Raw genomic sequence first — 57671 nt, 5'->3', positions numbered from 1 at the left:
GCCTACTCGCCGTCGACCCCCTCTTTCGCACCGGTGAGGGGCGGCGCCGCTGGGCCGCCGCGGCGCGGCGCAACTTCCCGGCCGAGCGCGCCGCCGTCGCCGCGGTCGGCTGAGGCGGGCGGCGCGCTGCTCGGCGGCGCCCACCCGGACGCCGCCCGGCCCGTCGCCGCCCACCTCGGCCGGCACGACATCGCCGCTCTGGCCGGCGCCCTCGCCACCGAGCGGCCCGACCTCGGCGTCCGCGCGCGCCACGACGCCCTGCTCTCCCACGGCGCGCCGCCGCCCCGCCACCTCCGCTTCCTCCTCGGGCTGTGAAGCGCTGCGCCCGCCGCGCGGTGCCGGTTCGGGCGCGGCCGCGGGGCTCGTGCAGGAAGCGGCGCAGCGGAGTCCGACGGCGTCGGTGCGGACGGCGCCGGCGAGGGGGACGGTGAGGAAGGCCTTCTCGGAGCGGTTGCCGGAGCGGGTGGTGGACGCGTCCGTGTTGGCCCGGTGGCGCTGCGGCGTGCCCTCCGCGGGTGCGGGCGCGCCCTCCGCTGCGGGGCAGCGGAGGGCGCGTGGTGGTCGGTGGTTCGGCGGTGTTGTCGGTGTCAGGCGACGAGGTTCATGCAGAGGACGATGAAGGGGAGCCCGACGACGTCGATGAGGACGGCGCCGGCGAGGGGGACGACGAGGAAGGCCTTCTCGGAGCGGACGCCGAAGCGCGTGTTGAACGCGTCCATGTTGGCCATCGCATTCGGGGTACCCCCCAGCCCGTGCCCGATCATGCCGGAGGCCATGGTCGCGGCGTCGTAGTTGCGGCCCAGCAGTCGGAAGACCGGCACGGAGACGAACACGACGATCACCACGAGCTGGACCGCGAGGATGGCCAGCAGCGGCAGCGCCAGAGCGTACAGCTCCCAGATGCGCAGGCTCATCATCGCCATGGTCAGGAAGAAGCCGAGCGAGACCTGCGAGATGAGGTCGACGGCGCCCTGGTGGAAGCGGATGAACCGGAACCGGTCGTTCAGGTTGCGCAGGACGACGGCGACGATCATCGCGCCCACGTACTCGGGCAGCACGAATCCGACCGCGTCGCTGAACCAGCGGCCCAGCGCAACGCCGAGCACCATGGTGACGCCGATGGCCGCGGCGGTGGGCAGCAGGCCGGCGTAGTCCGGGCCGCCCGTGCCGGCATCCTCCTCCGGGCCGGCGGCGCCACCGGCGCCGCCCGTACCGCCGGAGCCGTCCGGTCCGCCGGTGCTGCCGCCGTCCGCAGACCCGGCGGCGACACCGGCCGCCTGGGTGGCGCGCTCCGGCTCGGGGACCCGGACGTTGTGCCGGCGCATCAGCCAGCCGGCCAGCGGGCCGCCGATGAGGCTGCCGGCGACCAGGCCGAAGGTGGCGGAGGCCACCGCGACCGCGGTGGCGCCCTCGGTGCCCATCGCCTCGGCGGTCGGTCCGAACGCCGCTGCGGCGCCGTGGCCGCCCTCCAGGCTGACCGCGCCGGCCATGATTCCGAGCATCGGGTCCACGCCGAGCAGTTCGGCCAGGCCGATGCCGACGACGTTCTGCACGACCGCCAGCGTCCAGCAGGCCACCAGGTAGACGACGAGCAGCCTGCCGCCCTTGCGCAGCAGCGCCAGGCTGCCGGTCAGGCCGACCGTGGTGAAGAACGCGATCATCGCCGGGTCCTGCAGGGTGGTGTCGAACTCCACCGCGGCGGTGCCGGTCTCCCGCAGCGCCAGCAGCACCAGCGCGAACAGGAACCCGCCGATGACCGGGGCGGGGATGGCGAACCGCTGCAGGAAGCCCACGCGCCGCCGGGCGAACTCGCCGAACAGCAGCAGGACGCCGGCCAGCGCGGTGCTCTGCACCAGATCGAGGGAGAGGTCGAAGGTCACGGCGCGCACCACCCGGAGACCGCGCGGTCGATCATGCGGGCGGCCAGCCGCGCGGTGCGGCCGTCGGCGTCCAGCGCGGGGTTGAGTTCGGCCACGTCGAACAGTGCCAGGCGGCCCGAGGCGGCGACCGCGTCGACCACGGCCAGCACCACCTCCGGGGCCACGCCCAGCGCGGCGGGTGCGCTGACGCCCGGCGCCGCGTACCCGGGCAGCACGTCCAGGTCGAGGGTGAGCAGCACATCGTCGACCGAGGACGTGAACGCCTGGACGGCGGCGAGCACCTCGCCGAGCGCCCCCGGGGTGCAGGCGGTGTCCGGGAGGTACTCCGCGCCGAGCTCCGCGGCGCGGTCGAACAGCGCGCGGGTGTTGGACGGCGCTGCGATGCCCAGGGCGAAGTAGCGGAACCGGTGTCCGCGCTCGGCTTCGGCGCGGGCCATCTGCAGGAACCCGGTCCCGGAGGTGGCGCGCGGCGCCTCGCGCAGGTCGAAGTGGGCGTCCAGGTTGAGCACGCCCAGGGTGCGGCCGGCCCGGGCCGCGCCGAGATAGGCGGCGTAGGCCGTCTCGTGCCCGCCGCCGAGGTGGACCGGCAGGTGCCCGCCGGCGCGCGCCGCGGCAAGGCCGGCCCCGGCGGCCTCCTGGCCCGCCTCCAGGTCGCCGTCGTCCACGGCGATGTCGCCCGCGTCGTAGAGCGGCAGACGGTGGTGGAGCGCCAGCGGCGCGAGCGCGCCGCGCAGCGCAGCCGGGCCGGCCGCCGCGCCCGGGCGGCCGCTGTTGCGCCGGACGCCCTCGTCGCTGGCGAAGCCCTGCAGCACCGCTCCGGGGGCCGCGGTTCCGCCGGCCGGCCGGATCCGGCGGTGCCAGCGGTCGTGCTCGGGGCCGGGGCCGTCGTCGCGTCCGGTCCAGGCGGGGGGATCCACCCTGATCAAATCGTGCCTCCACTGAGGTCGCGTGCCGCCTCTTTGACGAGGCGCACGTAGTGCGGGCGGCGCTGCGCGGTGCGCGCAGCGGGCGCCATGACCGTCACCGCCCCGGTGAGCGCGCCGGCGGCGTCCAGGACGGGGGAGCTGGCTCCCCAGACTCCGTCGTCGAGCGCGCCCTCGCTGACCGCGACCGCGTCCCGGTGCACCTGCAGCTGCTGCGCCTCCAGCTCGCGCACCTGCCCCGGGGCGAGCCCGTAGGCGGAGTAGACGCCCTGGCGCCGCTCCTCGGGCAGGTGCGCGAGCAGGGCCAGCGCCGTTGCGCCGCGCAGCAGCGGCTGCGTTGCGCCGCGGCTGTAGCTGCACCGCAGGACGCGCGGCCCCTCCACGGCGTCGACGCACAGCGCTTCGGTGCCCATCGGTACCAGGAAGGCGGCCAGCTCACCGGACTCCCGGGAGAGCCGGGCCAGGCGCGGGCCGATCGCGGTGCGCTCCAGCGCGCCGGTGCGGTAGCGCTCGGCGAACTGGACCGCCACCGGGCCGGCCGTGTAGCTGCCGCCGGGCGCGGTGCGGCGCACCAGCCCGGTCCCGGTCAGCCCGCCCAGGATGCGGTACACCGTGCTGACTGGGATGCCGGTGGCATCGGCGATTCCGGCCGCGGTCAGGGACTCCTCGCGGGCGAACAGCAGGAGGACGCGGAGCAGCCGGTCGGCCGAGCGGCCGGTGTTGCCGGCGGCTGCGGACGCGTCAGCGGTACGGCCGCTGGCGGCCGCGGGGGTGCTGGGCAGCACGGGTCCTCCTCTCCCGGCGGGGGTGACCGGGTAACGGTAAGAAGGCATCAAAAGGGAGCGAAAGGGATAATTCCCGCCTGATGGGAATCGTAGGTCAGCGCCGCAGCTCAGCGGGCCGCGCCCCTTACCGCGGGCTTATCCGCTCCGTTCTAGCGTTGCGAGGCTCCTGCCCCCCACCCGAACCTGAGCGGACCCCTTCATGGCAACCGACCTGATCATCGGATTCCTGACGCTGACCGCGCTGGAGATCGTCCTCGGGATCGACAACCTGGTCTTCATCTCGATCCTGGCCGAGAAGCTCCCGCCGCACCAGCGCGACAAGGCGCGCAAGATCGGCATCGGACTCGCCCTGGTCGGCCGCCTGGCACTGCTGGCGTCCATCACCCTCATCATGCGGCTGACCACCCCGCTGTTCACCGTCTTCGGGGTCGACTTCTCCGGGCAGGCGATCATCCTGCTCGCCGGCGGACTCTTCCTGATCGGCAAGGCCACCTACGAGATCCACGAGAGCCTGGAGGGGCACGAGGGGCACGCCTCCGGCAAGGTCCGGGCCGCCTTCGGCGCCGTCATCCTGCAGATCGTCGCGCTGGACCTGGTCTTCTCGCTCGACTCGGTGATCACCGCTGTCGGCATGATCGGCAACCAGCCCGGCGGGATCTGGGTCATGGTCGCGGCCGTCGTCATCGCCGTCATCGTGATGCTCGTCGCCGCCAACCCGCTCGGCAGGTTCGTCAACGCCCATCCGACGGTCAAGATGCTGGCGCTGGCGTTCCTCCTGCTGATCGGCATGACCCTGGTCGCCGAAGGGCTCGGCTTCCACGTGCCCAAGGGCTACATCTACTTCGCGATGGGCTTCTCCCTCTTCGTCGAGGTGCTCAACATCCTCTCCAAGCGCCGCCGCGCGAAGAAGGCGGCGACTGACGCCGAGCCGGTGAAGCTCACCAGCCGCTACGCCCCCGAGGGCGCGGACGCCGCCGCGGGCACCGAAGACCGCGCCCCCGCCCAGCCGGCCTCCGCCGGCGGGAGCGGCGCGGACGCCGCCCAGCCAGCCGAGTAGCGCTGCAGCCTCCCGGCCCCGCGGCCGCACCGCCCGCGGGGCCGGGAGGCCGCCGCTCCGCCCTATGCTGGGGACGACCGGACCAGGATCGGAGACGAGCGCGCGATGAGCGGTGCAGAGCAGGGCTCCCGCAACCCGGGCCCCGCGGACCGGGGCGAGACCGGGCAGGGCGGCGCCGGTGCGCCGGCCCCGGAGCCGGGCCCCGCGCCCGACCCGGACGGCTGCCAGCGGCTCTGGACACCGCACCGGATGGCCTACATCAAGGGTGAGGACAAGCCCGCCGGCCCCGAGGCCGGCGACGGCTGCCCGTTCTGCCGCGCGCCCGGCCTGCCCGACGCCGAGGGCCTCGTGGTGCACCGCGGCCGCCGCGCCTACGCCGTCCTCAACCGCTACCCGTACAACAGCGGCCACCTGCTCGTCTGCCCCTACCGGCACGTCTCCGGCTACACCGACCTGGACGCCGCGGAGACCGCCGAGATCGCCGCGCTCACCCAGGACGCCATCGCCGCTCTGGCCGCCGCCTACGTGCCGCACGGCTACAACGTGGGCATGAACCTCGGCACCGCGGCCGGCGCCGGAATCGCCGCCCACCTGCACCAGCACATCGTGCCCCGGTGGGGCGGCGACACCAACTACATGCCGGTCATCGGCCAGACCAAGGTGCTCCCCGAGATGCTCGAGCAGAGCCGCGCGAAGCTGGCCGCGCACTGGCCGCACCCGCAGCAGCCCGAATAACGCACCATCGATCCCCCGGGAGGCACCGCCATCGGACCACCGCTCCTCGTCTACGACGGCGACTGCGGATTCTGCGAGGCCAGCGTCCGCTTCGCCCAGCGGCGCCTCGCACCGGGTGTCCGCGCCGTGCCCGCCCACCGGGCCGGGCTGAGCGCTCCCACCGCGGACCGCGCCCGGCACGAGGTCCTCTTGGCCCACCCCGACGGCCGCCGCCTGTGGGGCGGCATCGACGCGGTAGCGGCCCTGCTGGTCAGCTCGCCGGTCGCCGCCGTGCGCCCGCTCGGCGCGCTGCTGCGCACCCGTCCGCTCCGCCCGGCCGGCGCCGCCGCCTACCGGTGGGTCGCCCGCAACCGGCACCGGATGCCGGGCGGCACCGCCGCCTGCGCCGTGACCGCCCCGCCCGCGGACTAGGGCGTGTCTGGTGGACACCTGTCCTGCTCGCGACGAACGCCGTTCACCCACCACGCCCCGGGCGTGCCGGGTGGGCACCTGTCCTGCTGCGCGGCGCCCTGGCACGCACCTCGCGGCGTTCTCCTCAAGCGAGGAGGAAAACCCGCCCTGACTCCTCCGCCGGCCGTGCGACGGGTGCACCGCCGCCACCGCGCGCGGCCAACGCCGCCCCGGCCCCGCCGAGCCGGACGCCCCTCCGGAACCGCGGGCGGCCAGCGCCACCCGCCCACCCGGACCCGGCCGCTCCACCCAGCGCAGTGGCCGGCCCGGAGCCCCGACCGGCGGCAGCCGGATGCCGCACCGGCTGCGCGCCGACTCGCCCGCGCCGCCGCGCCCGCCTACGATCCTGAGATGACATGCTGAGATTCCTGCGCCCCGCGATCACCCGGATGACCGCTCCCGTCGGCCGCGGCCTCGTGCGGATGGGCGTCACCGCCAACATGGTGACGCTGGCCGGCACCGCCGGTACGGTCGCCGCCTCGCTGTTCTTCTTCCCGCGGGGCGACCTCTACGTCGGTGCCGTCGCCGTCACCGTCTTCGTGCTCTTCGACATGCTCGACGGCGCGGTCGCCCGCGCCTCCGGCGAGCAGACCAAGTGGGGCGCATTCCTCGACTCCACTCTCGACCGGGTCTCCGACGCCGCCGTGCTGGCCGGCCTCGCCGTGTGGTTCTTCGGCGGCGGCAACGACCCGGTGCTCGGCGGCGCCGCCCTGTTCTGCCTGGTCGCCGGGTTCGGCGTGTCTTATATCAAGGCGCGCGCCGAAGGGCTCGGCGTCAACTGCGACGTCGGCGTCGCCGAACGTACCGAGCGCCTCATCGTCATCCTCATCGCGACCGGCCTGGGCGGCCTCGGCGTGCCCTACTTCCTGGCCGGCGGAGTGTGGCTGCTGGCGCTGCTCAGCGCCGTCACCGTCATCCAGCGGATGGTCGAGACCCGCGCCCGGCTGAGCGACCCCGGCAACGACCGGGAGCTGCGCTGATGGACGACCGCCTGGCCACCTTCGTCTACACGGCGGGGTGGCGCCTGGTCCGGGAGCTTCCCGAAGCACCCGGCCGGGCCGCGTTCACCGCGGCCGCAGACCGCGCCTGGCGCCGCCGCGGGCCCGGCGTGGCCCGCCTCGAAGCCAATCTGCGCCGGGTCGCCGGCCCGAACGCCACCGCCGCCCAGCTGCGCGCCCTCTCCCGCGCCGGCATGCGCTCCTACCTGCGCTACTTCTACGAGATGTTCCGGCTGCCCGCGATCGACGGGCCCACCCTGGACGCCCGCACCCGGGCGCACGGCCTGCAGCCGCTGGAGGACGCGGTCGCCTCCGGCCGCGGCGCCGTCGCGGCGCTGCCGCACATGGGCAACTGGGACCACGCCGGCGCGTGGATCACCCGCCGCGGCATCCCGCTCACCACCGTCGCCGAGCGGCTCCGCCCGGAGCCGGTCTTCGAGAAGTTCACCGCCTTCCGCGCGTCGCTGGGCATGGAGGTGCTGCCGCTCTCCGGCGCCGACGGCGCCATCGGCACCGCGACCGGCCGGCTCGCCCGCCGGCTGCGCGCCGGCGGCCTGGTCTGCCTGCTCGCCGACCGCGACCTGACCGCCGGCGGGGTCGGCGTGCGGCTGTTCGGCGAGGACGCCCGGATGCCGGCCGGTCCCGCCGCGCTCGCCGAGCGCACCGGCGCCGCGCTGATGCCGGTCGCGCTCTCCTACGACGGCCCGGCCCTGCGCATCGACGTCCTCCCCGAGATCCCGGTACCGCAGCACGCCGGCCGCCCCGCGCGGGTGGCCGCCATGACGCAGTCGCTCGCCACCGCCTTCGAGGGCGCCATCGCCCGCCACCCCGAGGACTGGCACATGCTGCAGCGCGTCTTCACCGCCGACCTCGACGGCCCGCCCCCGGGCCCGCGCACCGCCGGGACGGGGTGACACCGATGCGGGTGGGGATCGTGTGCCCCTACACCTGGGAGGTGCCGGGCGGGGTCCAGCAGCACGTCGCCGACCTCGCGCGGGCGCTGCGCTCGCTCGGCCACGAGGTGAGCGTCCTCGCGCCGTGCGATACCGCCGCCGCGGCGGCCGGCGGCACCGAGCTGCCCGACTTCCTGGTGCCGGCCGGCCGCGCCGTCCCGGTGCCCTACAACGGCTCGGTGGCGCGGCTCTGCTTCGGCGTCCGCGCCGCCGCGCGGGTCCGCCGCTGGATCCGCGACGGCGCCTTCGACGTCCTGCACGTACACGAGCCCGCAGCGCCGAGCCTGTCCCTGCTGACCTGCTGGGTGGCCGACGGTCCGCTGGTCGCCACCTTCCACACCGCCAACCCGCGCTCGCGGGCGATGGCCGCCTCCGCCGCCGCGCTGCGCACCGCGCTGGAGAAGATCAACGGCCGCATCGCCGTCTCCGAAGCGGCCCGCCGCACCCTCGTCGAGCACCTCGGCGGCGATGCGGTACTCATCCCCAACGGGGTGGCCGCCGACCGGTTCGCCCGAGCCCGGCCGCTTCCCGGCTGGCCCGGCAGCGGCGGCGCGCTCGGCTTCCTCGGCCGCCTCGACGAGCCGCGCAAGGGCCTGCCGGTGCTGCTCGACGCGTTCGCTGAACTCGCCCCCGGGCGGCCCGGCCTGCGGCTGCTGCTCGCCGGGCCGGGGGACGCCGACGCCGCCCGCGCACGGCTGCCGGAGCCGCTGCGCGAGCGCACAGTGGCGCTCGGCCGCGTCTCCGACGCCGACCGGGAGCGCGCCTACCGGTCCGTGGACGTGTTCTGCGCGCCCAACCTCGGCGGCGAGAGCTTCGGCATGGTGCTGACCGAGGCCATGGCCGCCGGCGCTCCGGTGCTCGCCAGCGACATTCCGGCCTTCCGCAGCGTGCTGGACGGCGGCCGGGCCGGCGCGCTGTTCCCGGCCGGCGACCCGGCGGCGCTGGCCGCCGGCGCCGCAGCCCTGCTGGACGCGCCCGAGCGGCGCCGCGCGCTGTCGGCCGCCGCAGCGGCCGCCGTACGCGCCTACGACTGGAGTGCTGTCGCGGCCGACGTGGCGCGGGTCTACGCGGCCGTGCTCCCGCCGGGGGCCCGCACCCCCGTCGGCGTCGGCAGTGAAGCGGGCTGAGCCGTGGCCGACTGGCTCTCCGCCCTGATCACCGGAGTCGCGCTCGCACTGCTCTGCTCGTTCTACGCCTCCTGGCGGGCCACCCGGCTGGACCGGCTGCACACCAGAGTGGAGACCGCGCGGGCCGCGCTGGAGGCGGCGCTCAACCGGCGCGCCGCCGTGGTGCTGGAGCTCTCCGCCGACCGCGCGCTGGAACCCGCCTCGGCGGTGCTGCTCGCCGACGCCGCCGGCGCCGCCTACCGGGCCGGGGAGGACCGGGAACTCGCCGAAAGCCGGCTGTCGGCGGCACTGCGCACGGTGCTGGAGCACGCCGGAGCGCAGCTCCCGGCTGCGGTGCACGCGGAGGTGTCCGCCGCCGCCAAGGACGTGCTGATCGCGCGCAGCTTCTACAACGACGCCGCCGCCCAGACCCGCCAGGCCCGCGCCGCCCGGCTCGTCCGCCTGCTCCGGCTGGTCGGCCGCGCACCGCTGCCCGCCTTCTTCGAGATGGACGACGAACCGCCCGCCGTCCGCGGCGCTCAGGCGGCCGCCGCGCAACCGGATCCCGGGGAGCCCGGTGCGGAGCCGCCGGGGGCGCCCCCGCGGGAGCCCCCGCAGCAGCGCGGTGCCGGGGAGGAACCGGGGGAGTAGCCCATCCGCGGCGCCGGCGGAGCGCGCGGCCGGTGCGGACTGCCCCCGGGCCGCCCCGGGCCCGGTTGCGGGCCCGCACTAGAGTGGGGAGGGTTCCCCACGACTGCGCAGGAGCCGTGAACCATGCCCGAATCCGGTACCGCCCCCGCAGCCGGCGCCTCCCCGGCGACCGGCACCACCCGCGTCAAGCGCGGGATGGCCGAGCAGCTCAAGAACGGCGTCATCATGGACGTCGTCACCCCGGACCAGGCCCGCATCGCCGAAGACGCCGGCGCCGTGGCCGTGATGGCCCTGGAGCGGGTGCCCGCCGACATCCGCCGGGACGGCGGCGTCGCGCGGATGTCCGACCCCGAACTGATCGACGGCATCATCTCCGCCGTCTCCATCCCGGTGATGGCCAAGGCCCGCATCGGGCACTTCGTCGAGGCCCAGGTCCTGGAGTCGCTCGGGGTGGACTTCGTCGACGAGTCGGAGGTCCTCAGCCCCGCCGACGAGGCCCACCACATCGACAAGTGGGCCTTCACCGTGCCGTTCGTCTGCGGCGCCACCACCCTCGGCGAGGCCCTCCGCCGCACCGCCGAGGGCGCGGCCATGATCCGCTCCAAGGGGGAGGCCGGCACCGGCGACGTCGTGGAGGCCACCCAGCACCTGCGCGCCATCCGCGGCGGGATCCGCCGCCTCGGCACCCTGGACGAGGCCGAGCTGTTCGCCGCCGCCAAGGAGCTCCGGGCGCCCTACGACGTGGTCCGCGAAGCCGCGCGGACCGGTGCGCTGCCGGTCCCGCTGTTCTCCGCCGGCGGCGTCGCCACCCCGGCCGACGCGGCCCTGATGCGCCAGCTCGGCGCGGAGAGCGTCTTCGTCGGCTCGGGGATCTTCGCCTCCGGCGACCCGGCGCGCCGCGCCGACGCCATCGTGCAGGCCACCCTGCACTACAGCGACCCCGCGGTGATCGCGCGCGTCTCCCGCGGCCTGGGCCCGGCCATGGTCGGCATCGGCCTGGATGAACTCGGCGCCGAGCAGCGCTTCGCCGGGCGCGGGTGGTAGCCGCCGCTCCGCGCATCGGGGTGCTCGCCCTGCAGGGCGACACGGAGGAGCACCTGCGCAGTCTCGCGGCCAGCGGCGCCGCGGGGCTGCGCGTCACCCGCCCGGAGCAGCTCGGCGGGTTGGACGGCATCGTCCTGCCCGGCGGCGAGTCCACCGCGATGATGAAGCTGGCCGATCGGTACGGCCTGGCCGGGCCGCTCCGCGCGCGCCTGCGCGGCGGGCTCCCCGCCTTCGGCACCTGCGCCGGCATGATCCTGCTCGCCGACCGCATCGAGGGCGGCGCCGCCGACCAGCGCACCCTCGGCGGCCTGGACGTGACCGTGCGCCGCAACGCGTTCGGCCGCCAGGTCCACTCGTTCGAGGCCGCGGTCGCGATGCGCGGCGTCCCCGGCGGCCCGGTGGAGGCGGTCTTCATCCGCGCTCCGGAGGTGGCGTCCCCCGGCGCGGGGGTGGAGGTGCTCGGCAGGACCGGTTCCAGCGTCCGCGGCGGGGAGGGCGCGGCCGGTAGGATCGTGGCGGTACGACAAGGGAGCCTGCTGGCCACCTCATTCCACCCCGAGCTCACCGGGGATGCGCGTATCCACCGACTCTTCGTCGACATCGTGAAAGGAACGGCATGAGCGGCCACTCCAAGTGGGCCACCACCAAGCACAAGAAAGCCGTCATCGACGCCAAGCGCGGCAAGCTCTTTGCCAAGCTGATCAAGAACGTCGAGGTGGCGGCGCGGACCGGCGGCGGCGACCCGGAGGGCAACCCCACGCTCTACGACGCCATCCAGAAGGCGAAGAAGAACTCGGTCCCGCTGGACAACATCGAGCGCGCCCGCAAGCGCGGCTCCGGTGAAGAGGCCGGCGGCGCCGAGTGGCAGACCATCATGTACGAGGGCTACGCCCCCGGCGGAGTCGCCCTGCTGGTCGAGTGCCTCACCGACAACCGCAACCGCGCCGCCTCCGAGGTGCGCGTCGCGGTCACCCGCAACGGCGGCAACATGGCCGACGCCGGCTCGGTGTCCTACTTGTTCAACCGCAAGGGCGTGGTGCTGGTGTCGAAGGAGGGCACCACCGAGGACGACGTCACCCTCGCCGTGCTCGAAGCCGGCGCCGAGGACGTCAACGACCTGGGCGAGTCCTGGGAGGTCGTGAGCGAGGCGACCGACCTGGTGGCCGTGCGCACCGCGCTGCAGGAGGCCGGGATCGACTACGAGTCGGCCGAATCCTCCTGGCTGCCCAGCATGGAGATCCCCCTCGGCGAGGAGGACGCCAAGAAGGTGCTCCGCGTCGTCGACGTCCTGGAGGACTCCGACGACGTGCAGAACGTCTACACCAACGCCGACATCTCCGACGAGGTCATGGAGAAGATCGGCTAGCGGCGGTATGCCGTCCGGGGCAGGGCCCCGCAGCGAAGGGCGTCGAAGGCCGGTCCGACCGGCCTTGACGCCCTTCGCTTTGGCACCGGTCTGCGCCCGGCCCGCGGCCGCCGCGCCCGAGGGCTGCTGCAGCCCGCCCGGAGGGTGCGAAGCCCAGCGCGCGGGCAGGCGCGGGCCGCTCGTCCCCTCCGCGGGGGACCGCGCCTCCGTGTGCCGGACCGCCGCGCACCCGCCGCGGCCCCGGAGGTCGCCGCCGGGCCCGAGGGCGCGCCACTGCCCGATCAGCCGGTTCCCGCGGCACGGGCGGCCGGTGCGGACGCTCCGGCGGCGGGCGGAACCAGGCACGGGGGAGGGGAGCGGTAGCGCGGCACCGGCCCCCGGGGAGGGGAGGCGGTGCTCGGCGCCCGGTTGCCCTCCCCCCGGTTCTCCGGCGCCCCCGCCGGCCTGGACCTCCGCCCGCTCGCCGCGGTGCGCCCCGCGCCCGGCGCCGGCGTCCTCTGCCAGGCCGTCCCGACCGGCCTCTCCGCGCTGACCGGAACCGGCACCGCGGCCGGCGCGGCGGAGCGGTCGCCGTTCCCCGGCCTCCGCCGGCGCATCGCTGCGCCGGCCGGCGCAGCCGCCCGCACGGCCGGGATCGCGATCGAGGGCTCGGCACCGTCTTCCGCATCGGGGCGGGCATCTCCGCACCGCGCCGCCCCGGCGGTACCCGGCACCCGCTCCCGGTGCACCCGCCCGCGGGGCGGCAGGCGGATCCGGCGCGGTGCGGAGGCAGCCGGCAGCCGGCCCCCGTAGTAGGCTGCGAACGGGCGTTCGAGAGGGGCAGCGAAGGGGGCGGACGTGCGCGTTGTGGGCATCGACCCGGGGCTGACCCGGTGCGGCGTCGGTGCCGTCGAGGGCGCGCCCGGGCGGCCGCCGCGGCTGCTCGGCGCCGGCGTCGTCCGCACCGATCCCGGGCTGGACCCGGCGCACCGCCTCGTCGCCGTCGAGCGCGGCATCGAGGAGTGGCTGGACGAGCACCGCCCCGACGCGGTCGCCGTCGAACGCGTCTTCGCCCAGCACAACCTCAGCACCGTCATGGGCACCGCCCAGGCCAGCGGTGTGGCCCTCGTCTGCGCCGCGCGCCGCGGACTGCCCGTCGCCACGCACACCCCCAGTGAGGCCAAGGCGGCCGTCACCGGGAGCGGCCGCGCCGACAAGCAGCAGGTGGGCGCCATGGTCGCCCGCATCCTCCAACTGGCCGGGCCGCCGCGGCCGGCTGACGCCGCCGATGCCGTCGCGCTCGCGATCTGCCACCTGTGGCGCGGCGGGGTGTCCGGCACCTCCGGCGGTGCTCCGGCCGCCGCGGGCACAGCGGCCCGCGCAGCGTCGGTGCAGGCGGTCCAGGCCGCGCAGCAGGCCACACAGCAGGAGTTCGCCCGCAAAGTGGAGCTGGCCCGCGCCGCGGCGCGCGGGCGCGGAAAGGAAGACCGCAGGTGATCGCGTTCCTCACCGGAAGGGTGGCCGAGCGGGGCCTCGGCAGCGCCGTCCTCGACGTCGGCGGTGTCGGCATGGCCGTGCAGTGCACGCCGTCCACGCTCGGCCGGCTGCGGGTCGGCGAAACCGCCACCGTCGCCACCGCGCTGGTGGTGCGCGAAGAATCGCTCACCCTCTTCGGCTTCGCCGACTCCGATGAGCGGGACGTCTTCGAGCGCCTCCAGTCCGCCTCCGGCGTCGGCCCGCGCCTCGCACTCGCCATGCTGGCCGTGCACAGCCCGGACACGCTGCGCGCCGCCGTCGCCGCCGAGGACACCGCGGCGCTCACCGCCGTGCCCGGCATCGGCCGCAAGGGCGCCCAGCGCATCGTGCTGGAACTGCGCGACAAGCTCGGCCCCGCCGCCGGCGCTCCGGCCGCCGGCGCCCCCGCTGCCGGCGCCGAGGAGTCCGCGGCCGCCCCCGCGCACTGGCGCCCCCAGGTCGTGGCCGGCTTGACCGGCCTGGGGTGGACCGCGCGCGACGCCGAAGCCGCCGCCGACGCCGTCGCGCCCGGCCCCGGCGAGGAGCCCGACGTCGCCGCCCTGCTGCGGTCCGCCCTGCGCACACTGAGCCGGGTCTGAACCGCCGGAGAGCACCGGAGGAGCCTTCCCCATGGACGACTACGACCGCGGTGTCGCCTCGCCCGCCGCCGCCGACGACGAGCGCGCCCTCGAAGGCGCGCTCCGCCCGCGCACCCTGGACGACTTCGTCGGCCAGGACCGGGTCCGCGAACAGCTCTCCCTGGTGCTGCGCGGCGCGCAGCACCGCGGCCGGGCGCCCGACCACGTCCTGATGTCCGGCGGGCCCGGCCTGGGCAAGACCACCCTCGCGATGATCATCGCCGCCGAGCTCGGCGCGCCGCTGCGGATCAGCTCCGGCCCCGCGATCGAGCGCTCCGGCGACCTCGCCGCGGTGCTGTCCACCCTGCAGGAGGGCGAAGTCCTCTTCCTGGACGAGATCCACCGGATGGCGCGCCCCGCCGAGGAGATGCTCTACGTCGCCATGGAGGACTTCCGGGTGGACGTGATGGTCGGCAAGGGGCCGGGCGCCACCGCCATCCCGCTCGACATCGCGCCGTTCACCCTGGTCGGCGCGACCACGCGGGCCGGCATGCTGCCGTCCCCGCTGCGCGACCGGTTCGGCTTCACCGCGCACATGGACTACTACCTGCCGGCCGACCTGGAGCACATCGTGCGCCGCTCTGCAGCGCTGCTGGACGTCGCGCTGGAGGGCGACGCCGCCGCGGAGATCGCCGGCCGCTCCCGCGGTACGCCGCGCATCGCCAACCGGCTGCTCCGGCGGGTGCGCGACTACGCCCAGGTGCGCGGGCACGGCCGGCTCGACCTGGACGCGGCCCGCGCCGCCCTGGAGCTGTACGAGGTCGACGCGCGCGGACTCGACCGGCTCGACCGGGCCGTGCTCGACGCGCTGCTGCGCCGGTTCCGCGGCGGGCCGGTCGGCCTGTCCACGCTCGCCGTCTCGGTCGGCGAGGAGCCGGAGACGGTGGAGACCGTCGCCGAGCCCTTCCTGGTCAGGGAGGGATTTGTCGCACGGACTCCGCGCGGCCGCGTCGCCACCCCGCAGGCGTGGGAGCACCTGGGCCTCGCCGCGCCGGAGCAGGCGCCGTTCGGCTGAGCCGGGCGGCGCGGCCGGGGGCGTGCCCGGCCGCGGACCGCCCCGGTGCGCTGCGCCGCGGACGCCGCCCGCCGATCACGCCCTAGGCTGGGCGCGAGAGCGCACGGCTCCGGCGCGCCGGGAACACGGGGGCGGGTCCGTTCGTTCTTTGTCGGCGTGGAGTTCGTCCACGGGAAACACCAGGAAAGGACGCCCCCGTGCAGGGCCAGACCACCATTCTCGCGCAGGAAGCCGCAGCGGGCGGCAGCATGATGCAGTCAGTGCTCATGATTGCGCTGCTCGTCCTCGTCTTCTGGCTGCTCATCATCCGGCCGCAGCAGCGGCGCCGCAAGCAGCAGATGGAGATGCAGAACCGTCTCCACCCCGGCCAGGAGGTGCTCACCCAGGCCGGCTTCTACGGCACGATCGTGGAGGTGCGCGACGCTGAGGTCGAGCTCGAAGTATCGCCCGGCACGCGGATCCGCATCCTGAAGGCCGGCATCGCCGACGCCGTCCAGGAGCCCGGTGCCGCCGACGACACCCCGGTCGAGGACCGCCCCGACTTCCCGGGCCGCGACTCCGGAGACGGCGACAACAAGTAGCCCGCCCCAGCGCGCCCCGTCCGCTTCCGCGGCGGGCGTCCGCCGGCCTCCGCCGGCACTGCCACTACTCTGGCCTGGGCCGGCCGCCGCGGCAGCCGGCCCAGGCCGCGCTGTGCGGGGCCGGCCGCCCTGCTGCCGCGCACCGCTCCGGCCTTTCGGCGACGCCGCCCCGGCTCCGCCGGCCCGACATCCGGTCCCCGGCCGGTGCGACCGACGCCGCCATCCGGCGCCCGCCGCCCCGCCGGCCGCCCGACGCGAAAGAGAACCCCGCACCATGCCCGCCGACCCCTCCACCGATGCCGCCTCCACCGCCGAGGCAGCCGCCGCGGCCATCGCCGCCGGCATCCGCGACATCCCCGACTTTCCCGAGCAGGGCGTGGTGTTCAAGGACATCACCCCGCTGCTCGCCGACGCCGGGGGCCTGCGCGCCGTCGTCGACGCCATGGCGGAGCCCTACCGCGGCGCCGGCGTCGACGCCGTGGTCGGGCTGGAGGCGCGCGGCTTCATCCTCGCCGCACCGGTCGCGCTCGCACTGGGCGCGGGCTTCGTCCCGGTACGCAAAGCCGGGAAACTGCCCGCGCAGGCGCTCGCCGAGTCCTATGATCTCGAGTACGGCTCCGCGACCGTCGAAATGCATGCCGACGCCGTCGCGCCGGGGGCCCGCGTGCTCGTCGTCGACGATGTCCTCGCCACCGGGGGCACCGGACGGGCCGCGGTGGACCTGGTCCGCAGGGCGGGTGGTACGGTCGTGGGATTCTCGGTCCTCATGGAGCTCGGCTTCCTGAACGGCCGTGACCGTCTGACCGACGTGGACGTCACCGCGCTCACCGCCGCCTGACGCGGCGGGCCGGCTGCCGCCGGGCGCGGCAGCGGCCCCGCTGCCGTCCGGCATCCGGGCGGGCGCGGCGCCGACCGGCCGGACCGGTCGTGTATCGCAGCTGGTCACCGACGCCGGCCGGGCCTCGGCCCCGGTCGGGCATAGACCGGCGGCACCGTCGCGTTGCACCAGGTGAGCCGTTCGTCCACGGCAGCCGCGGGAGGGATGCCATGCCACCGGAGCCGACACCGACGAGTGCGGCCGCGTCGCCCGGTATGGCGCCGGCCGCGGATCCGCGGGCAGCGCCGCAGCCGGCCGAGCAGGCCGGAGCGTCCCAGCAGCCCGCGCACCCCGGCCACTCCGCGGAGCCCGCGCAGCAGGCGCAGTCCGCGCCGGCGGATCCGGCGCCGGACGCGCCCGCTCCGGAGCCGCCGTCCGGAAGCACCGCGGTACCGGCGGCAGCCGCCGAGCCCGCACCGTCCTCCAGCGTCCGCGTCCGCCGCAGACTCGCCCGTCTCGGCGCCCAGCGGGGGGTGACCATGAACCCGGTCCTCGAGCCACTCGTGAAGACCGTCCGCGCGACCCATCCCAAGGTCGACGTGCGGCTGATCGAGCGCGCCTACGACGTTGCGGCCTATTACCACCGCGACCAGAAGCGCAAGAGCGGGGACCCCTACATCACCCACCCGCTCGCGGTGGCCACCATCCTCGCCGAGCTCGGCATGCAGGAGCCCACCATCGCGGCGGCGCTGCTGCACGACACGGTGGAGGACACCCCCTACGCGCTGGACACGCTGCGCGCCGACTTCGGCGACGAGATCGCCGAGCTCGTCGACGGCGTCACCAAGCTGGACAAGGTCAAGTACGGCGAGGCCACCCAGGCCGAGACGGTCCGCAAGATGGTCGTGGCGATGTCCCGCGACATCAAGGTGCTGGTCATCAAGTTGTGCGACCGCCTGCACAACATGCGGACGCTGCGCTACCTGCCGCAGGCCAAGCGGGAGAAGAAGGCCCGGGAGACGCTGGAGATCTTCGCCCCGCTCGCCCACCGGCTGGGCATGAACACCATCAAGTGGGAGCTGGAGGACCTCGCGTTCGCCACGCTCTACCCGAAGCGGTTCGACGAGATCGCCCGCCTGGTCGCCGAGCGCGCACCGCGCCGCGACCTCTACCTGCAGGACGTGATCGAGGCCGTCTCCGCCGACCTGCGCGAGGCGCGCATCAAGGCGACCGTGCGCGGCCGGCCCAAGCACTACTACTCGATCTACCAGAAGATGATCGCCCGCAACTGCGGCTTCGACGAGATCTACGACCTCGTCGCGGTGCGGGTCCTGGTGGACAGCGTCCGCGACTGCTACGCCGCACTCGGCACCATCCACGCGCGGTGGAACCCGGTCCCCGGCCGGTTCAAGGACTACATCGCGATGCCGAAGTTCAACATGTACCAGTCGCTGCACACCACGGTCATCGGCCCGTCCGGCAACCCGGTCGAGCTGCAGATCCGCACCCGTGCGATGCACCGCCGCGCCGAATACGGCATCGCCGCGCACTGGAAGTACAAGGAAGACCGGGTCTCCGGCAAGGAGAGCGGCAAAGCCAAGGGCACCGGCGACATGGCCTGGCTGCGCCAGCTCATCGACTGGCAGCAGGAGACCAAGGACCCCGGCGAGTTCCTGGAGTCGCTGCGCTTCGACCTGTCGGTGCAGGAGGTGTTCGTCTTCACCCCGCAGGGCGACGTCATCTCGCTGCCGCAGGGCGCCACCGCCGTCGACTTCGCCTACGCGGTGCACACCGAGGTCGGGCACCGCACCGTCGGCGCGCGCGTCAACGGCCGCCTCGTCTCGCTCGACAGCGAACTGCACAACGGCGAGACGATCGAGATCCTCACCTCCAAGGCGAGCGACGCGGGGCCCAGCCGCGACTGGCTCTCCTTCGTGAAGAGCGCGCGGGCCCGCAACAAGATCCGCCAGTGGTTCACCAAGGAGCGCCGCGAGGCAGCCGCCGAGCAGGGCAAGGACGCCATCGCCCGGGTCATGCGCAAGCAGGAGCTGCCCATCAAGCGGCTGTTCAGCGGCGAGGCGCTGCTCGCGCTCGCCCGGGACCTGCGCTACTCCGACGTCGACGCGCTCTACGCCGCCGTCGGCGAGAACCAGGTGAGCGCGCAGAGCGTGGTGCAGAAGCTGGTGGACTCGCTCGGCGGTATCGAGAGCGCCGAGGAGGACATCGCTGAATCGTCGCTGCCCACGCAGGCGCCGCCGCGCCGGCAGCGCTCCGGCGGCGGCTCCGGTGTGGCGGTCGAGGGCGATCCGGACGTCTGGGTGCGGCTGTCCCGCTGCTGTACCCCGGTGCCCGGCGACCCCATCGTCGGCTTCGTGACCCGCGGCAACGGGGTGTCGGTGCACCGCAAGGACTGCGTGAACACCCGCGCGCTCGATCCGGAGCGGATGGTCGACGTCGAGTGGCGGCAGGGCGACGGGGCCATGTTCCTCGTCGCGCTGCAGGTGGAGGCGCTGGACCGGTCCCGGCTGCTGTCCGACATCACCCGGGTCCTCTCCGACCAGCACGTCAACATCCTCTCGGCCACGGTGCAGACCAGCCGGGACCGCGTGGCGCTGAGCCGGTTCACCTTCGAGATGGCCGACCCCACCCACCTGGGCCACGTGCTCAAGGCGGTGCGCGGCGTCGACGGCGTCTACGACGTCTACCGCCTGAAGAACTGACCTCCGGCACCAGCGGAGGCAGGAGCCCTGCAGCGCCCGTGCGGCGCGGCCCGTCCGCGGCCGGACGCGCCTGCGGTTCCCGGCCGGCGGGCAGCGGCGGTCCCGGACGAGGACGAGGGGTGCGTGCGGCGCGTCAGGAGCGCCGGATCGGGGCGCTGCTGTGCCAGACTGCCGGCATGATGAAGCTCTCCCTGGATGCGCTGGCCCGCCGCCACCTGGCCGAGGCGGCTTCGGCGCCGGCCGGGCGCAGCGCCGAGACGGTGTACGGCGGGCACGAGCGCACCCTGCGCCAGACCCTCATCGCACTCACCGCGGGCAACGCCCTGGCCGACCACCCCAATCCGGGCGAGGCCACCCTCACCGTGCTGCGCGGCCGCGTCGTCCTGCGGTCGAAGGCCGGATCGGCCGGCTCGGACGAGTCGGCGAAGGGCGCCGACTCCTGGGAGGGGCGCGCGGGCGACCTCCTGATCATCCCGGAAGCGGTGCACGCGCTCGAAGCGGTGGAGGACTCCGTCGTCCTGCTCACCGTCGCCAAGACCTAGCGCCGAAGGGCCGAGCGCTCGCGGGCACGACCGCCGCCGCGCCACCGCCCCGCAGCGCACAGCGGGGCCGGCGGGCGCACCGCCCGCCGGCCCCGGAGGGACTGCCCCGCAGCCCGCGTTCCGCTCAGCTCATCTCGGACAGCGCGCGCTCGGCCTCCTGCAACCAGGAGCGGCGCGTCGCGATGGTCTCCTCGAGGTCGCCGGCCTTGCGCTCGTCACCCGCGGTCCGGGCCTTGGCCAGCTTCGCCTCCAGGTCCTCCAGGGACCCGCGGAGCTGGTCGACGGTGGCCTGCGCCCGGGCCCGCGCCTCGGGATTGGTGCGCTGCCACTCGCTGTCCTCGGCGCGCCGCACCCCCTCCTCGACCTTGCGGAACGCGCCCTCCAGGCGGTCCCGCTCGTCGCGGGGGAGCGGTCCGGCCTCGTCCCACGCCTCCTGGAAGTCGCGCAGCCGGGCGCGCGCCTCGCGCGGGTCGCGGACCCCCTCCAGCGCGCTGCGGGCCTCGGTGAGGATCTTCTCCTTCACCTCGGCGTTGGAGCGCAGCTGCTCGTCGCGCTCGGCGAACACCGCGTTGCGGGCCTGGAAGAACGTGTCCTGCGCGGCCTTGAAGCGGGCCCAGAGCTTGTCCTCGCTGGTGCGGTCGGCCCGTCCGGCCGCCTTCCACCGCTGCATCAGCTCGCGGTAGCGGCCCGAGGTGGGGCCCCAGTCGGTGGAGCCGGAGAGCGACTCGGCCTCGGCGACCAGGACCTCCTTGGCCGCCCGCACCTCGTCGCGCTGGGCGTCCAGCCCGGCGAAGTACGCCTTGCGCCGCTTGGAGAAGGCGTTGCGCGCGGTCGACATGCGCTTCCACAGGGCCTGCTCGGTGGGGCGGTCGGCGCGCGGCGCGGCCTTCCACTCGTCCATCAGCTGGCTCATCCGCTCGGCGCCGGACTTCCAGTGCGTGGTCTCCTCGGCGACCCGCTCGGCCTCGGCGACGATCCGCTCCTTCACGTCGCGGGCCTGGGTGCGGGTCTCCTCGGCGGCGCGCTTCTGCTCGACCTTGCGCTCCTCGGCCCGGCCGGTCAGCCGGTCGAGGCGGGCGGTGAGCGCGTCCAGGTCGCCGACGGCGTTGGCGTCCTGCACGGCGGCGCGCAGCTTGTCGACGCTGGACAGCGCGGCTGCCGCGGACAGGTCGGTGGTGCGCAGCCGCCGCTCCAGCAGCTCGACCTCGGTCACCAGGGCGTCGTACTTGCGCCGGAAGAAGGCGAGGGCCTCCGCGGGGTCGCCTGCCTGCCACGACCCGACGACGCGCTCGCCCTCGCTCGTGCGCACGTAGACCGTGCCGTCGTCGTCTACGCGGCCCCAGGGGTCGGTGGTCACCGTGTCCTCCAGCTGTGATGAGCCCGGCCGTGCCGCCGGGTCCGGTGTCGTCCGGGGCAGCGCGCCGCGCGGCTGTGCCGCCGGGGGCCGTCCCCCGGCCGCCGCCCTGACTGAGCACGATATCCGGACACTGTTCCGGATACCGACGCCGACCAATATGGCACCGACCGGGCCCGCCGCAAAGGGAGCGGACCCACCCGGTGACCGAATGGTGATGCGGCATGGCAACGAGGTCGCGGCCGGTAGGCTCGGGGGAGTCCGCAGGACGCGCCGGGACGCCGCGCAGCAGGGCCGCTGCCCGCCGGGCGCCCCGGGCACCGCGCATCGTGCGCGCCGCCCCGTCCAGCCGCCTGCCAGCGCAGAATTGCGAGGTCGCCCCCGCCGTGCTCATCGCCGCCTTTCCCGCCGGACCGCTCGCCGCGAACTGCTACGTGGCCGCCGCCGAGGCCGGCGGCCCCTGCGTGGTCGTCGATCCGGGGATGGACGCCCGCGGCGGGCTGGCGGAGCTGCTGGCCGAGCACCGGCTCACCCCGGCCGCGGTGCTGCTCACCCACGGGCACTTCGACCACGTCTGGTCGGCTGCCGATGTGGCCGCCGAGCACGGCGTCCCGGTCTGCGTGCACCCGGCCGACCGGCACCTGCTGACCGACCCGGCGGCCGGACTCGACGCGGCCTTCACCGAGCAGCTCCGCGGCGTGCTGGGCGGTTTCGGCCCGCTGGCCGAGCCGCCCACCGTGCACGAGGTGAGGGGTGCGCAGGACGGTCCGCTGCCCTACGCCGGCCTCGGCATCACCGCTGAGCACACGCCGGGGCACACCCCCGGCTCGGTCGTCTACCGGCTGCCCGGCGGCGCCGGTCCCGATTCCGGCGCGGACGCGCTGTTCACCGGAGACCTGCTGTTCGCCGGCTCGATCGGCCGCACCGACCTGCCCGGCGGCGACCACGCGCAGATCCTGGAGAGCCTGCGCGCCACGGCCGGCCCGGACGCCGCCGACGCCTCCGTGCTCCCGGGCCACGGCCCCGCGACCTCGATCGCCCGGGAGCGGAGCGGCAACCCGTTCCTGGCCGGATTCGACGTGCGCTGAGCTGCCGGTCCCGCCATCATGGGGAGCCGGGCCGGCCGCCACCGCCCCCGGCCCCTGTCCGCACCGGTCCTGAGTCCAGGATCCACACCAAGGAGAACCCCGTTGATCCGCACGCATGACGCCGGCTCGCTGCGCGAGCAGCACGCCGGCGAGACCGTCGTCCTCGCCGGGTGGGTGGCCCGCCGCCGCGACCACGGCGGCGTCGTCTTCCTCGACCTGCGCGACGCCTCCGGCGTCGTCCAGACCGTCGTCCGCGAGGACGATCTGGCGCACGACCTGCGCGCCGAATACTGCATCGCGGTGACCGGGGCGGTCCGGGTCCGGCCGGAGGGCAACGAGAACCCCGAGATCCCGACCGGCGGCATCGAGGTGGCGGCCTCCTCCATCGAGGTCCTCAGCGAGGCCGCGCCGCTCCCGTTCCCGCTGGACGGCTCGCAGGACGTCTCCGAAGAGGCCCGCCTGCGCTACCGCTACCTCGACATCCGCCGCCCGGAGATGGCGGAGAACCTGCGCACCCGCTCCACGGCGACCTACATCGTGCACGAGGTCATGCGCGAGCTCGACTTCGTCGGGGTGGAGACGCCCACGCTGACCGTCTCCACGCCGGAGGGCGCCCGCGACTTCCTGGTGCCGGTCCGCCTCCAGCCCGGCCACTGGTACGGGCTTCCGCAGTCGCCGCAGCTGTTCAAGCAGCTGCTCATGGTCGGCGGGCTCGAGCGGTACTACCAGATCGCCCGCTGCTACCGGGACGAGGACTTCCGGGCCGACCGCCAGCCCGAGTTCACCCAGGTCGACATCGAGATGAGCTTCGTCGACCAGGAGGACGTCATCGCGGTCGGCGAGAAGCTCATCGCCCGCCTGTGGAGTGAGGTGCTCGGCACCGACATCCCGCTGCCGCTGCCGCGGATGGCGTTCGCCGAGGCGATGGACCGGTACGGCTCCGACAAGCCCGACCTGCGGTTCGGCTGCGAGCTGGCCGAGGTCACCGCGTTCTTCGCGGACACCCCGTTCCGCGTGTTCCAGGCCCCCTACGTCGGCGCGGTGGTGATGCCCGGCGGCGCCGGCCAGACCCGCAAGGAGCTCGACGCCTGGCAGGACTGGGCGAAGGCGCGCGGCGCCAAGGGCCTCGCCTACGTCCTGGTGCAGCCCGACGGCTCGCTCACCGGGCCGGTCGCCAAGAACATCTCCGAGGCCGAGCGCGCGGGCCTCGCCGCGCAGGTCGGCGCGGAGCCGGGCGACGCCGTGTTCTTCGCGGCCGGCCCCCGCCGCTCCTCCCAGGAGCTGCTCGGCGCCGCGCGGCTGGAGATCGGCCGCCGCCTCGACCTCGTCGACGAGTCCGCCTGGTCGTTCCTGTGGGTCGTCGACGCGCCCATGTTCGAGGAGGACGGCGACGGCGGCTGGACCTCGGTGCACCACCCGTTCACCGGGCCGAAGCCGGAGTGGGCCGAGTCCTTCGAGAAGGACCCCGGCAACGCGCTGGCCTACGCCTACGACATGGTCTGCAACGGCTCCGAGATCGGCGGCGGCTCGATCCGCATCCACCGCTCCGACATCCAGGAGCGGGTCTTCTCGGTGCTCGGCGTCTCCGAAGAGCAGGCGCGGGCCAAGTTCGGCTTCCTGCTGGACGCGTTCCAGTTCGGCCCGCCGCCGCACGGCGGCATCGCGTTCGGGTGGGACCGCATCCTCACCCTGCTGACCGGCAGCGAGTCGATCCGCGACGTGATCGCCTTCCCCAAGACGGCCTCCGGCAGCGATCCGCTGACCGGTGCGCCGACGCCGATCACCGCGGCCCAGCGGGCCGAGGCCGGCATCGACGCCGACCCCGAGGCGGAGAAGGCGGAGAAGGAGCGGAAGCACAAGGCCGAGCAGGAGAAGTAGGCAGCGCAGCGCCTCCGGAGCGGCCGCGGCACCGGTGCCGCCGGACCGGTACCAGGCTGGCCGCGCGTTCCACCGCCGCTCCCGGGAAGGGGGCCGCCGCATCCCGGCGGCCCCCTTTCGCGCGTCCGGTCCCGGCGGCCCGCTGCGCCGCCCCCGCCCCCTTGCTCCGCCGCCGCGCGCAGCGGGGGGCCGGTGCCGCCGCGGGCGCGCCGGGAAGAGCGGGGGCCGTGCGGCAGGCGGGAATGCCGGCTCGGAAAGGAGTGCCGCGAACGCTCCGGCCTTTCCCGCCCGGCGGCGCTGCGGCAGATCAGTCGAATGCCATTATTCGGAGAAAACGGGGTAAAAAGTTCACGGCCGGCGGCGGCATTTCGGCGGGGATCGGCGGCCGATCGACCGGAATCGGCCTCGCCAGCGGGGGATTTCCGCTGCAGATTCCGGTTCCGCGGGATCCGGCTGCTGGCACGGGCGTGCTCCGTGGGCGAAAAGGGGGCCGATTCGCATACGGTGGAGTTCTACCGCGCTGTGCGAACGGCACCGACATTCCGCCGCCCCGCCGCGGACTCTCGCGCGCGGTGTCCGTACCGACGTCAGGGATGAAAAACGACTCGTGAACCGCTCAACCGCGGCTTTCGACGGCGCACCCGCCGCACTGGCGGTGGTCGACCGCGCCGGTGCCGTCCTGCTGGTCAACCAGGCGTTCACCCAAGTGACCGGGTATTCCGCGGAGGGTGCGACCGGCCGCCCCTGGCCCGACCTGCTGGCCCCGTCGGACTGCGGGCGCGGCTGGGACCTGCACCGCGACGCCTTCTCCGGCGCTGAGCCGCGCCCGCGCACCCTCGCTGTGCAGGCGCCGGACGGCACCCGCCGCCGGCTCACCGTGCGCGGCCGGCGGCTCAGCCCCGGCCCCCGCGGCTCCGACGGAGCCCCGCCCGCCGAATCCTCCGCGGCGGCGGGCGGCTCCGCCGCACCGGTCTCGCTCGCCGCTCCGGCCGTACCCCAGCCCGCCAGCGCCGCCGCCGACGGGGCCGCACCGGGCTCCGCGCGTGCCGCGGCGGCCGACGGCGGGCCCACCGCCGTCATCATGCTGCAGGAGGCGCTCCGCGACGAAGAGGTGCTGCGCGCCGTCACCGAGCTGCGCACGGCCGGCTCCGACACCGCCCTGTGGACGCTCGACCTCACCACCGGCCGCTTCCGCGAGCTCTTCGGCCCCTCGCCGCTGGGCCGGATGCTCGGCGGCGGCGTCCGCGGCCTCGAAGGGCTGCTCTCCCGCGTGCACCCGGACGACATCGCCCGCGTCCGCGACGCGATGGAGGCCTCAAAGCAGGGCCGCGACTACGAGCAGCGGTTCCGGATGACCGACCAGGTCGGCGATGAGCGGGTGCTGCACGCCAAGGCCCGCTACATCGGCGGGGACGCCGAATCCGAAGCCCGGCTGGTCGGCGTCGTCGACGACGTCACCGAGCATGTCCAGCTGATCCGCCGGCTCGCCGACCGACGCCGGATCGAGGCCGCGCAGGGCCGCCAGGTCACCGAGCTCGCCGCCAAGCTCGTCTCGGCCACCACCGTCGACGAGGTCACCGGGCTGCTGGCCGAGGAGTTCGTCCCGATCTTCGGCGGCAGCGACGCCCGCGTCATGCTCGTCGACGAGGGGGTACTGCGCCGCTACCCCTCCCACACCGGCACCGACCCGGACGGCACCGACAGCCTCATCGACGGCCGCGATGCCGGCGACACCACCTATCCGATGGGCGCCGTCGTCCAGGACCGCCAGCCGCGCTTCTTCGAGAGCCGCGCCGAGATGCTCGAGCGGTTCCCGGCCGCCGCCGACCTGATGCCGCGCACCACCGCCCAGTCCTGGGCCACCGTGCCGGTCTTCGGCGACCGCCGGATCGCGCTGGGCGTGTGGCAGGTGGCCTGGGACCGACCGCACCACGCCACCCCGGACGAGCGCGCCCTGATGCTCACCCTGGCCGGGCTCGCCGGCCAGGCGCTGCAGCGCGTCCAGCACCAGCAGGCCGAGCTGGAGCTCGCCGACGAGATGCAGCGGCGCATGCTGCCGCCGCAGATCCCGCCGGTGGAGAGCATGGACATCGCCGTGCGCTACCTGCCGGCCCGCGCCGGCTGGCGGGTGTGCGGCGACTTCTACGACGTCATCCCGCTGCCCGACCGCCGGGTCGGGCTCGTCGTCGGCGACGTGCAGGGGCACGGTGTCGAGGCCGCGGCGGCCATGGGGCAGATCCGGGTCGCCTTCCGCGCCTACGCCACCACCGCGGTCGACCCGGGCGTAGTGCTCGCGGAGACCAACCGGCTGCTCACCGAGACCGGCGAGATCGTCTTCGCCACCTGCGGCTACCTCGTCCTGGACCTGGACACCGGCCGGATGCAGGCGGCCTGGGCCGGCCAGCCGCCGGCCATCATCGCCAGCGGCGACGGCTACGAGGTCTGGGAGCCGGAGACCGGCCCGCCGGTCGGCGTGGAGGTCGACTCCAAGTACGCGGTCACCCAGCGCACGCTGCCGCCCGGGGCGACCCTGCTGATGTGCTCGGACGGCCTCGTCGAGAGCGCCGAGGTCGCGATGGACGACGGGCTGCGCGCGGCGGCCACCGCGCTGCGCGGCAAGACCGGCGACGTCGAGGCGGCCGCCACCGAACTGGTCGCGCTCACCCCGGCCGGCCGCAGCGACGACATCGCGATCCTCATCGCCCGGTTCTCCTGACGGCTCTGCCGCGGGGCCGGGCGGCCCGCTGCAGATGCCCTAGCCTGGGGAGCGTGTCCGAAACACTGTTCGACGACGCCGGCGCCGAAGCCGGCCGCACCCAGGAGCCGCTGGCCGTGCGGATGCGGCCGCGCACGCTGGACGAGGTGGCCGGCCAGGGCCACCTGCTCGGCGACGGCAGCCCGCTGCGCCGCCTGGTCGAGGACGACGCGCCCATGTCCCTCTTCCTCTGGGGCCCGCCCGGCACCGGCAAGACCACCCTGGCGACCGTCGTCAGCCGGGCCACCGAGCGCCGCTTCGTCGAGCTGTCGGCGACCAGCGCCGGGGTGAAGGACGTCCGCGCCGTGATCGACGAGGCCAAGCGGCGGATGGGCATGTACGGCACCCGCACGCTGCTCTTCGTCGACGAGGTCCACCGCTTCTCCAAGACCCAGCAGGACGCGCTGCTGCCCGCGGTGGAGAACCGGTGGGTCAGCTTCATCGGCGCCACCACCGAGAACCCCTTCTTCTCCGTCGTCAGCCCGCTGCTGTCCCGGTCGCTCCTGCTCACCCTGGAGTCGCTCGACGACGCCGACGTGCGCGGCGTCGTGCACCGCGCGCTGGCCGACGAGCGCGGCCTCGGCGGCCGCCAGACCCTGTCGGCCGAGGCCGAGGAGCACCTGGTGCGGCTCGCCGGCGGCGATGCCCGCCGCTCGCTCACCTACCTGGAGGCCGCCGCCCTGGTGGCGGGGGAGCGTTCCGGGATCACCGTGGCCGACCTTGAGCGCGCGGTGGACCGGCACGCCGTCCGCTACGACCGCTCCGGCGACCAGCACTACGACGTCATCAGCGCGTTCATCAAGAGCATGCGCGGCAGCGACCCGGACGCCGCGCTGCACTACCTCGCGCGGATGATCGAGGCCGGCGAGGACCCGCGGTTCATCGCCCGCCGCATCATCGTGCACGCCAGCGAGGACGTCGGCATGGCCGATCCGAGCGCCCTGCAGGCCGCCGTCGCCGCCGGGCGGGCCGTCGAGTTCATCGGCATGCCCGAGGCGCGGATCAACCTCGCCCAGGCCGTGGTGCACATCGCCCTGGCACCCAAGTCCAACGCAGTGATCACCGCGATCGACGAGGCACTGGCCGACGTGCGGGCCGGCAAGGCGGGGCCCGTCCCGGCGCACCTGCGCGACGCCCACTACGCCGGCGCGGCCGCGCTCGGGCACGGCGCCGGCTACCAGTACGCCCACGACTACCCCGGCGGAGTGGCGCCGCAGACGCACGCCCCCGAGGACCTGGTGGGCACCGAGTACTACCGGCCCACGGCGCACGGCGCCGAGCGCCGCTTCGGCGAGGTCCTGGAGCGCCTGCGCGCGGTCCGCCGCGGCGCCGCCCCGGAGGACTGACCGCACCGCCTTGGCGCCCCCCGGACCGCCGTCCGCAGGCTCACTGCCCGGCGGGCTCGGGGAACAGCTCGGTGATCGCCACCACGCGGAGCGCGTCCGGCGGCGCCCCGGACGGCTCCGCCGCTCCGCCGCCCGCACCATCGCCGCCGGCGGCTGCGCTCCCGCTGTCCGCGGAGGGTTCGGCCGCAGCGGACGCGGAGCCCGGCGGAGCGAACTCCACCTCGGCGATCACCGGCCGGCCCCACACGAGGTAGTCGGTGAAGTCGCTGCCGGTCACCGGGTAGCTGCCGCGGCCGTCGTCGATATGGCCGGGACCGGGCGCGCAGAACGACGCGCAGAGCACCTCTGCGCCGGGCGGGATCACCGCCGTCTCCGGCTCGGCGCCCTCGGCCTCCACCCAGTACTCGTTCCAGGTGTCGGCCGAGAGCTGGGCGCCCTGCGGGAGCTCCGCCGCCGGGTCGCGCTCCACGACGGTGAACGTCCACGGCCCGTCCACCGGGTTGTCCTGCTGCGCCGGGTCGAAGCGGACGGTCTCCACTCGCGGCCCGGTGGGGGAGGGCGACGCAGAGGGCTCCTGCGGCACCGCCGACTCCTCCGCCTCGTCGCCGACCAGGGTCAGGCCCACCGCGGCCCCGCCGACCAGCAGCGCCAGCGCCACGGCCAGTCCGGCGATCAGCAGCGGCCGCCGGCCGCGCCGGGCCGGCGTGCCGTCGTCGACCCGGATGACCCGCGGCAGCCGGGTGGGCGCCACCACGGCCTGCCACTCCCGGGCCAGCACCCGGGTGACCGCGGTGCCGCGCGGCTCTGCGGCGTCCGGCGGGCCGCCGTCCTCGGCGCCGGCCGCCGACTCCTGCTCCCACGCCGCGATCGCCGCCCCCAAGAGCTCGCGCACCGACGGCCGCCCGCCCGGGTCCTTGCTCAGCGCCCGCTCCAGCAGCGGCGCCAGCGAGTGCGGCACGCCCTCCAGCGACGGCTCCTCCTCCAGCACCCGGCGGGCGAGCTCCTCGGGCTCGCCGTGTCCGAAGGGGAGCCGGCCGGTGGCCGCGAACGCGGTGACCGCGCCCCACGCGAACACATCGGAGGCGGGCGAGGGCTCCGCGCCGCCGTGCCGCTCGGGGCTCAGCCACGCGCCGGCGGTGCGGACCAGGTGCTCCTCGTCGCCGGGCAGAGCGCAGTCCAGGATCCGCGGGCCGCCGCTGCCGATCAGCACGTTGTCCGGCTTGAGGTCGCCGTGCGCCACGCCGAGCCGGTGCAGCGCCTGCAGGCCCTCGGCCAGCCCGGCGGCCAGCGCCATCAGCCGGCCCGGGCCCAGCGCGCCGCGGCGCCGGATGAACGCCGCGAGCGGGATGCCGTCCACATACGGCATGGCCACCCACGGCGGCGCCGCGTCGGCGTCGAACTGCACCGGCGGCACGAAGACGCGCCCGTCGGCGGCCGCCACCGCGGACAGCCGCGCCCGCAGCTGCTCCCGGCCGGCCGGGTCGGCCAGCACCGGCGAGGTCAGCGCCTTCACCGCGGCGAGCGGGTCCGCGCCGCCGCGCGGGTCCACGGCCGCGTACACGGTCCCGGTCCCGCCAGCGCCGATCCGCCCGATCACGAGGTAGCGCCCGAGCCGGCGCGGGTCGCCGGAGGTGGGCGCAGCGAGGTTCTGCGGAACGAGGACGGACATCTCGTGCGCGGAGCTTCGGCTCATAGGGGTCCAACCGGGGAGGCGGGGCAGGGCAGCGGCAGGGCTGCGGGACTGCGGAAGCGGTCAGGGCAGGCGCAGCGGGAGCGGGGGCGCGGCGCAATGCTAGAGGAATCGGATGAAGCGGGCAGCGGTCCCCGGTGGTCCTTCGGATTGTGCGCCATCACCGGGCGCCCGTCGACGCCCCGGCCGCTCCGGACGCGATAGGGTCGACCCCATTCGGACGGCCGGAACCCGGCGCCGCGCCCCTGCCGAGCCTCGCTTCGCGACCGCTCGGCTGCGAGCGCGCAGCGGCGCCCCGGCCGTCCGGTCCCACGGCCCCCGACGCCTACGGAGCCCCGCATGCTGACCGCAGGAGAGCTCGCCGCGCTCATCGCGGCAGTGGTCTGGACGGTCCTGGTCGCCTTCCTGTGCGTCGCGCTGGTGCGGCTGACCCGGCTGCTCGGCGAGACCACCAAGGTGGTGGCCGAGTTCGGCGAGCGCGCCCGGCCGCTGCTCGACGACCTCGCTGCCACGGTGGAGCGCACCGACGCCTCCCTGGACCGGGTGGAGGAGATCACCTCCAACGTCGCCACCACCACCGAAGACCTGTCCACGATGACCGCGCTGACCCGCTCCGTGGTGACCGGGCCGCTGGTCAAGGCCGCATCGCTGTCCTACGGGGTGCGCAGCGTGCTGGGCCGGCGCCGCGCGCTCGCCCTCATCCGCACCAAGAAGCGCCGCGCGCGCTCCGCCCGGGGGGACCGATGATCGGCCGGTTGGCCTATCTTGTCGCAGGTGCCGCGCTCGGCGGGTATGTTGTGCACAAGCTCAATCGCACGGCGCGTGCGTGGAGCCCCGACGGCATCGCCGACCGCGTCGAGGGTCGCATCGACGACTACCGCTCCGCTCTCCGCGAGTTCACCGAGGACGTCCACGCCGCGACCGCGCAGGCGGAGGGCGACCTGCTCCGCCGCTACGCCCGCCCGCCGGCCCTGCCGCGGCATGCGCGGGACGGCCACGACATCCACGGCGTCGACGGCGCCGCCGACGCCCCCGAGAAGAAGGACGGCCCCTAGATGGAGACGGCAGAAATCGCGCGCCGCTTCCTCGCTTTCTTTGAGAAGAACGGTCACACCGTCGTCCCCTCGGCGAGCCTGATCGCAGAGGACCCGACCCTGCTGCTGGTCCCGGCCGGCATGGTGCCGTTCAAGCCCTACTTCCTGGGCCAGCGCACGCCGCCGTGGGACACCGCGACCAGCGTGCAGAAGTGCATCCGCACCAAGGACATCGAGGAGGTCGGCAAGACCTCCCGGCACGCCACCTTCTTCCAGATGCTGGGCAACTTCTCCTTCGGCGACTACTTCAAGGAGCGGGCCATCCCGCTCGCCTGGGAGCTCGTCACCTCGCCGGTCGAGCAGGGCGGCTTCGGCATCGACCCGGAGCGGCTCTGGGTCACCGTCTACCTCGACGACGACGAGGCCGCATCCATCTGGCGGGACAAGGTCGGCGTGCCCGCGGAGCGCATCCAGCGCATGGGCATGGACGAGAACTACTGGGACATGGGGGTCCCCGGCCCCTGCGGACCCTGCTCCGAGATCTTCTACGACCGCGGCCCCGAGTACGGCGCCGAGGGCGGGCCGGCAGCGGACGAGAACCGCTACATCGAGATCTGGAACCTCGTCTTCATGCAGTACGAGCGGGGTGAAGGGGCCGGCAAGGACTACCCGATCCTCGGCGACCTGCCGAAGAAGAACATCGACACCGGACTCGGCTTGGAGCGGCTCGCCGCCGTCCTGCAGGGCGTCGACAACATCTACGAGACCGACATCATCGGCCGGGTGCTGCACCGCGCCGCCGAACTCAGCGGCACCCGCTACGGCGACGACGAAGGCACCGACGTGCAGCTGCGCGTGGTCGCCGACCACGTGCGCAGCGCCGTCATGCTGGTCGGCGACGGCGTCCGGCCCGGCAACGAGAAGGCCGGCTACGTGCTGCGCCGCATCCTCCGCCGGTCCATCCGCAACCTGCGGCTGCTCTCCGGCACCGACGCCGCCTTCCTGCACGAGCTGACCGCGGTCAGCATCGACGCGATGAAGGACATCTACCCCGACCTGTCCGAGCGGGCCGAGTCGATCCACCGCGTCATCGACGCCGAGGAGCGCAACTTCGCCGACACGCTGCGCTCGGGCACCGCGCTGTTCAACCGCGCCGCCGAGCGCACCCGCAGCGCGGGCGGCAGCACCGTCTCCGGCAGCGACGCCTTCCAGCTGCACGACACCTACGGCTTCCCCATCGACCTCACCCTGGAGATGGCCGCCGAGCAGGGCCTGCGCGTCGACGAAGACGAGTTCACCGCCCTCATGCAGCACCAGCGGGACACCGCCAAGGCCGACGCGAAGGCGAAGAAGCTCGGCAACGCCGACATCTCCGTCTACGCCGAACTGCTCGACACCAGCGGAGCCACCGACTTCACCGGCTACACCGACGCCGAGGACGAGGCGCGCATCCTCGGCCTGATCGTCGACGGCACGGCGGTCCCGGCGGCGCGGACCGGCGACCGGGTCGAGATCGTGCTGGACCGCACCCCGTTCTACGGCGAATCCGGCGGCCAGCTCGCCGACCACGGCACCATCAGCTCCGAGGGCCGCGGCGCCGCCGACGTCGACGACGTCCAGAAGCCGCTGCCCGGACTGTTCGTGCACCGCGGCACGGTGCGCTCCGGCGAGCTCGTCGTCGACGACACCGTGCACGCCGCCATCGACCGCGACCGGCGCGCCGCGGTCTCGCGGGCGCACTCGGCCACCCACCTCATCCACTCGGCGCTGCGCAACGCGCTCGGCCCCGCGGCCGGCCAGGCGGGCTCGGAGAACCGGCCCGGCCAGCTGCGGTTCGACTTCACCGCCGACCGCGCCCTGTCAGCCTCCGAGCTCGGAATGGTCGAGGAGGAGGTCAACACCGTCCTCGCCGGCGACATCGAGGTGCGCGACTTCCAGACCACCATGGACGAGGCGCTGAAGATGGGCGCGCTCGCCATGTTCGGCGAGAAGTACGGCGACCGGGTCCGCGTCGTCGAGATGAGCGACTACTCCCGCGAGCTGTGCGGCGGCACCCACGTGCGCGCCACCGGCAACCTCGGCGTGGTGAAGCTGCTCGGCGAGTCCTCGGTCGGCGCCGGTGTGCGCCGCGTCGAAGCCGTCGTCGGCATCGACGCGTTCCGCCGGCTGTCCACCGAGTCGCTCCTGGTCGGCCGCCTCTCCGAGCAGCTCAAGACGCCCCGCGAGGAGCTGCCGGAGCGGATCGACGGCATCGTCTCCCGGCTGCGCGCCGCGGAGAAGGAGATCGAGAAGCTCCGCGCCGACCAGGTCCTGCAGGCGGCGGCCGGCCTGGCCGCCGGCGCCCGGGAGACCGCCGGCGCGCTGCTGGTCACCCACCGCGCCGACGACGGAGTCTCCGGTGACGACCTCCGCCGCCTCGCCCTGGACGTGCGCGGCCGGCTCGGCGCTGAGCGCCCGGTCGTGGTCGCCGTCGCCGGGGTACCCAAGGACCGGCCGGTCGTCGTGGTCGCCGCCAACCCCGCGGCGAACCAGCGCGGCCTCAAGGCCGGCGACCTCGTCGGCACTGCGGCCCGGGTGCTCGGCGGCGGTGGCGGCGGCAAGCCCGACGTGGCGCAGGGCGGCGGCACCGACGCCGCCGCGGCCGACGCCGCGCTGCAGGCGGTTGCCGAGCGCATCGCCGCCTCCGCCTGACGGCACACGCCGCGAGGACCGATCTGACGGCCGCGCACCGGCCCCACCCCGGCGCGCGGCCTCCCGCCGCCGCGCCGCCGAGTCGGCGCGAGCCGAGAAAGGACACCCCCGACGTGACCCCTCCCTCCTCCCCTCCCCGCATCCGCATGGGGGAGTCGGGCCGTTGAGGCACGGCGTACGAATCGCTGTCGACCCCGGCGGCGCCCGCATCGGCGTCGCAGCCTGCGACCCGGCAGGACTCATCGCGACGCCGGTGGAGACCGTGCGGCGAGGGACGGGCGACATCGACCGCATCACCGAACTCGTCCTGTCCTACGAAGCGCGCGAGGTCGTCATCGGCCTGCCCGCGTCGCTGTCCGGTGCCGAGGGCTCCTCGGCGCGCTTGGCGCGCCGGTTCGCCGCCGAGCTCGCCGCGCACCTGGCCCCCGTCCCGGTCCGGCTGGTCGATGAGCGGCTCACCTCCGTCACCGCGCGCCAGCACCTGCACTCCGGTGCGTCGTTCCGCGGCAAGGGCGCCAAAGGCGGCCGCGAGCGCCGCTCGGTGATCGACCAGGCCGCCGCAACCGTGCTGCTGCAGGGCGCGCTGGACGCCGAGCGCTCCGCCGGCCGCCCCCCGGGCGAGATCGTCGAGGTGGCCCGATGACCGGCAGAGGAGGCGACCGGGGCCTGTGGCCCGGTGAAGAGCCCGGCCAGGGATACCCCGGCGGCTATCCGGACCCGCACGACCCCTACGCCGAGTACGGCGTCCCGCGCTACCGCGGGCGGCGCGAGCGGAGCGGCCCCCCGCCCGAGGACACCGGGCCGTTCGCCGGCGGCGACCCGCTCACCGACCCGTGGCCGGGCCAGGGCAGCCGGCACCGCGGCCGGCACGGCACCGGACCCACCCCGGCGGTCGGCCCGGACACCGAGCCCCCGGCCCCCGAAGGCGGCCGGCGCGGCCGCCGCCGCAAGCCGGAGACCGATCCCGGCTCCTTCCCGGAGCGCATGGGCTTCCGCGACCCCGGTGCGGACACCGGGGACTTCCCAGCCCGCGCGGACCGCGCAGACACCGGGGAGGCGCCGGATTCCGGCGCGGACACCGGTCCCTTCCGCGCCCGCTCCCGGCCGTCCGAGGAGCACGAGCACGCCGAGCGGCGGCCGGGGCGCCGCCGAAAGTCGGCCGCCCCCGCTGACGACAGCGACCCGCTGGGCTTCGCCGCGCTGGGCCCCGACGACGGCCCGGACCCCCTCGACGAGCCGCTCCGGCACCGGCCCCTCGACTTCGACGCTGTCCCCGTACGGCGCAAGGGCGGGCGCCGCGGCGCGACGCCCGCCCGGCGCCGGCCGGACCCGGTCGAGGACGAAGGACAGGCCGGCGCCTTCGGCGACCTGCGCGGCGACGGCGGAGAGGACGACGGCTTCGACGCCTTCGGCAGCCGGGGGCGCGGCCGCGCTGCGGACCGCTCCGGCGCGGACGACGACGGTGATCCGGACCGCGGGTTCGACGACGGCTACGACGGCTACGGCGGCGAGCCCGAGGACGAGCCCGAGGAGCGCGGCGGCCGCCGGTCGCGCCGTGCCCGCCGGCGGGCCGGAGCCGGCTCCGGCCGCTCCGAGGACGATGACTACGACGACGATGACTACGACGACGGGGACGCCGACGACGAGGAGGAGTCCGCGGCGCGCTCCGGGGGCGGCCGCAGACGCCGCGCGGGGAAGGCGAAGAAGGGGAGCGCCGGCCGCGGCCGCAAGAGCGGGCGCCGGGACCGCGGCGACCGCGGCGGGCGCCGCCCCGGCAAGCGCGGGCTGGCCGTCGCGGCGGCGGTCCTCCTCGTCGCCGGGACCGGGGTCGCGGGCCGCACCTACCTGTTCCCGGCCGACTACGACGGGGCCGGCAGCAGCGAGGTAGAGGTCGTCGTCCCGGAGGGCGCCAGCGGCGCAGCGATCGGCGAGCTCCTCGCCGAAGAGGACGTCGTCGCCAGCTCCCGGTCGTTCGTCAACGCGCTGGACGGCGGTGAGGAGATCAGCCCCGGCACCTACCGGATGCGCTCGCAGATGAGCGCGGAGAGCGCCGTCGCCGCACTGCTCGACCCCGACTCGCGCATCGACGTCCGGGTCACCGTGCGCGAAGGGGTGCGGGCCTCCGGGATCCTCCACCAGCTCTCCGAAGAGGTCGGCATCGACCGCGAGGAGCTGGACGCCGCCTATGCCGACACCGAGGCGCTCGGGCTGCCCCCCTACGCCGAGGAGGGGCCGGAGGGCTACCTGTTCCCGGACACCTACGCCTTCGCGCCCGACGACTCGGCCGAGGAGATCCTCAGCCAGATGGTGGACCGGTACAAGGCCACCGCCGAGGACCCCTCTGTCGACGTCGAGGGCCGCGCCGGCGACGTCGGCCTGGAGCCCAACGAGGTGATGGCCGTCGCCTCCATCGTGCAGGCCGAGACCGGTTCGGCCGAGGACATGCCCAAGATTGCCGCGGTCGTCTACAACCGGCTGGAGCAGGGCATGGAGCTCGGCATGGACAGCACCTGCTTCTACGTCATCGGCGAGCACGGCATCGCACTGACCAACGCCCAGCTGGAGCAGTGCAAGGCCGCCGAGAGCGAGTACGCCACCTACGGGCGCACCGGCCTGCCGGCCGGCCCGATCGTGAGCCCCGGTGCGGACGCCATCGAAGCGGCCCTCTCCCCGTCCCAGGGCGACTGGCTCTACTTCGTCGCCACCGACCCCGAAGCCGGCACCACCGAGTTCGCCGAGACCTATGACGAGTTCCTGGTCCTGAAGGAGCGCTTCCAGCAGAACTGGCAGGAGGGCTGATGCGGCGCGCCGCGGTTCTCGGCTCGCCGGTCGCGCACTCCCTGTCGCCGGCGCTGCACCGCGCCGCCTACACGGCGCTGGGCCTCGCCGGCGGCTGGGAGTACGGCAGGTTCGAGTGCGACGAGGCAGCGCTGCCCGGCTTCCTGGACTCGTGCGGGCCGGAATGGGCCGGCCTGTCCCTCACCATGCCGCTCAAGAAGGCCGCGCTGGCCTGCGCCGATACCGCCGACCCGGTCGCGGTCGCGGTGGGCGCCGCCAACACCCTGGTGCTGTCGCCGAGCGGCCGGCACGCCGCCAACACCGATGTCGACGGCGTCGAGCGCGCCCTCGCCGAGGGCGGCGCGGCACCGCCGCAGGGCGCACCCGCAGTGGTCCTGGGCGGCGGGGCGACCGCTGCCTCCGCCGTTGCGGCGCTGCACCGCTCCGGTGCCGGGCGCATCACCGTGCTCGCGCGCGATCCGCGGCGCGCCCGCGGTGTCGTCGAGGCGGCCGAGCGGATCGGCGCCGACGCGGCCCTGGCCCCTCTGGCCGAGCTGGGCCGGTACCTGCCGGTGCCGCTGGTGGCCAGCACGCTGCCGGCCAGCGCCGCCGACGCCGTCGCCCGGCAGGTCGCGGACGGCGCCGGCGCCGTCTTCGACGTGGTCTACGCGCCGTGGCCCACCGCGCTCGGCGCCGCCGCGCAGGCCGCGGGCGTGCCCGCGGTCGGCGGCCTGCCGATGCTGGTGCACCAGGCGGCCGTGCAGGTTGAGCTGATGACCGGGCGCGCGCCCGCACCGGTGCAGGCCATGCGCGACGCGGTCTCCAGCGCCGGCCGGGGGCTGGTAGAGTGACATCCTGACCTGATCCGGGCAGTCCCACGGGCCGCCCGGAGAACAAAGCGGAGGCGATCTCCCACCCGTCGGGCGCAGCTCGCACGGGTAGCCCGGTCGGTACAGCGGCAGATGCGCCGCGTCCCGGCCGGATGATCACCCCGCTTGGCCACGCCGGTGGGGGTTTTTTGTTGCTGGCGCCGTTTCCGGCGCCGTCAGGCGCTCCGGTGCCACCCCTGCCACCGCACCGAATTCGACAAGGCTAGGGAGGGGTCTCATCAGCGCCGAGCCCCGCATCAATGACCGCATCCGGGTGCCCGAGGTCCGACTCGTCGGCCCGAACGGAGAGCAGGTCGGCATCGTCTCCGTGCAGGACGCACTGCGTCTGGCACAGGAGGCCGATCTCGACCTGGTCGAGGTCGCGCCGACCGCGCGTCCGCCGGTCGCCAAGCTGATGGACTACGGCAAGTTCAAGTACGAGTCCGCGGTCAAGGCACGCGAGTCGCGCAAGAACCAGTCGAACACGATCATCAAGGAGATCAAGCTCCGCCCGAAGATCGACGCCCACGACTACGACACCAAGAAGGGTCACGTCGTGCGCTTCCTCAAGGGCGGGGACAAGGTCAAGGTGACGATCATGTTCCGCGGCCGCGAGCAGTCCCGTCCGGAGCTGGGCCGCAGGCTGCTGGCCCGGCTGGCCGAGGACGTCGCTGACCTGGGCGCGGTCGAGTCGCAGCCCAAGCAGGACGGGCGCAACATGGTCATGGTGCTCGGGCCGCACAAGCGGCGCTCCGAGCACAAGGCCGAAGCCCGCGCTGCGGCCGGGGGCGGCCGGACCCGCCGTGAACAGCGCGAACCGCGCGAACAGGAGCAGAGCGGCCAGAGCTGAGCAACCGCTCGGCCGCCAGCTCCGACCAGCCCGACCCGGTGCGCCGGGCCGCCCGTGCGGCCCGGCGCAGCCGCGGGGTGGGCGAACCAGCACGACGACGAGGAGACGACGGCGACATGCCGAAGAACAAATCGCACAGCGGAGCCAGCAAGCGCTTCCGGGTGACCGGCTCCGGCAAGATCATGCGCCGCCGGGCCAACAAGAACCACATCCTCGAGCACAAGACGAGCCGCCGGAAGCGCCGTCTGGACAACGAGGTCCCCCTGCCCTCGGCCGAGGCGCGCAGGATCAAGAAGCTCCTGGGCTAGCACGATCAAGAAGCTCCGGGCTGGGACGGCTGGCAGGACCAGCCGCAGCCGGACTTCGCCCGACCTAACCAGACTTTTCGAGGAGTCACAGTGGCACGCGTCAAGCGGGCTCTCAACGCCAAAAAGAAGCGCCGGGTCGTCCTCGAGCGCGCCAGCGGCTACCGCGGGCAGCGCTCGCGGCTGTACCGCAAGGCCAAGGAGCAGATGCTCCACTCGATGACCTACTCCTACCGGGACCGCAAGGACCGGAAGGGGCAGTTCCGCCGCCTGTGGATCCAGCGCATCAACGCCGGAGCCCGCGCCAACGGCCTGACCTACAACCGCTTCATGCAGGGCCTGAAGCTGGCCGGCATCGAGGTCGACCGCCGCATGCTCGCCGAGCTCGCGGTCAACGACCAGACCGCCTTCGCCTCCCTGGTGGAGACCGCGAAGAAGGCGCTGCCGGCCACCGCCCGCGCGCAGCAGGCCGCGGCCTGAGCGGCCCGGGCAGCGACGTGACGGCGAGCCACGAGTTCACCAGCATCCGGTCGCCCCGGATCAAGGGGGCTCGTCGGCTCGCCAAACGCGCGTTCCGCCAGCGAGAGCAGCGCTTCCTCGCCGAAGGCCCGCAGGCCGTGCGGGAGGCGCTCGCCCGCGCCGGCACCGTGGTCGAGATGTTCGCCACCGCCGAGGCGGCGCAGCGGCACAGCGAGCTCACCGATGCCGCCTACGCCGCCGGAATCCCGGTGCACCGGGTCAGCCTCGAGGTGATGGGCGAGCTCGCCCAGACCGTCTCCCCGCAGGGGGTCGTCGCGGTCTGCGCGTTCGTCGACGCGCCGCTGGAGTCGATCGCCGGGGCGCGGCTGGTCGCCGTGCTCGCCCAGGTGCGCGACCCCGGCAACGCCGGCACGGTGCTGCGTACTGCCGACGCCGCGGGCGCCGACGCCGTGGTGTTCACCGATGCCTCGGTCGACCCCTACAACGGCAAGTGCGTCCGCGCTTCCGCCGGAAGCCTGTTCCACCTGCCCGTCGTGGTCGGCGCTTCGGCCGCCGACACCGCCGCGCTGCTGCGCGGCAGCGGCGCGGCCGTGCTCGCCGCGGACGGCGCCGGCAGCACCGACCTGCACGCCGCCGCCGACGGCGGCGCGCTCGACGGACCGGTCGCCTGGATCTTCGGCAACGAGGCGTGGGGGCTCCCTGCCGACACGGTCGCCCTCGCCGACCAGGCGGTCAGCGTGCCGGTCTACGGCGCGGCCGAGAGCCTCAACCTCGGTACCGCCGCCGCGGTGTGCCTCTACACCACCGCGCGGGAGCAGCGCCGGCACCGCGCCGATGCGCGACAGGCGTAGCGGTCCGGCGCAGCGACCCGCGATACGGGTTGCCTGCGGGTTGCCCGCATGCGCTGTGTCACCGATACTCTCTGTGTCGGTGATTCGGTGTCGGTGATGCTGGGTGACGCGCTCCGCCTCCGCGCGGAGCAGCGGGGGAGCCCGGGCGGGAGGCTGCCGTGGACGGCGACCAGACGGCGCTATCCCGCTCTGCAGCTGCTGCTGACCGCTCCCGTGCGGCGGCCGGCCCCGCCGCGGACGGTGCCGCCCCCGGCCCGCAGCCGGATGCCGGAGCCGGACCGGATCCGCGCACGGCCGGAGCGCACGCCGGGGACACCGCACTCGATCTGGACGACCTCCCTGACGGCGTGGTCATCGCCGACCGGGACGGCCGCGTCATCGCCGCCAACCGGGTGGCGGCCCGGCTCTGCCGCAGCACCCCCGCCGCCCTCGTCGGCCGCGACTTCCGGGACGCCCTGCCGCTGACCGATGCCGACGGCCGCGACTGGTGGAAGGCCTCCGACCCCTACGGCGGCCTGCGCACCCGCACCCGCCAGACCGAGCAGCGGCTCTCCCTGGCCGGCGGCCGCGAAGTCCTCGTCACCGCCGGCTACCGGCGGGACCGGCCGGCCGGCCCGCTGCACCGGCTCGTGGTGACCCTGCGCGACGGCTCCGCCCGCGAGCGGGCCGACCGCAGCCGCGCCGACCTCGTCTCCACTGTCGCCCACGAGCTCCGTTCGCCGCTCACCAGCGTGAAGGGCTTCACCGCCACGGTGCTCGCCCGCTGGGACCGGCTCACCGAGCGGCAGAAGATCTTCATGCTGGAGACGGTCAACGCCGACGCCGACCGGGTCACCCGCCTCATCACCGAGCTGCTCAGCGTCTCCCGGATCGAGTCCGGCCGGCTGGAGCTGCGGCGGAGCGTCGTCGACCTGCCCGAGCGGGTGCGCCGCGCCATCGTCGGCCGGGTCGCCGCCGGTGAGGACCCGGACGGCTTCCGCCTGCACGTCCGGGGCGACCTCCCCGAGCTGTGGCTGGACGCCGACAAGATCGACCAGATCCTGTCCAACCTGGTGGAAAACGCCGTGCGGCACGGCGCTGGTACTGTCACTGTAGTGATCGAGCCCTACGAGGAGGGAGCGGCCGTGTCGGTGCGCGACGAAGGCACGGGCATTCCGCCCGAAGCCGTTCCGCGCGTGTTCCGGCAGTTCTGGCGCTCCCGCCGGCGCGGCGGCACCGGACTCGGACTGTTCATCGTCAAGGGCCTGATCGAGGCCCACGGCGGCGCCATCGCGGTCGGCCGCGCCCCCACCGGCGGAGCTGAGTTCCGATTTACCGTGCCCGCCGGGGCACCCGAGTTCGCCTAGGACTCCTCTTCTGGCTCCGCGGGCCCTGGACGATCCAGTCGCCGGCACAGTCGTGCTGTCCACCCAGCTCTGCTCTGCGAAAGAACCATGTCTGCACACAATGACGAATACGACCCGGTCGAGGTGACCGCGCTGCACCCCGACGAGGTCGCCCGCATGCGCGACGACGCGCTCGCCGCGATCGCCGCCGCCGGCGACCTGGACGCCCTCAAGCAGGCCAAGGCGGCGCACGCCGGCGACCGGTCGCCGCTGGCGCTGGCCAACCGGGAGATCGGTGCACTGCCGCCGTCGGCGAAGGCCGACGCGGGCCGCCGCGTGGGCGCCGCCCGCGGAGCGGTCGGCAAGGCCCTCGCCGCGCGCAAGGCCGAGCTCGAGGAGGAGCGGGACGCCCGCGTCCTCGTCGAGGAGGCCGTCGACGTGTCGCTGCCCACCGACCGGGCGCCGCGCGGCGCCCGGCACCCCGTCACCACCGTCGCCGAGCGGATGGCCGACATCTTCACCGGCATGGGGTTCGAGGTCGCCGAGGGCCCCGAGGTCGAAGCCGAGTGGTACAACTTCGACGCCCTCAACTTCCTGCCGGACCACCCGGCCCGCACGATGCAGGACACCTTCTTCGTCGAGGCGCCCTCCGGCGGGCCGTCCGGGCGGGTGCTGCGCACCCACACCTCGCCGGTCCAGGTGCGCGCACTGCTGGAGCGGCCGCTGCCGGTCTACGTCGTCGCGCCCGGCACCACCTACCGCACCGACGAGCTGGACGCCACCCACACGCCCGTCTTCCACCAGCTCGAAGGCCTGGTCGTGGACGAGGGCATCACGCTCGCGCACCTGCGCGGCGCCATCGACGCCTTCGTGGAGGGCATGTTCGGCGGCGGGCTCACCACCCGCTTCCGCGCCTCCTACTTCCCCTTCACCGAGCCCTCGGCCGAAGTCGACATGGAGTGCTTCGTGTGCCGCGGCGCCTCCGTGGGCGACCCCGACCGCCCCTGCCGCACCTGCTCCAGTGAGGGCTGGATCGAGATCGGCGGCTGCGGCGCGGTCAACCCGCGGGTGCTCACCGCGGCCGGGGTGGACACCGGCCGCTACACCGGGTGGGCGTTCGGGCTCGGCATCGAGCGGACGCTGATGTTCGCCCACGGTGTCGCCGACATGCACGACATGGTCGAGGGCGACGTGCGGTTCACCTCGGCCTTCGGGATGGAGATCTGATGCGCGTCCCCCTTTCCTGGCTGCGCAGCCACGTCGACCTGCCGGAGGGCCTCACCGCCCGCGGCCTCGCAGAGAAGCTCACCACCGCCGGGCTTGAGGTGGAGACCGTGGACGCGGTCGGCACCGGCATCACCGGGCCGCTCGTACTCGGGCGCGTGCTGGAGATCGAGGAGCTGACCGGCTTCAAGAAGCCCATCCGGTTCTGCCGGGTCGACGTCGGCGCCGCCAACGGCACCGGCGAACCGCAGGGCATCGTCTGCGGCGCCCGCAACTTCGCCGAGGGCGACCTCGTCGCCGTCGCGCTGCCCGGCGCCGTCCTGCCCGGCGGCTTCGCCATCGGCGCCCGGAAGACCTACGGCCGGATGTCCGAGGGCATGATCTGCTCGGCCTCCGAACTGGAGCTGTGGGAGGACCACGCCGGCATCATCGTGCTGCCGGCCGCCGCCGGCGCGCCCGGCGACGACGCGTTCACCGTGCTGCCGCTGCGCGACGAGGTCCTCGACATCGCCGTCACCCCCGACCGCGGCTACGCGCTGTCGATCCGGGGCGTGGCCCGGGACGCCGCAGCCGTCCTCGGCACCGCGTTCCGCGACCCCGCCGCCGCGGTGGAGGGCCTCCCCGCCGCCGGTACCGGGCGCACGCCGGCCTCCGTCGAGGACCCGGCGCTGTGCGACCACTACGTGCTGCGGACCGCCGACGGGTTCGACCCCGGTGCGGCCACGCCGATCTGGATGAAGCGCCGCCTCGCGCTGTGCGGCGTGCGGTCGGTGTCGCTGGCCGTCGACATCACCAACTACGTGATGATGGAGCTCGGCCAGCCGCTGCACGCCTGGGACGCCGGTGCGCTGCGCGGCGCCCTGCAGGTGCGCGCGGCCCGGCCCGGCGAGACCCTGGAGACGCTGGACCACACCAAGCGCACCCTCGACCCCGACGACATCGTGATCGCCGACGACCGCGGCCCGATCAACATCGCCGGCGTCATGGGCGGTGCCGACACCGAGATCGGCGCGGCGACGACGTCGGTCGTCATCGAGGCCGGCCACTTCGACGCCGTGCACATCGCCCGCGCGTCGCGGCGCCACCAGCTCTCCTCGGAGTCCTCCCGCAGGTTCGAGCGGGGCGTCGACTCCGCCCTGCAGCCGGTCGCCGCCGAACGGGCGGTCCGACTGCTGGCCGAACTGGGCGGCGCCGCCGCCGAGCCCGGCGCCACCCGCATCGACACCACCGCGCCGCCCGCGGCGATCACCCTGGACCCCGGGCTGCCCGGGCGGATCGCGGGCGTCGACTACCCGCAGGCGGCGGTCACCGCGCGGCTGGAGCAGGTCGGCTGCACGGTCACCGGCAGCGGCCCGCTCTCGGTGGCGCCGCCCACCTGGCGCTCCGACCTCACCGACCCGAACGACCTGGTCGAAGAGGTCGTCCGGCTTGAGGGCTACGAGAACATCCCCTCGGTGCCGCCGCGCGCGCCGGCCGGCCGCGGGCTCTCGCCGGCGCAGCGCCGGGTGCGGGCGATCGGGCGGGCGCTGGCTGCCTCGGGCCACACCGAGGTGCTGAACTACCCGTTCACCGGCGAGCGCGACTTCGACGCGCTCCAGCTGCCCGCCGACGACGCGCGGCGCAGTGCGGTGCGGCTGTCCAATCCGCTCAACGACGACGAGCCGCTGCTGCGGACCACGCTCCTCCCGGGCCTGCTGAAGGCCCTGGTGCGCAACGTGGGGCGCGGCACCGCCGACGTCGCGCTGTACGAGAGCGCCCGGGTGTTCCATCCGGTTGCCGGTGCGCCGGAGCGCGCGCCGCTGCCGGGGGTCGACCGTGCGCCGGATGCCGCCGAGCGGGCCGCCGTCGACGCGGCGCTGCCCGCGCAGCCGCTGCACGTTGCAGCGGTGCTCGCCGGGCTCCGGCTGCCGGACGGATGGTGGGGCGCGGGCCGCCCGGCCGACTTCGCCGACGCGATCGCCGCCGCGATCGCCGCGGCGGCCGCCGCCGGGCTGGCGCTCTCGGCGCGTGCCGCCCAGCGCGCGCCGTGGCACCCGGGGCGCTGCGCCGCGCTCTATGCCGCCACGCCGGACGGCGAGGTCCTCGTGGGCCACGCGGGCGAGCTGCATCCGCGGGTGACCGCGGCCCTGGGGCTGCCGGAGCGCACCGCGGCGATGGAGCTCGACGCCGACGCGCTGGTCGCCGCTGCCGCGCCGCCGCGGGCGCCGGAGATCTCCACCTACCCGGTTGCCACCCAGGACGTCGCGCTCGTCGTCGGCTCCGGCGTCCCGGCCGGCGAGGTCGCGGCCGCGCTGCGCGGCGGCGCGGGGCCGCTGCTGGAGCAGGTGCGCCTGTTCGACGTCTACACCGGCGCCCAGGTGGGGGAGGGGAGCAAGTCCCTCGCCTACACGCTCCGGTTCCGCGCGCCGGACCGGACCCTGACCGCGGAGGAGGCCGGCGCTGCGCGCGACGCGGCCGTCGCCGAGGCCGCCCGCCGGACCGGCGCCGCGCTCCGCTCCTGACCGGACGGCCGCGCCGGGCGCCGCCTGTGCACCGCCGGCCCGCCGCCCGCCCCCGCACCGGGGCGGGGACGGCGGGCCGGCGGCTTCTTTTGCGCCGTGCCGCAGAGAACCGCCGCGCCCCCGGTGCGCTTTGCCGCGGAATGCGCTCCCGTTACCGTCCGGTGATTGCCGGAGGGGGCGGCGCCGATGCGGGTGGCGGCACGCCACTCCGGCGGGTCGCCCCGACCCCCGCCGGACCCGTTTCGCGCCGACTTCAAGTCGTGCGCAGAAAACTTTTTCGCCCATGTTTTCGCAGGTCGGAGCGTGTTTTTTGGGGATCGCGGAAGGGTAGTGCGCATGCTCGCTGTAAATCGGGGGAGTATTTCTTGTTTCGTCTCTTGAACCCGAGCGCTCCGCGAGCTTAGCCTGCAGACACCTGCCGCGAACCGGGCTCCCGGGGCTTCGCGGAACAGCTGTTTCATTCGGCGTTTTCTGCGTGCACGGCACGCACCAGCTGGCTCGGAGGTCGTCCTATGACCGAAACAGTGGTTTCGTATGCGCACCACCCCACCGACACGCCGGAGCCCGGGCGCTTCTGGCACACCTTCTCGGATATGCACCGGGTCTCCCAGGGCCCGAAGTTCACGGTGACCCGCGGCGAGGGCGTCTGGCTGTGGGACGAGAACGGCGACCGCTACCTCGACGGCACGGCCAGCCTCTGGTACTGCAACGTCGGGCACGGCCGCGCCGAGATCGCCGACGCCGTGTACCGGCAGATGAGCTCCCTGGAGACCTACGCGGTCTACGGCGACTTCGCCAACACGCCGGCGCTGCAGCTCAGCGAGCGCCTCGCCGCCCACGCGCCGGTCTCCGACGCCCGGGTCATCCTCAGCTGCGGCGGCGGCGAATCCATCGAGACCGCCGCCAAGCTCGCCCGGCGCTACTTCGCGGCGCTCGGGCAGCCCGGCCGGACGCACCTCATCTCGCGCACCAACGGCTACCACGGCCTGCACGGCCTGGGCACCAGCATGATCGGGATGGACCGGTTCCGCGCCGGCTTCGGCCCGGGCGACCCCGACACGTCCGTGGTCCCGCACGACTCCGCCGCCGCCGTCGAAGCGGAGATCCTCCGCGTCGGCGCCGACCGGGTGGCCGCGTTCTTCGCCGAGCCGGTCATCGGCTCCGGCGGGGTGCACGCGCCGGTCCCCGGCTACTTCGAGGAGATCGAGCGCATCTGCCGCCGGCACGGCGTGCTGTTCATCGTCGACTCCATCATCTGCGGATTCGCGCGGCTCGGCGACTGGTTCGGCATCGAGCGGTTCGGCGTCCGCCCGGACATGATCGTGTTCGCCAAGGGCGTCTCCAGCGGGTACCTGCCGCTGGGCGGGGTCGTGGCCTCCGGGCAGATCGCGGCGCCGTTCTGGGACGCGCCCGGCAACCCGTTCCACCACGGCACCACCTACGCCGGGCACGCCGCCTGCTCCAGCGCCGCCCTGGCCAACCTCGACATCCTGGAGCGGGAGGACCTGTTCACCGCCTCCCGGGAGGTCGAGACCCACCTGGACGGCGCCCTGCGCACCCTGGAGGACCACCCGCTGGTCCGCGAGGTCCGCTCGGGCACCGGCGTCATGGGCGCCGTCGAGCTGACCGAGGAGGCGCTGCAGGACGGCATCACCACCGCCGACATCTTCACTGAGGCGCGGGCCCGCGGCGTCATCCTGCGGGCGGTGCCCACCGCGCTGCTCATCTCGCCGCCGCTGATCGTCACCTGGGAGCAGATCGAGCACCTCACCGCCACACTGCGCGGCGCAATCGATGCGGTCGCCGCACGGGTGCCGCAGCGCGGCTGACCCGCAGTCCGCAACGGCGGCGCCCGGTGGTGCGGGCGCCGCCGCACGTGTGTCCGGGCCCTGCGGCCGGTACCGGACGTCCCCGCTGTTTGCACGACGTTTTCTTTTCGAGGAAGATGTTTACATCGGCGAACGGGGGAGGGGTGCGGCGATGACCAGCAGCGAGGGCCTGTCGGACGATGAACTCATCACCGCCTGGGGGCTGCTGATCGAGGCGGTGGACGCCGCCGAGCCGGTGCTGCTCGCCGGGGTGGATCCCAGCGGCGAGGACATGCCGGGCCCCTGGTTCGGCGTCCTCATCCGGCTCCAGCGCTCGCCCGGCCAGCGGCTGCCGATGAGCGTGCTCGCCCGCGAAGTCCACCTGAGCAGCGGCGGCTTCACCAAGCTCGCCGACCGCCTGGAGCGCAAGGGCTACCTGGTCCGCGAATCCTGCGCCGACGACCGCCGCGTCGTCTACGCCGCGCTCACCGAGTCCGGTGCCGCGCTCACCGCCGAAGCCAAGCGCCGGCACGCCGCTCTGCTGCGCGAGCACGTGGTCGGCGTCGTCGGCACCGACGGGCTGCAGACCCTGTCCCGGTTGGCCCGGTCCATCAGGGACGCCGCTAGCCTGGCCGGGTGAGACTCTTCACCAGTGCGGCCGAGATGCGCGCCGTTCCCCGCTCGGAGGAGTTCCGCAACGGGGGGGTATCCCTCTGGTACCGCGACGCCCCCGCCGTCCGGCGCCCCCCGCTGCCCGGCCCCGGCGACTACGACGTGTGCATCGTCGGCGCCGGCTTCACCGGCCTGTGGACCGCCTACTACCTGCTGCGCGCCGATCCCTCGCTCCGCGTCGCCGTGTGCGAGCGCGCATTCGCCGGCTCGGGGGCGGCCGGCCGCGGGGCCGGCCTGCTGACCGCCGACCTCCCCGCCGAGCACGAGCAGTACGCCGCCGACCACGGCAAGGGCGCCGCCGTCGCGCTGCAGCGCTCGCTGATGGCCTCCGTGGACGAAGTGGCCGGAGCCGCCGCGGAGGAGGGCATCGACGCCGGCACCGCGAAGGGCGGCATGCTCTTCGCCGCCACCGACCCCGAGCAGCGGGACCGGCTCACCGCCCGGGTCGAGCGGCTCCAGCAGTGGGGGTACTGGCCCGAGGACCTCCACCTCGTCGACCGCGGATCGCCGCAGCGGCCGCGGATCGGCGCGCTCGCCACCGCCTTCACCCCGCACGCCGGCCGCACCGACCCCGCCCGGCTCATCGGAGGGCTCGCCGCCGCCGTGGAGCGGCGCGGCGGCCGCATCTTCGAGGACACTCCGGTCACCCGCATCCACCCCGCCGGCGACGGCCGGCGGCCCGCTGCGGCCACCGCGGCCGGAACGATCCGCGCCGACGTGGTCCTGCGCGCCACCGACGGCTACTCCGACCCGCTCGGTGACGGCCCGCGCCGCTGGCGCGCCCGGCCCGGCGCGGTGATCGCCACCGAGCCGATGGACGACGGCCTGTGGGAAGAGCTCGGCTGGGATGGCACCGCCGTACTCGGCGATGCCGGCGAGTCCGCGGTCGTCGCGCGGCGCACCGCCGACGGCCGGCTCGCGGTGGCGGGCCCCGGCACCCCCTTCCGCGGTGCCGACGATGTTGCCGCGCCTCCATCGATCGCATCGCTGTGGCGGGCCCTGGCCCGGCTGTTCCCGGCCGCCGCCGCGGTTCCGATCGCCCATGCCTGGGCGGGCGTCGCGGGGGTGCCCGACGACCGCCGGCCCCGGCTCGGCTTCGATCCCGCCACCGGCCTCGCCTGGGCCGGGGGCTATTCCGGCAACGGCGCGGTCTTCGCCAACCTCGCCGGGCGCACGCTGCGCGACCTGGTCCGGGGCGAGCGCACCGCGCTCACCCGGCTGCCCTGGTCTGGACAGGACCGGACCGCCCGCACCCTGGCCCGCAGCCTGCACGCCGGCCTCGCCCGCCGCGCAGCGGAGCGCGCGGCCGCCGAGCCGGGCGCCGCCGCGGATGCACCGGAAGAGGTCCGGGCAGGGGCGCCGGTGCCGACCGGGAGCAGCACCGCCGCGGAGCGCGCCGGCTGCGCCGCACCCGCACCGGAAGCAGCACCCGGGCCAGCGTCGGCCGAGGAGCCGGAGACCGACCAGCCGGCCGGGGTTCCGGACGCGGAGCCGGCGGCAGAGTCTGCACGCCCCGCTGAGCCGCCCGGCAGAGCTGCCGGTTCCGATTCCGAGGCCGCGGCGGACAGCCCCTCCGGCACCTCCCGCCCCGGCTGAGCCGGCGGCGCCGGCCACAGGGCCGGAGCACCGCGCAGCGCGCGGACCACGGGCCGCGCCGGGGCCCGCTGAACCGGAGGCCGCCGCGGCCGGACCGGCCGGACCAGCCGGACCGCGTCACAGCGCCGGGCCTTCGTCCCCGCCCGGGCCGGGTGCCGCCTCCGCCGGTGCAGTTCCCCGCAGTCTTCCCCGTGCGCCCAAGCGGGCCGGAAGCCTGCCTGGGGACAGCCTGCCCGGGGACTCTTCGCCCGGCCCGCCGAGAGGCCGGGGCCGTTGCGGCGGCGGCGGTCCTGGGCGATCGTTTCTCCGCGGCGTCCGTGAGCGGGCCGGGGCCGGCGTGGTGCCGGTGCGGTGCCGCCCCGGCGGTACCACCGCGTGTGCCCGGGGGCGGGGGAGCGGCGAGCGAATGCGGACCGATAGAGTATCCATTGATTTGCATAAATTTGCAGTCGTCGGCATGATGGACACCGACTCCGCAGCGCACCGCGCACCATCCGAGGAGGATGACCATGGCCTACACCGCCGCGATCGCCGGAGCGAGCGGATACGCCGGAGGGGAGCTGCTCCGGCTGCTCGAGGGCCACCCCGAGATCGAGATCGGCGCGCTGACCGCCGGCGGCAACGCCGGCACCCGCCTCGGCGAGCACCAGCCGCATCTCGCCTCCCTCGCCGACCGGGTCCTCGCCGAGACCACGCCCGAGGTCCTCGCCGGCCACGACGTCGTCTTCCTCGCCCTGCCGCACGGGCGCTCCGCCGAGATCGCCGAGGCCCTCGGCGACAGCGCCCTGGTCGTCGACTGCGGCGCCGACTTCCGGCTCACCGACCCCGCCGCCTGGGAGCGCTTCTACGGCGGCCCGCACGCCGGCACCTGGCCCTACGGCCTGCCCGAACTGCCCGGCCAGCGCGGCGCCCTGGCCGGCGCCCGGCGCATCGCCGTCCCCGGCTGCCACGTCACCGCCGCCACTCTCGGCCTGCTGCCGGCCGTCGCCGACGGCCTCGCCCTGCCCGAGGACATCGTCGTCGTCGCCGTCACCGGCGTCTCCGGCGCCGGCAAATCGCTCAAGCCGCACCTGCTCGGCAGCGAAGCCATGGGCTCGGTCTCGCCGTACGGCGTCGGCGGCGTCCACCGGCACACCCCCGAGATCATCCAGAACCTCTCCCGCCTCACCGGTGACCCGGTCACCCTCAGCTTCACCCCGGTGCTCGCCCCCATGCCCCGCGGCATCCTGGCCACCTGCACCGCCCGCCTCGCCCCGGGCGCCACCGCAGAGCAGGTCCGCGCCGCCTACGAGCGGCACTACGCCGACGAGCCCTTCGTCCGCCTGCTGCCCGAGGGCGCGTGGCCCACCACCGGGATGACGCTCGGCGCCAACACCGCCGCCGTCCAGGTCGCCGTCGACGCCGACGCGGGCCGCATCGTCGCCTGCGCTGCGCTCGACAACCTCACCAAGGGCACCGCCGGCGGCGCCGTGCAGAGCACCAACATCGCCCTGGGCCTCGGCGAGGGCACCGGCCTGCCCACCGCCGCGGTCGCCCCCTGAGCCCGCCCGCCACCCCGCACCGATCCGGACGACACTGAAAGGTCCACCGTGAGCGTCACCGCACCCCGCGGCTTCCGCGCCGCAGGCGTCGCCGCCGGCCTCAAGGACGGCAGCGCCCGCGACGTCGCCGTCGTCGTCAACGACGGCCCGTCGCGCGCCGCAGCGGCCGTCTTCACGCGCAACCGCGTGCAGGCCGCGCCGGTCCAGTGGACCCGCCAGGTGGCCAAGGGCGGCCGCGTCCGCGCCGCCGTGCTCAACTCCGGCGGCGCCAACGCCTGCACCGGCGCCCCCGGCTTCGCCGACACGCACACCACCGCCGAGCGCGCCGCCGCCGCCCTGGGCGACTCCGCCGCCGAGATCGCCGTCTGCTCCACCGGCCTCATCGGCGAGCGGCTGCCGATGGACGCGCTGCTGCCCGGAGTCGACGCCGCGCTCGCCGCAGCCACCCGGGACGGCGGCCTGAACGCCGCCGACGCCGTGCGCACCACCGACTCCGTCGCCAAGATCGCGTTCCGCCGGGCTGCGGGCTACACCGTCGGCGGCATGGCCAAGGGCGCCGGGATGCTCGCACCGTCCCTGGCCACCATGCTCGCCGTGGTCACCACGGACGCCGACCTCACCGCCGAGCAGTGCGACCGGCTGCTGCGCGCCGCCACCGCCCGCACCTTCGACCGGGTCGACGCCGACGGCTGCATGTCCACCAACGACACCGTGCTGCTGATGGCCTCCGGCGCATCCGGCACCGCCGTCACCGGGCCAGCGGAGGAGGCCGCCTTCGCCGAGCAGCTCGGCGAGGTCTGCGCCGACCTGTCCCGGCAGATGATCGCCGACGCCGAAGGCGCCTCCAAGTCGATCGCGGTCGAGGTGGTCGGCGCCGCCAGTGAGGACGACGCCGTCGAGGCCGCCCGCGCCGTCGCCCGCAACAACCTCTTCAAGTGCGCCGTCTTCGGTGAGGACCCCAACTGGGGCCGGGTGCTGGCGGCCGTCGGGACCACCGCAGCCGCCTTCGAGCCGGACCAGCTCGACGTCGCCATCAACGGCGTCTGGGTGTGCCGCAAGGGCGGCGTCGGCGAGGACCGCTCCCGCGTCGACCTGACCGGCCGCGACGTGCACGTCGTCGTCGACCTGTCCGCGGGCAGCGCCTCGGCCACCGTCTGGACCACCGACCTGACCACCGACTACGTCCACGAGAACTCGGCGTACAGCTCATGAACTCGCGCTCACAGGCCCTCGACAAGGCCGCCACCCTCATTGAAGCGCTGCCCTGGATGAGCCGCTTCCACGGCCGCACCGTCGTCGTCAAGTACGGCGGCAACGCCATGACCGACCCCGCCCTGCAGGACCGCTTCGCCGAGACCGTGGTCTTCCTGCGCTACGCCGGGCTGCGCCCGGTCGTCGTGCACGGCGGCGGGCCGCAGATCAAGGCCCACCTCGAACGCGTCGGACTCGAGAGCCGCTTCGCCGGCGGCCTGCGGGTCACCGACGAGGCCACCATGGACATCGTCCGGATGGTGCTGGTCGGCCAGGTGAACCGGGACATCGTCGGCCGGATCAACCGGCACGGCCCGTTCGCCGTCGGCATCTCCGGTGAGGACGCCCGGTTGATGACCGCCGAGCGCAAGCCCGCCCTCGTCGACGGCGAACCGGTCGACATCGGCCTGGTCGGCGAAGTCACCCGCGTCGACCCCGGCGTCATCGCCACCCTCCTCGACGACGGCCGCATCCCCGTCGTGTCCAGCATCGCCGCTGTCGCCGGCGAAGGGGCCGCCACCCCGGGCACCGCGGGCGCGCCCGGGACCGGCGAGCCGGTCGGCGGCGCCCAGGGCGTCTACAACGTCAACGCCGACACCGCCGCCGCGGCGCTCGCCGTCGGGCTCGGCGCGAGCAAGCTGATCATGCTCACCGACATCGAGGGCCTCTACGCCGACTACCCCGCCTGCGAGGAGCTGATCAGCCGGCTCACGGCAGACGAGCTGCAGGCCATGCTGCCCCGGCTGTCCAGCGGCATGGTGCCCAAGATGGAGGCGTGCCTGCACGCGGTGCGCGGCGGCGTGCCGCAGGCCCACGTCCTGGACGGCCGCACCCCCAACGCGATGCTGCTCGAAGTGTTCACCAACGACGGCATCGGCACCATGGTCATCCCCGATCCGACCCCGGGAGCCGCCGGATGAGCAGCACCAGCAACGGCGGCGCAGGCAGCGCCGCCGCAACCGCCACCGCTCAGCTGCAGCAGCGCTACGCCGCCGCCCTGATGCCCAACTACGGTGTGCCGCCGATCGCACTGGCCTCCGGCGAGGGCTGCCGCGTCACCGACGCCGACGGCAAGACCTACCTCGACCTCGTCGGCGGTATCGCGGTCTCCGCGCTCGGCCACGGAGACCCGGGCCTGGCCGGCGCGGTCGCCGACCAGGTGCGGCGCATCGCGCACACCTCCAACCTGTACGTCAACGAGCCCGCCGTCGCCCTCGCCGAGCGCCTGATCGGACTGGCCGGCGACGACTCGGCCCGCGTCTTCCTCGCCAATTCCGGTACCGAGGCCAACGAGGCCGCCCTCAAGCTCGCCAAGCGCGCCGCCGGCAGCGAGCGCCCCGTGTTCGTCGCCGCCGAGAGCGGCTTCCACGGCCGCAGCTCCGGAGCGCTGGCCCTCACCGGCAAGGACGCCATCCGGGCCCCCTTCGGCCCGTTCGGCACCGAGGTCCGCTTCGTGCCCTTCGGCGACGCCGCGGCGCTGGAGAAGGCCGTGGACGCCTCGGTCGCCGCCGTCGTCCTGGAGCCGGTCCAGGGCGAGGCCGGCGTCGTCGTCCCGCCGGAGGACTACCTGGTTCGGGCCCGCGAGGCCTGCGACGCCGCCGGCGCCGCGCTCATCCTCGACGAGATCCAGAGCGGCGTCGGCCGCACCGGCCACTGGTTCGCCCACCAGGCATCCGGCGTGCGCCCGGACATCCTGACGCTCGCCAAGGGCCTCGGCGGGGGACTGCCCATCGGTGCCTGCATCGGCTTCGGCCGCTACGCCCAGGCGTTCGCCCCGGGCGACCACGGATCGACGTTCGGCGGCAACCCGGTGGCCGCGGCCGCCGCCAACGCCGTCCTCGACCGCATCGAGCACTCCGGACTCCTCGGCAGCGTGTCCGCGGTCGGCGCCGCGCTCGCCGACGGCATCCGCACCTGCGGCCACCCCCTGATCAGCGGGGTCCGCGGCGCCGGCCTGTGGCTCGGCGTCGAGCTCGACTCCGACGCCCCCGACGCCGCCGCCCGGGTCCAGGCAGCCGCTGCCCGGCACGGATTCCTGGTGAACGCCGTCGGCCCCGCCACCCTGCGGCTCGCGCCGCCGCTCATCCTCAGCGCAGCCGAAGCCCGGGAGTTCACCGGCGCGCTGCCCGCCATCCTCGACGAGGTGACCGCATGAACAGCCCGACCCCGACCGCCCTGAGGCACTTCCTCCGCGACGACGACCTCACCCCCGCAGAGCAGGCCGAGGTGCTCGACCTCGCCGCCGAGCTGAAGCGGGACCGCTTCGCCCGCCGCCCGCTGGAGGGGCCGCGCACCGTCGCCGTCCTCTTCGACAAGGCCTCCACCCGCACCCGGGTGTCCTTCTCGGTGGGCATCGCCGACCTGGGCGGCCAGCCGCTCGTCATCGACGCCCAGTCCAGTCAGATGGGCCGCGGCGAGCCCATCGCCGACACCGCCCGGGTCCTCGACCGCCAGGCCGAGGCCATCGTGTGGCGCACCTACGCCCAGGCCGGCCTGGACGAGATGGCCGCGCACAGCAGCGTGCCCGTGGTCAACGCGCTCTCCGACCTCTACCACCCCTGCCAGATCCTCGCCGACCTGCAGACCGTCCGCGAGCACAAGGGCCGTACCGCCGGGCTCGTCCTCGCCTACTTCGGCGACGGCGCCAACAACATGGCCCACTCCTACCTGCTGGGCGGCGCCACCGCCGGCATGCACGTCCGCATCGCCGCCCCCGCGGGCTACCTGCCCGACGCCGGCATCGTCGAGCGGGCCCGCGCGATCGCCGCCCAGACCGGCGGCTCGGTCGAGGTCACCGGCGACGCCCGCGCCGCAGCCGAAGGCGCCGACGTCCTCGCCACCGACGCCTGGACCTCCATGGGCCAGGAGGGCGAAGCCGCCGACCGCGTCGCCCCGTTCCGCCCCTACGCCATCGACGACGACCTGCTCGCGGCGGCCGGCACCGGCGCGATCGTGCTGCACTGCCTGCCCGCCTACCGCGGCCAGGAGATCAGCGAAGCCGTGCTGGAGGGCCCGCAGTCCGCCGTCTGGGACGAGGCCGAGAACCGCCGCCACGCGCAGAAGGCGCTGCTGTGCTTCCTGCTCGACCGGGCCGGGCACCGAGGAAGCGGCGCCGCGTGAGCGCGTCGGCGCCGATGACCAAGGCCGCACGGCACGCCCGCATCGCCGGCGTGCTGCGCGGCCGCAGTGTCCGCTCGCAGAGCGAACTCGCCCGGCTGCTCGCCGAGGCCGGGGTACACGTCGCCCAGGCCACCCTCTCCCGCGACCTGGACGAGCTCGGCGCCGTCAAGCTCCGCACCCCGGAGGGCGACCTGGTGTACCAGCTCCCCGGCGAGGGCGGCGAGCGCGTACAGCGCGCCGGTGGCGGCGACGAGGACCTGGAGCTGGGCCCCGCGGCCGGATCCCGCCTCACCCGGATCGCCGAAGAGCTCCTCGTCTCGGCCGAGGCGTCCGCCAACATGGTGGTCGTGCGCACCCCGCCGGGCGCCGCGCAGTACCTCGCCTCGGCGATCGACCACACCGACTTCCGCGCCATCCTCGGCACCATCGCCGGCGACGACACCATCCTGGTGGTCTCCCGCGACCCGGCGGGCGGCGCGGACCTCGCGGCGGCCCTGCTCCGGCTGGCCGACCGCAGCGGCCCCGGCCGCGCCGACCGGAGTGCCGACCGCCAGGGCGCCGACCCGGCACCCGGCGGCCAGGCACCGCCCGAACCCGGACCAGAAAAGGACACCCGAACGTGAGCGACCCTGAGGTCACCCGGCTGTGGGGGGGCCGCTTCTCCGGCGGCCCGGCCGACGCCCTCGCGCGGCTCTCGCTGAGCACGCACTTCGACTGGCGGCTGGCCCGCCAGGACATCGCCGGCTCCCGCGCCCACGCGCGCGTGCTGCACGGCGCCGGCCTGCTCACCGACGACGAGCTGGCCGCGATGCTGGCGGGGCTGGACCGGCTGGAGGCCGATGTCGCCTCCGGCGCGTTCACCCCCGTCCTGGAGGACGAGGACGTGCACACCGCGCTGGAGCGCGGCTTCATCGAGCGCGTCGGCCCCGAACTCGGCGGACGGCTGCGGGCCGGCCGCTCCCGCAACGACCAGATCGCCACCCTTGTGCGGATGTACCTGCGCGAGGAGGGCCGGGGCATCGCCACCGAGCTCCTCGACCTCGTCGACGCGCTCGCCGACCAGGCCGAAGCAGCCGGCGACACGGCCATGCCCGGCCGCACCCACCTGCAGCACGCGCAGCCGATCCTGCTCGCCCACCATCTGCTGGCGCACGCCTGGCCGCTGCTGCGCGACGTGGAGCGGCTCGCTGACTGGGACCGCCGCGCCGCCGTCTCGCCCTACGGCTCCGGCGCCCTGGCCGGCACGTCGCTCGGCCTCGACCCGCAGGCCGTCGCCGCCGAGCTGGGCTTCACCGACTCCGCGCCCAACTCCGTGGACGGCACCGCCGCCCGCGACGTGGTGGCCGAGTTCGGCTTCACCGCCGCGATGGCCGGCGTCGACCTGTCCCGGCTGGCCGAGGAGGTCATCCTCTGGGCCACCAAGGAGTTCTCCTTCGTCACCCTCGACGACGCCTACTCCACCGGCTCGTCGATCATGCCGCAGAAGAAGAACCCCGACATCGCCGAGCTCGCCCGCGGCAAGGCCGGCCGGCTCGTCGGAGACCTCGCCGGGCTGCTCACCACGCTCAAGGGCCTCCCGCTCGCGTACAACCGCGACCTGCAGGAGGACAAGGAGCCGGTGTTCGACGCCGTCGACACGCTCCGCCTCCTGCTGCCCGCCTTCACCGGAATGGTCGCCACCCTGACCTTCCACCGCGAGCGGATGGAGTCGCTCGCGCCGCAGGGCTTCTCGCTCGCCACCGACATCGCGGAGTGGCTGGTGCGCCGCCGCGTCCCGTTCCGCGAGGCGCACGACATCGCCGGCGCCTGTGTGCGCGCCTGCGAGGAGCGCGGCGTCGACCTGCCCGATCTGAGCGACGAGGACTTCGCGAAGATCTCGCCGCACCTGGCGCCGGACGTGCGCGAGGTGCTCACCGTGCCCGGTTCGCTCGCCTCCCGCGACGCCAAGGGCGGCACCGCCCCGGCGCGGGTCGCCGAGCAGCTCGCCGCGGTGCGCGCCGCAACCACCGCACACCGGGCCCGTCTCGGCTGATCCCGGCGAACCGCCGCGCGGCGGCGGCCGATGCGGTAGCGTCCTGACTCCGCGGGTACCTTCCGTGTCCGCCTCCGCACCCAGGGTTATGGGTGCCGGAGGCGGGCGGAGGGCGGGCCGCAGAGGAGGGGGCGATGAGGCAACCGGAGGAGGGCCGGCGCGGGATCAGGGCGCAGCTCCGCGGGATCGTGCTGATCCCGGGCGCCACGTTCCTCGCGCTGTTCGCACTGCTCGGCGCCGTGGCTGCCGGCTACGCCGCCGCGCTCCACCTCGGCGCTCGGGACGCCGAGGAGGGCGCCGCCGTCGCCGAGGTCCTCGCGGCGCTGCAGACCGAGCGGCGGCTCGCCGCCGAGCACCTCGCCGCGCCCGGAGCCGAGCGGCTCAGCGCCCTGCGCTCCGCCGCCGAGACCACCGACTCCGCGGTGTCTGCCCTGGACGCATCCGGCGGCCGGCTCCGCAGCGCCGACGACCCCGGTACGGCGGAGGCCGCGGCATCCTTCCACTCCGCGCTCGCCGGGCTCGGCACGCTCCGCTCCGGCGTGATCGCCGGCGAGCTGCCGGCGACCGAGGCGGCCGACTCCTACGGCTCGGCCGCCGACCGCGGCATCGCGCTCTCCGCGGCCCTGTCCCGCACGCTGCACCACGCGCCGGCGGTCGCCGCCGGTACCGACGCAGCGGGCGTGCTCCGCGCCCAGCAGGGGCTGGCTGCCGCCGATGCGCGCCTGTCCGGGGCGCTCGCCGGATCCGGCCCCTCCGACGAGGACCGCCGCGCCGCCGTCGCGGCCGCCGACGCCGCTGAGCAGCGGCTCTCCGAGGCCGGGCTGACGCTGCCGGGCGGCGCCGCCGCCGGCGCTGCGGCGCAGACCGCCGCGACACC

The 57671-nt window shown here is 75.1% G+C and carries 51 protein-coding genes and 1 pseudogene (1 of these 52 running past the window's edge); 47 read left to right on the top strand and 5 right to left on the bottom strand.

Translation table 11 applies throughout. The features are described 5' to 3' along the window. Together ACYVGT_RS16880 and ACYVGT_RS16875 are read left to right on the top strand one after the other, a co-directional pair. Positions 1-113: the 3' end of an HD domain-containing protein gene (locus ACYVGT_RS16880; RefSeq protein ID WP_460859336.1), read on the top strand. It extends 517 nt beyond the left edge of the window; only the last 113 of its 630 coding nucleotides appear in the window; its start codon lies off the left edge, out of view; it ends in the stop codon at positions 111-113. Beyond that, entirely contained in the window at positions 34-315 is a 282-nt protein-coding gene (locus tag ACYVGT_RS16875) for a hypothetical protein (protein ID WP_460859419.1), read from the top strand. The genes ACYVGT_RS16880 and ACYVGT_RS16875 overlap by 80 nt, the downstream gene beginning before the upstream one ends. Before the next feature lie 272 nt (positions 316-587). Here the strand turns inward: ACYVGT_RS16875 and ACYVGT_RS16870 are convergent, their stop codons facing one another. From ACYVGT_RS16870 to ACYVGT_RS16860, 3 genes are read right to left on the bottom strand one after another with little or no spacing between them, the layout of a single operon-like run. After that, the gene (locus ACYVGT_RS16870; protein ID WP_460859335.1) at positions 588-1880 is read right to left on the bottom strand and encodes a sodium/glutamate symporter; all 1293 of its coding nucleotides are present in this window, start codon (positions 1878-1880) and stop codon (positions 588-590) included. Then, on the bottom strand, positions 1877-2797 hold the full coding sequence (hutG, locus tag ACYVGT_RS16865; protein ID WP_460859333.1) for a formimidoylglutamase: 921 nt from the start codon (positions 2795-2797) through the stop codon (positions 1877-1879). The genes ACYVGT_RS16870 and hutG overlap by 4 nt, the downstream gene beginning before the upstream one ends. 5 nt (positions 2798-2802) lie before the next feature. Beyond that, positions 2803-3588 carry an IclR family transcriptional regulator gene (locus tag ACYVGT_RS16860; RefSeq protein ID WP_460859330.1) on the bottom strand — a complete coding sequence of 262 codons (786 nt, stop codon included), beginning with the start codon at positions 3586-3588 and terminating at the stop codon, positions 2803-2805. A 199-nt stretch (positions 3589-3787) separates the two neighbouring features. Here ACYVGT_RS16860 and ACYVGT_RS16855 point away from each other — a divergent pair, with 199 nt between their 5' ends. The 17 genes from ACYVGT_RS16855 (at position 3788) to ACYVGT_RS16775 (ending at position 19755) form a co-directional block, all read left to right on the top strand. Beyond that, positions 3788-4645, top strand: coding sequence for a TerC family protein (locus ACYVGT_RS16855; RefSeq protein WP_460859328.1), 858 nt, complete (start codon positions 3788-3790; stop codon positions 4643-4645). A 105-nt stretch (positions 4646-4750) separates the two neighbouring features. Further along, complete coding sequence (locus ACYVGT_RS16850) at positions 4751-5380, top strand: HIT family protein (RefSeq protein ID WP_460859326.1); 630 nt, start codon at positions 4751-4753, stop codon at positions 5378-5380. A gap of 6 nt (positions 5381-5386) precedes the next feature. Then, on the top strand, positions 5387-5791 hold the full coding sequence (locus ACYVGT_RS16845) for a thiol-disulfide oxidoreductase DCC family protein (protein ID WP_460859417.1): 405 nt from the start codon (positions 5387-5389) through the stop codon (positions 5789-5791). Between the two features lie 395 nt (positions 5792-6186). Further along, the gene (gene pgsA, locus ACYVGT_RS16840; protein WP_460859324.1) at positions 6187-6810 is read left to right on the top strand and encodes a phosphatidylinositol phosphate synthase; all 624 of its coding nucleotides are present in this window, start codon (positions 6187-6189) and stop codon (positions 6808-6810) included. After that, positions 6810-7742 (top strand): phosphatidylinositol mannoside acyltransferase, encoded by a 933-nt coding sequence (locus ACYVGT_RS16835; RefSeq protein WP_460859321.1) that lies wholly within the window; start codon positions 6810-6812, stop codon positions 7740-7742. Before pgsA ends, ACYVGT_RS16835 begins: the two co-directional genes overlap by 1 nt. Positions 7743-7747: 5 nt before the next feature. After that, positions 7748-8908, top strand: coding sequence for a glycosyltransferase family 4 protein (locus ACYVGT_RS16830; protein WP_460859318.1), 1161 nt, complete (start codon positions 7748-7750; stop codon positions 8906-8908). Between the two features lie 3 nt (positions 8909-8911). Further along, positions 8912-9538 carry a hypothetical protein gene (locus ACYVGT_RS16825; protein WP_460859316.1) on the top strand — a complete coding sequence of 209 codons (627 nt, stop codon included), beginning with the start codon at positions 8912-8914 and terminating at the stop codon, positions 9536-9538. Positions 9539-9661: 123 nt separating this feature from the next. Then, positions 9662-10582 (top strand): pyridoxal 5'-phosphate synthase lyase subunit PdxS, encoded by a 921-nt coding sequence (gene pdxS / locus ACYVGT_RS16820; RefSeq protein WP_460859314.1) that lies wholly within the window; start codon positions 9662-9664, stop codon positions 10580-10582. Continuing rightward, positions 10576-11202: a pyridoxal 5'-phosphate synthase glutaminase subunit PdxT gene (gene pdxT / locus ACYVGT_RS16815; protein ID WP_460859311.1), complete on the top strand. Its 627-nt coding sequence runs from the start codon at positions 10576-10578 to the stop codon at positions 11200-11202. Before pdxS ends, pdxT begins: the two co-directional genes overlap by 7 nt. Continuing rightward, positions 11199-11948 carry a YebC/PmpR family DNA-binding transcriptional regulator gene (locus tag ACYVGT_RS16810; RefSeq protein ID WP_460859307.1) on the top strand — a complete coding sequence of 250 codons (750 nt, stop codon included), beginning with the start codon at positions 11199-11201 and terminating at the stop codon, positions 11946-11948. Before pdxT ends, ACYVGT_RS16810 begins: the two co-directional genes overlap by 4 nt. Before the next feature lie 837 nt (positions 11949-12785). Beyond that, positions 12786-13424, top strand: a complete 639-nt coding sequence (gene ruvC / locus ACYVGT_RS16805; RefSeq protein WP_460859305.1) for a crossover junction endodeoxyribonuclease RuvC — start codon at positions 12786-12788, stop codon at positions 13422-13424. After that, entirely contained in the window at positions 13421-14041 is a 621-nt protein-coding gene (ruvA, locus tag ACYVGT_RS16800; RefSeq protein ID WP_460859302.1) for a Holliday junction branch migration protein RuvA, read from the top strand. The genes ruvC and ruvA overlap by 4 nt, the downstream gene beginning before the upstream one ends. 31 nt (positions 14042-14072) lie before the next feature. Continuing rightward, positions 14073-15095 carry a Holliday junction branch migration DNA helicase RuvB gene (gene ruvB, locus ACYVGT_RS16795; RefSeq protein ID WP_460859301.1) on the top strand — a complete coding sequence of 341 codons (1023 nt, stop codon included), beginning with the start codon at positions 14073-14075 and terminating at the stop codon, positions 15093-15095. Between the two features lie 197 nt (positions 15096-15292). Then, positions 15293-15676, top strand: coding sequence for a preprotein translocase subunit YajC (gene yajC / locus ACYVGT_RS16790; RefSeq protein ID WP_460859299.1), 384 nt, complete (start codon positions 15293-15295; stop codon positions 15674-15676). Between the two features lie 274 nt (positions 15677-15950). Further along, complete coding sequence (locus ACYVGT_RS16785) at positions 15951-16514, top strand: adenine phosphoribosyltransferase (RefSeq protein WP_460859296.1); 564 nt, start codon at positions 15951-15953, stop codon at positions 16512-16514. A 518-nt stretch (positions 16515-17032) separates the two neighbouring features. Then, positions 17033-19213, top strand: coding sequence for a RelA/SpoT family protein (locus tag ACYVGT_RS16780; protein WP_460859294.1), 2181 nt, complete (start codon positions 17033-17035; stop codon positions 19211-19213). A gap of 176 nt (positions 19214-19389) precedes the next feature. Continuing rightward, positions 19390-19755 (top strand): cupin domain-containing protein, encoded by a 366-nt coding sequence (locus tag ACYVGT_RS16775; protein WP_460859292.1) that lies wholly within the window; start codon positions 19390-19392, stop codon positions 19753-19755. 124 nt (positions 19756-19879) lie between these two features. On the opposite strand, the gene ACYVGT_RS16770 is transcribed toward ACYVGT_RS16775, so the two are convergent. Then, positions 19880-21112, bottom strand: coding sequence for a DUF349 domain-containing protein (locus ACYVGT_RS16770; protein ID WP_460859290.1), 1233 nt, complete (start codon positions 21110-21112; stop codon positions 19880-19882). 383 nt (positions 21113-21495) lie between these two features. Between ACYVGT_RS16770 and ACYVGT_RS16765 the strand changes: the two genes are divergently transcribed. From ACYVGT_RS16765 to ACYVGT_RS16750, 4 genes are all read left to right on the top strand, one after another. Next, positions 21496-22197 carry an MBL fold metallo-hydrolase gene (locus tag ACYVGT_RS16765; protein ID WP_460859287.1) on the top strand — a complete coding sequence of 234 codons (702 nt, stop codon included), beginning with the start codon at positions 21496-21498 and terminating at the stop codon, positions 22195-22197. Positions 22198-22299: 102 nt separating this feature from the next. Further along, the gene (aspS, locus tag ACYVGT_RS16760; RefSeq protein ID WP_460859285.1) at positions 22300-24075 is read left to right on the top strand and encodes an aspartate--tRNA ligase; all 1776 of its coding nucleotides are present in this window, start codon (positions 22300-22302) and stop codon (positions 24073-24075) included. 607 nt (positions 24076-24682) lie between these two features. Further along, a complete protein-coding gene (locus tag ACYVGT_RS16755) occupies positions 24683-26791 on the top strand; it encodes a SpoIIE family protein phosphatase (RefSeq protein ID WP_460859282.1) in 2109 nt (702 codons plus the stop codon). A 53-nt stretch (positions 26792-26844) separates the two neighbouring features. Next, entirely contained in the window at positions 26845-28176 is a 1332-nt protein-coding gene (locus ACYVGT_RS16750) for a replication-associated recombination protein A (protein ID WP_460859279.1), read from the top strand. Positions 28177-28216: 40 nt separating this feature from the next. On the opposite strand, the gene ACYVGT_RS16745 is transcribed toward ACYVGT_RS16750, so the two are convergent. Then, a complete protein-coding gene (locus tag ACYVGT_RS16745; RefSeq protein WP_460859277.1) occupies positions 28217-29869 on the bottom strand; it encodes a serine/threonine-protein kinase in 1653 nt (550 codons plus the stop codon). A gap of 336 nt (positions 29870-30205) precedes the next feature. Here ACYVGT_RS16745 and ACYVGT_RS16740 point away from each other — a divergent pair, with 336 nt between their 5' ends. From ACYVGT_RS16740 to ACYVGT_RS16625, 24 genes and pseudogenes are all read left to right on the top strand, one after another. Next, positions 30206-30613: a DUF948 domain-containing protein gene (locus ACYVGT_RS16740; protein WP_460859274.1), complete on the top strand. Its 408-nt coding sequence runs from the start codon at positions 30206-30208 to the stop codon at positions 30611-30613. Continuing rightward, entirely contained in the window at positions 30610-30921 is a 312-nt protein-coding gene (locus ACYVGT_RS16735; RefSeq protein WP_460859272.1) for a hypothetical protein, read from the top strand. The genes ACYVGT_RS16740 and ACYVGT_RS16735 overlap by 4 nt, the downstream gene beginning before the upstream one ends. Next, a complete protein-coding gene (gene alaS, locus ACYVGT_RS16730; RefSeq protein WP_460859270.1) occupies positions 30922-33591 on the top strand; it encodes an alanine--tRNA ligase in 2670 nt (889 codons plus the stop codon). Between the two features lie 163 nt (positions 33592-33754). Then, on the top strand, positions 33755-34234 hold the full coding sequence (gene ruvX, locus ACYVGT_RS16725) for a Holliday junction resolvase RuvX (RefSeq protein WP_460859268.1): 480 nt from the start codon (positions 33755-33757) through the stop codon (positions 34232-34234). Beyond that, a complete protein-coding gene (gene mltG, locus ACYVGT_RS16720) occupies positions 34231-36390 on the top strand; it encodes an endolytic transglycosylase MltG (RefSeq protein WP_460859265.1) in 2160 nt (719 codons plus the stop codon). The genes ruvX and mltG overlap by 4 nt, the downstream gene beginning before the upstream one ends. Further along, positions 36390-37220, top strand: a complete 831-nt coding sequence (locus ACYVGT_RS16715) for a shikimate dehydrogenase (RefSeq protein WP_460859263.1) — start codon at positions 36390-36392, stop codon at positions 37218-37220. The genes mltG and ACYVGT_RS16715 overlap by 1 nt, the downstream gene beginning before the upstream one ends. A 256-nt stretch (positions 37221-37476) precedes the next feature. After that, positions 37477-38088: a translation initiation factor IF-3 gene (gene infC / locus ACYVGT_RS16710; RefSeq protein WP_460859415.1), complete on the top strand. Its 612-nt coding sequence runs from the start codon at positions 37477-37479 to the stop codon at positions 38086-38088. 116 nt (positions 38089-38204) lie between these two features. Beyond that, entirely contained in the window at positions 38205-38396 is a 192-nt protein-coding gene (gene rpmI / locus ACYVGT_RS16705) for a 50S ribosomal protein L35 (protein WP_460859261.1), read from the top strand. 90 nt (positions 38397-38486) lie between these two features. Then, positions 38487-38873 (top strand): 50S ribosomal protein L20, encoded by a 387-nt coding sequence (rplT, locus tag ACYVGT_RS16700; protein ID WP_460859259.1) that lies wholly within the window; start codon positions 38487-38489, stop codon positions 38871-38873. Between the two features lie 17 nt (positions 38874-38890). After that, positions 38891-39724, top strand: coding sequence for a TrmH family RNA methyltransferase (locus tag ACYVGT_RS16695; protein ID WP_460859257.1), 834 nt, complete (start codon positions 38891-38893; stop codon positions 39722-39724). A gap of 326 nt (positions 39725-40050) precedes the next feature. Further along, complete coding sequence (locus tag ACYVGT_RS16690) at positions 40051-41070, top strand: sensor histidine kinase (protein WP_460859413.1); 1020 nt, start codon at positions 40051-40053, stop codon at positions 41068-41070. Between the two features lie 87 nt (positions 41071-41157). After that, positions 41158-42276, top strand: coding sequence for a phenylalanine--tRNA ligase subunit alpha (gene pheS / locus ACYVGT_RS16685; RefSeq protein WP_460859254.1), 1119 nt, complete (start codon positions 41158-41160; stop codon positions 42274-42276). Next, positions 42276-44774: a phenylalanine--tRNA ligase subunit beta gene (pheT, locus tag ACYVGT_RS16680; protein ID WP_460859253.1), complete on the top strand. Its 2499-nt coding sequence runs from the start codon at positions 42276-42278 to the stop codon at positions 44772-44774. Before pheS ends, pheT begins: the two co-directional genes overlap by 1 nt. A 593-nt stretch (positions 44775-45367) precedes the next feature. After that, positions 45368-46603, top strand: coding sequence for an aminotransferase family protein (locus ACYVGT_RS16675; protein WP_460859411.1), 1236 nt, complete (start codon positions 45368-45370; stop codon positions 46601-46603). Positions 46604-46754: 151 nt separating this feature from the next. Continuing rightward, the gene (locus tag ACYVGT_RS16670; RefSeq protein ID WP_460859249.1) at positions 46755-47222 is read left to right on the top strand and encodes a MarR family winged helix-turn-helix transcriptional regulator; all 468 of its coding nucleotides are present in this window, start codon (positions 46755-46757) and stop codon (positions 47220-47222) included. Further along, positions 47219-48850 carry an NAD(P)/FAD-dependent oxidoreductase gene (locus ACYVGT_RS16665; RefSeq protein ID WP_460859246.1) on the top strand — a complete coding sequence of 544 codons (1632 nt, stop codon included), beginning with the start codon at positions 47219-47221 and terminating at the stop codon, positions 48848-48850. Before ACYVGT_RS16670 ends, ACYVGT_RS16665 begins: the two co-directional genes overlap by 4 nt. Positions 48851-49359: 509 nt before the next feature. After that, on the top strand, positions 49360-50391 hold the full coding sequence (argC, locus tag ACYVGT_RS16660) for an N-acetyl-gamma-glutamyl-phosphate reductase (protein WP_460859244.1): 1032 nt from the start codon (positions 49360-49362) through the stop codon (positions 50389-50391). 48 nt (positions 50392-50439) lie between these two features. Next, positions 50440-51603, top strand: a complete 1164-nt coding sequence (argJ, locus tag ACYVGT_RS16655; RefSeq protein ID WP_460859242.1) for a bifunctional glutamate N-acetyltransferase/amino-acid acetyltransferase ArgJ — start codon at positions 50440-50442, stop codon at positions 51601-51603. After that, the gene (gene argB, locus ACYVGT_RS16650; protein ID WP_460859240.1) at positions 51600-52562 is read left to right on the top strand and encodes an acetylglutamate kinase; all 963 of its coding nucleotides are present in this window, start codon (positions 51600-51602) and stop codon (positions 52560-52562) included. The genes argJ and argB overlap by 4 nt, the downstream gene beginning before the upstream one ends. Further along, positions 52559-53797 carry an acetylornithine transaminase gene (locus tag ACYVGT_RS16645; protein ID WP_460859237.1) on the top strand — a complete coding sequence of 413 codons (1239 nt, stop codon included), beginning with the start codon at positions 52559-52561 and terminating at the stop codon, positions 53795-53797. The genes argB and ACYVGT_RS16645 overlap by 4 nt, the downstream gene beginning before the upstream one ends. Next, positions 53794-54762 (top strand): ornithine carbamoyltransferase, encoded by a 969-nt coding sequence (argF, locus tag ACYVGT_RS16640; protein WP_460859234.1) that lies wholly within the window; start codon positions 53794-53796, stop codon positions 54760-54762. Before ACYVGT_RS16645 ends, argF begins: the two co-directional genes overlap by 4 nt. 14 nt (positions 54763-54776) lie before the next feature. Further along, a pseudogene (locus ACYVGT_RS16635) lies at positions 54777-55277 on the top strand (arginine repressor); the annotation flags it as partial. A 104-nt stretch (positions 55278-55381) separates the two neighbouring features. Next, entirely contained in the window at positions 55382-56794 is a 1413-nt protein-coding gene (argH, locus tag ACYVGT_RS16630; RefSeq protein WP_460859232.1) for an argininosuccinate lyase, read from the top strand. 134 nt (positions 56795-56928) lie between these two features. After that, on the top strand, positions 56929-57671 hold a 743-nt coding region (locus ACYVGT_RS16625), incomplete at its 3' end, for a nitrate- and nitrite sensing domain-containing protein (protein WP_460859231.1).

It is taken from the genome of Nocardiopsis coralliicola (genome assembly GCF_054779695.1).
The sequence above is the reverse complement of the archived record's forward strand: the minus strand, read 5'-3'. Positions and strand labels throughout refer to the sequence as shown.

Excerpts from the sequence above, each read along its gene's own strand:
- ACYVGT_RS16810 (WP_460859307.1), top strand. The coding sequence starts at position 11,199 with ATGAGCGGCCACTCCAAGTGGGCCACCACCAAGCACAAGAAAGCCGTC.
- argC (WP_460859244.1), top strand. The coding sequence starts at position 49,360 with ATGGCCTACACCGCCGCGATCGCCGGAGCGAGCGGATACGCCGGAGGG.
- argB (WP_460859240.1), top strand. The coding sequence starts at position 51,600 with ATGAACTCGCGCTCACAGGCCCTCGACAAGGCCGCCACCCTCATTGAA.
- ACYVGT_RS16855 (WP_460859328.1), top strand. The coding sequence starts at position 3,788 with ATGGCAACCGACCTGATCATCGGATTCCTGACGCTGACCGCGCTGGAG.
- ACYVGT_RS16670 (WP_460859249.1), top strand. The coding sequence starts at position 46,755 with ATGACCAGCAGCGAGGGCCTGTCGGACGATGAACTCATCACCGCCTGG.
- alaS (WP_460859270.1), top strand. The coding sequence starts at position 30,922 with ATGGAGACGGCAGAAATCGCGCGCCGCTTCCTCGCTTTCTTTGAGAAG.
- ACYVGT_RS16740 (WP_460859274.1), top strand. The coding sequence starts at position 30,206 with ATGCTGACCGCAGGAGAGCTCGCCGCGCTCATCGCGGCAGTGGTCTGG.
- pgsA (WP_460859324.1), top strand. The coding sequence starts at position 6,187 with ATGCTGAGATTCCTGCGCCCCGCGATCACCCGGATGACCGCTCCCGTC.
- ACYVGT_RS16850 (WP_460859326.1), top strand. The coding sequence starts at position 4,751 with ATGAGCGGTGCAGAGCAGGGCTCCCGCAACCCGGGCCCCGCGGACCGG.
- ACYVGT_RS16835 (WP_460859321.1), top strand. The coding sequence starts at position 6,810 with ATGGACGACCGCCTGGCCACCTTCGTCTACACGGCGGGGTGGCGCCTG.
- ACYVGT_RS16780 (WP_460859294.1), top strand. The coding sequence starts at position 17,033 with ATGAACCCGGTCCTCGAGCCACTCGTGAAGACCGTCCGCGCGACCCAT.
- pheS (WP_460859254.1), top strand. The coding sequence starts at position 41,158 with ATGTCTGCACACAATGACGAATACGACCCGGTCGAGGTGACCGCGCTG.
- rpmI (WP_460859261.1), top strand. The coding sequence starts at position 38,205 with ATGCCGAAGAACAAATCGCACAGCGGAGCCAGCAAGCGCTTCCGGGTG.
- ACYVGT_RS16715 (WP_460859263.1), top strand. The coding sequence starts at position 36,390 with ATGCGGCGCGCCGCGGTTCTCGGCTCGCCGGTCGCGCACTCCCTGTCG.
- argF (WP_460859234.1), top strand. The coding sequence starts at position 53,794 with ATGAACAGCCCGACCCCGACCGCCCTGAGGCACTTCCTCCGCGACGAC.
- ACYVGT_RS16675 (WP_460859411.1), top strand. The coding sequence starts at position 45,368 with ATGCACCGGGTCTCCCAGGGCCCGAAGTTCACGGTGACCCGCGGCGAG.
- mltG (WP_460859265.1), top strand. The coding sequence starts at position 34,231 with ATGACCGGCAGAGGAGGCGACCGGGGCCTGTGGCCCGGTGAAGAGCCC.
- pheT (WP_460859253.1), top strand. The coding sequence starts at position 42,276 with ATGCGCGTCCCCCTTTCCTGGCTGCGCAGCCACGTCGACCTGCCGGAG.
- ACYVGT_RS16745 (WP_460859277.1), bottom strand. The coding sequence starts at position 29,869 with ATGAGCCGAAGCTCCGCGCACGAGATGTCCGTCCTCGTTCCGCAGAAC.
- ACYVGT_RS16645 (WP_460859237.1), top strand. The coding sequence starts at position 52,559 with ATGAGCAGCACCAGCAACGGCGGCGCAGGCAGCGCCGCCGCAACCGCC.
- ACYVGT_RS16830 (WP_460859318.1), top strand. The coding sequence starts at position 7,748 with ATGCGGGTGGGGATCGTGTGCCCCTACACCTGGGAGGTGCCGGGCGGG.
- ruvB (WP_460859301.1), top strand. The coding sequence starts at position 14,073 with ATGGACGACTACGACCGCGGTGTCGCCTCGCCCGCCGCCGCCGACGAC.
- ACYVGT_RS16775 (WP_460859292.1), top strand. The coding sequence starts at position 19,390 with ATGATGAAGCTCTCCCTGGATGCGCTGGCCCGCCGCCACCTGGCCGAG.
- pdxS (WP_460859314.1), top strand. The coding sequence starts at position 9,662 with ATGCCCGAATCCGGTACCGCCCCCGCAGCCGGCGCCTCCCCGGCGACC.
- ACYVGT_RS16785 (WP_460859296.1), top strand. The coding sequence starts at position 15,951 with ATGCCCGCCGACCCCTCCACCGATGCCGCCTCCACCGCCGAGGCAGCC.
- ACYVGT_RS16735 (WP_460859272.1), top strand. The coding sequence starts at position 30,610 with ATGATCGGCCGGTTGGCCTATCTTGTCGCAGGTGCCGCGCTCGGCGGG.